This window comes from Planomonospora sp. ID67723, assembly GCF_015711605.1.
Lineage (GTDB): Bacteria > Actinomycetota > Actinomycetes > Streptosporangiales > Streptosporangiaceae > Planomonospora_A.
Genome location: NZ_JABTEZ010000006.1, coordinates 1 through 56452, shown reverse-complemented (window position 1 = coordinate 56452; position 56452 = coordinate 1). Strand labels below are relative to the sequence as shown.

Below are 56452 nucleotides of genomic sequence, written 5' to 3'. Positions count from 1 at the left end.
CCAGGTTCCGGCGGGGCCGGTGAAACGCTCCGGCGGACCGGCGGGCAGGCCGGAGAACCTGCCCCCGGAGTACGAGCCGGTGACGGTGTCCACCTGGGCCACGCCCCCCAGGGCCGACAGGCTCCGCGCGTAGGCGTCCAGCGAGGTCGGGGACGTTCCCACGGCGGCGCCGGCCGGGCCGGGCAGCATCACCATGGTCGCCGAGACGTTGCTGCGGACGTCGAAGTCCCTGCGCAGTTCCTCGCCGGCCCTCGCGGCGGGCGCCTGCGGCGGGAGCAGCCGGTCGTCGAAGACCCCGAAACGGGCGTCGAGGAAGGGCGAGGCCAGCGCGGCCAGCAGCAGGACGGTGGGAACGGCGACGGCCAGGGGACGGCGCATCACGGCCGTGGCGATGCGGAACCAGCCTCCCGGCCCCGCCGCGGGAGTCCGCCCGGCCCGCCACGGCCCCGGCACGGCCAGGCTGTCGACGCGGCCGCCGAGCACGGCGAGCACCGCCGGCAGCACCACCAGGCTCCCGGCCGCGGCCAGCAGGGTCACCGCGATGCCCGCGAAGGCGACCGAGCGGAACATCATGAACGGGAAGAGCAGCAGCGCCACCAGGGACAGCGCCACGGTGAACGCCGAGAACGCCACGGCCCTGCCGGTGGTGCGCATGGTGACCCGGACCGCATCCGCGACGTCGCGCCCGCAGGCCAGTTCCTCGCGGAACCGGGTGATGAGGAAGAGGCTGAAGTCCACCGCGAGGGCGAACCCGAGAGCGCTGGCGATGCTCATCGCGAAGACGGAGATCTCGGTCAGCTCGGTGAGCAGGCGCAGCACCGCCATGGTCCCGGCCACCGCGAACACGCCGACGAGGACCGGCAGAACGGCGGCGGTGAGGCTGCCGAAGACCAGCAGCAGGATCGTGAAGGTCAGGGGGACGGTGATGAGTTCCACCGTGCGGAGGTCCTGCTCGCTGCGGCGCTGCGTCTCGACCCTGACCTGGGCCTCCCCCGTGACGGAGACCGACAGCGGCCCGTGCGCCCCGGCCAGGCCGGGCGTCAGGCGGGCGGCCGTGGCGACCTGCCGCATGCCGTCGCCGCGCAGGCGGGCCAGGATGAGCGCGGCCCGTCCGTCCCGGCCGCGCAGGGCGGGTGAGCGGGTGTCCCAGTACGAGGTGACGTCGGCGACGCCGGGATCACGGGCGAGCCGGGTCGCGACGGCCGTGCCGGCCGCGGCGACCTGGGGTCGGTCCACCGGCTGCGCGCTCCTGACGATCAGGACGAGGTGAGGGTTTCCGGTTCCGAACCCTGTCTCCAGCAGTTCGTCCGCGCGTTCCGACTCCGCGCCGGAGGCCGTCGCGCCTCCGGACACCAGACGGTCGTGCACGTCGTGGCCGGCGAGTACGGCCAGCGCGATGCCGAGGACGGCGAGCCACAGGATCAGGCGCCGGCACCGGACGAGGAGACCCGAGACGTGCGCCGCCTCCCGCCCGGCCCGGACCGCGGGCGGCTCGATCGTGGTGTCCGGGTGGGTACGGGGCACCCCTCCTCCTTCACGATGGGACCGTCCGGCTCGGGCGGGCCGGACGGGAGGTTCCCGGCGGAGGCGGAGCGCGCTCCGGTCGCCACACTCCACCACTCGGCGCACCCGTTAATTACGGACAGTCACAATAGCGGTGGGTGCGGCGCTAGCGGGGGACGCGGGGGCCGCGCGCCGTCAGGGCAGGGTGCCGATCTCGGCGAGGAGGGCCTGCTTGGCGGCGGGGTCGAGATAGGAGGCGGTGACGGCGTTGCGGGCGAGGGCGGCCAGGGCTGCGCGGTCGAGGCCGAAGACGTCGGCGGCGACGCGGTACTCGTCGGTCAGGGTGGTGGCGAACATGGGCGGGTCGTCGCTGTTGACGGTGACGAACAGGCCCTCGTCGAGCAGGCGCGGGAGCGGGTGGTCCTTGATGTGGGCGACCTGGCCGGTGCGGACGTTGGAGGTGGGGCAGACGTCCAGGGGGATCTGCGCCTCGCGCAGGTGCGCGACGAGGCGGGGGTCGTCCAGGCAGGAGATGCCGTGGCCGATGCGCTCGGCGCCGAGGTGCTCGACGACCTCCCAGACGGTCTCGGGGCCGGTCATCTCCCCGGCGTGCGGGACGCTGTGCAGGCCGGCGGCGGTGGCGGCGCGGAAGGCGTCCCGGAAGGCGTCGCGGTGGCGTACGCGTTCCTGCTCGATCCCGGCCAGGCCGAAAGCTACCAGTGCCTGGGGAGGTTCCTGCAGGGCGTGGTCCAGGGTGATCCGGGCGGCCTCGGCGCCGTACTCGCCGGGGATGTCGAAGATGTAGCCGATCCGCACGCCGTGCTCGTCGAGGGAGCGCCGGGCGGCGAGGTCCAGTGCCTCGGTGACGGCTCTCATCGGCATGCCGACGACGTGATGGGCGTACGGCGTGACCGTCACCTCGGCGTAGCGCCCGTTCTGCCCGGCCAGGTCCCTGGCCAGGCCGACCACCAGGGTCGCCACGTCCTCCGGCTCGCGGACCAGGGCGTTGACCGCCTGGTAGACCCGGGCGAAGTCCTCGAAGTCACGGAAGACGTAGAAGGCCCGAAGCTCCTCCTCCGTGGTCGGCACGCGGCTGCCGGGGTGGCGGCGGGACAGCTCCAGCACGGTCGGCAGGGAGGCGGAGCCGACGAGGTGGACGTGCAGCTCGACCTTGGGAAGCGCGTCGATGAAGGCATGGGTCGTCATGTCGCGACCCTACGCACGGCACGCCGCGCCGGACCAGAGAGAAGGCACAAATCTCACATGAGAATGTAAGGATGATGAAGACGAGGGCGGCCGAGAGGGGAACACCGCGACGAGACCGCCGGAGTATGCGGGATTTGCGGCGGTATGTCCTCCCGCAGGCCAGGCCATCTGACGCATAGTGGGGTGAAGGGCAACTCGATCCCCCCTCCCGGAGGCCCCCGTGTTCGAGCGCTTCACCGACCGTGCCCGCCGCGTCGTGGTCCTCGCACAGGAGGAGGCGCGGCGGCTCAGCCACAACTACATCGGCACCGAGCACATCCTGCTCGGCCTGGTCGGGGAGGACGACGGTGTCGCCGCCCGCGCGCTGCGCTCCTTCGACATCAGCCTCGAACAGGTCCGCCAGGACGTCGAGGAGATCATCGGGCAGGGGTCGCGCGGACCGACCGGCCACATCCCGTTCACCCCGCGCGCCAAGAAGGTGCTGGAGCTGTCGCTGCGCGAGGCGCTCAACCTGCATCACAACTACATCGGGACCGAGCACATCCTGCTCGGCCTGATCCGCGAAGGGGAGGGCGTCGCAGCCCAGGTGCTCACCGGGCAGGGGGTGCGGCTGGAGGCCGTACGGGCGCAGGTGATCGAGCTGATCGGCCGGGGCACCCGCTGGGACCGGGCCGGAGGCGTCGAGGAGGCCCTCTTCGCCGGAGGGCCGTCGCTCAGCGGGAGGCTGGACCGGATCCAGGAGAGCCTGGACCGGATCGAGCGGCGGCTGGACGCCCTGGGGGCGCCGCCGGACTCCGGGGATCCGGGGAAGCCCGGGGAAGCCGGGGAACCCCCGGAGCGGGAAGGCCGAGCCGGAGGTGGATGATCCCCGATCCGGGAGCCCCTGAGCTCTCCCGGATCGGGGGGACCGCGTGACGGGTCAGCTCGGGGATGCCGCCGCCATCACACCTATCGCCAGCCTGGCCTCGACCACCCCGGGGTCGTCGGTGTGGCTCAGGGTCGCGCCGAGCGAGACCAGGAGCCGACGCATGCGCGCGTTGTCCGACAGCAGGCTCGCCTTCACCTCGGCGAAGCCCAGGTCACGGGCCTCGGCGAGGACCATCCTGGCCAGCGCCGTACCCAGCCCCTTGCCCTGCCAGCGGTCCTCCACCAGGAAGGCCATCTCGGCGATCCCGGGATCCGGGGTGAACATCAGGTTGGCCAGGGCGATGACCTGCCCGTCGTATCCGGCGACCAGGGAGTGGCCGCGGGTGCGGTCGCAGAGCCGGTCGAAGATGCGGGGCGGCAGCGTGGGCATCGAGGTGAAGTAGCGGAAGCGGCGGGTCTCCGGCGAGCAGCGGTCGTGCAGGTCGCGCACGGCCTCGCGGTAGAGCCGGGTGAGCGGCCTGATCTGCGTCTCGGTGCCGTCGGTCAGCTTGACGGCCCGCTCGGCGGTGCTCACCGGGTCGGCCGCGGGCTGCGCCAGCCGCACGAAGGAGGCGGCACGGGCGGCCTCGGTCAGGGTGAAGGGCAGTTCGGTACGGCGCAGCCTGATCGCCCGGCGCGGGGCGACCGGCACGGTCAGCAGGGTCGGGTCGGGCAGGTCGCTCATCTCGGAGCCGTAGACCCAGCGGGCGTCGTCGGCGCGCAGCAGCTCGGCCAGGAGCTCGGGCAGCCGCCAGGGCGCGGTGCGCAGCCGGGAGGCGAGCAGGAGCACCCGGGTGGGCTCGTCGGTCAGCTCGTGGGCGGTGGCGGCGACGACCTGGACCCGGCGCCCGCCCGCCGCCTCCAGGGCCTCGCGCACGACCTCCGGGGCCGCCGGGATCTCGGCGACGAACTCGTCCACCGTGCCGTCGGCGTCCGGGTGGACGCTCAGGCCGAGGATGTTGCCGCCCTTCTCCGCGAGTGCGGCGGCCAGGGACGCCAGCCGTCCCGGCCGCTCGTCCACCGTCGTGCGAATCCTCAGAAACCCCATCAGCACGCTCCCTCCGTCACGACGTAAGACTGACGCAGCCCTGTTACGGTGCCGCTACGTCAGAGTGAGGCCGCCGTTACGTCCGGGAAGATCGCGCATGACGCGGTTGTACAACGGTTTCCGTGGGAAGCTATGGCCAGATTGACGGATATAGCAGGATATCTGGCCATGAGCACGCGTGTCCCTCTGTCTGACGGCTTCGTTAATGGAGACGTCTCGTTCTGGTTCCGCTCCTCCGGTCTTCCCGTCCCGGGCGCCCCTCTCGACGGCGACCTCGCGGCCGACGTGGCGATCGTCGGCGCGGGCTACACCGGGCTGTGGACCGCGTACTACCTGAAGAAGGCCCGTCCGGCCCTGCGCGTCGTCGTGCTGGAGAAGGAGTTCGCCGGGTACGGCGCGTCGGGGCGCAACGGCGGCTGGCTGGTCGGCGAACTGGCCGGGACCCCCGAGCGCTACGCGAAGACCCACGGCGAGGAGGCGGCCAGGCGCTTCCAGCGGGTGATGTTCGGCTCGATCGACGAGGTCGTCTCCGTCGCCGGGGAGGAGGGGATCGACGCCGACGTCGTCAAGGGCGGCGTCACCACGGTCGCCACCAACGCCGCCCAGGACCGGCGGCTGCACGCGGTGCTGTCCCACGCCCGCCGCTGGGGGTGGAGCGAGGACGACCTGCGGCTGCTGGAGCCCGCCGAGCGGGAGGAGCGCCTGCGGGTCAGCGGCGCGGTGAATGCGATCTGGAGCCCGCACTGCGCCCGGATCCAGCCGGCCAAGCTCGTCCGGGGGCTGGCCGAGGCCGTGCGGAGGCTGGGCGTGGAGATCTACGAGCGGACCCCGGTCGTCGAGATCGCCCCGCGCACGGCGCGCACGCCGTACGGCACCGTCCGCGCCGAGCACGTCATCCGCGCCACCGAGGGCTTCACCGCCGAACTGCGGCAGTATCACCGGGCCTGGCTGCCGATGAACAGCTCGATGATCGTCACCGAACCGCTGGGCGGGCTCTGGGAGTCCATCGGCTGGGAGGGCCACGAGCTGCTCGGGGACATGGCCCACTACTACATGTACGCCCAGCGGACCGCCGACGGGCGCATCGCCTTCGGCGGGCGCGGCAAGCCCTACCTGTACGGCTCCCGGGTGGACGACCGGGGCCGCACGCACGAGTGGACGATCGAGGCGCTGTGGGAGCTGCTGACCGGGATGTTCCCGGCGGTACGGGAGTCCCGGGTCGCGCACGCGTGGTCCGGGGTGCTGGGCGTGCCCCGCGACTGGTGCTCGACCGTGCACCTGGACCGCGCCACCGGGATCGGCTGGGCGGGCGGCTACACCGGGCACGGGGTCACCACCGCCAACCTCGCCGGCCGTACACTGCGCGACCTGGTTCTGGGCGAGGAGACCGAGCTCACGCGGCTGCCCTGGGTGGGGCGGAAGGTGCGGAGCTGGGAGGTCGAGCCGCTGCGCTGGATCGGCGTGCACGCCATGTACGACCTGTACCGCCGCGCCGACGCCCGGGAGAGGGGCGGGCTCGGGCGCACCTCCGTGCTGGCCCGCGTGGCCGACTCCATCACCGGCCGCTGACCGGGCGGCCGAGGATGGAGGCCATGAGACGGAGACGGTGAGACGGAGACGGTGATCGCCGAACCGGCTCCCAGCCCCGCCCGGAGACCTGCCCATACGGATGAGAAGGAGAGACCGTGACCCACCTGCCCCACTCCCCCGCCCCGGCGGTGAGGGCATGACCGACCTGCTGTTCCGCGGCGGCCGGGCGTTCCTGCCCGGCGGCGCCTTCGCCGAGGCGGTGCTCGTCCGCGACGGCCGTATCGCCGCCGCGGGCCCCGAGCCCGACGTGGCGCGGCTGGCGGCCCCCGGCTGCGAGACCGTGGACCTGGGCGGCGGCCTGCTGATCCCGGGCGTCACCGACGCCCACATGCATCCGGTCCAGGCGGGTCTGGAGCGGGCCAAGTGCGACCTGTCCGAGGTCTACGGCCTGGACGCGTACATCGCGAAGGTTCACGACTACGCGGCCTCCCACACCGGCCACGAGTGGATCGACGGCGGCGGCTGGGACATGTCGGCCTTCCCCGGCGGCCTGCCGCACCGCTCGCAGCTCGACTTCCTCGACCGGCCGGTCTACCTGATCCAGCGTGACCACCACGCCGCCTGGGTGAACACCCGCGCGCTGGAGGTCGCCGGGATCACCCGGGACACCCCGGATCCGGCCGACGGCCGGATCGAGCGCGACGCCGACGGCACCCCGAGCGGCGTGCTGCACGAGGGCGCGATGGACCTGGTGGGCCTGCTCACCCCGCGCCCGACGGAGCGGGACCTGATGGACGCGCTGATGGACGCCCAGGCGCACCTGTTCTCGCTGGGCATCACCGGCTGGCAGGACGCCATCGTCGGCTCGTACGCGGGCTCGGACGACCAGTTGCCCACCTACGTCGCGGCGGCGGCCTCGGGGAAGCTGCGGGCCCGGGTCGTGGGCGCGCTCTGGTGGGACCGGGCTCGCGGCGCCGAGCAGATCGGCGAGCTGGTCGAGCGCCGCAAGTCCGCCGACGGGCTGGAGACGTTCCGGGCCACCTCGGTGAAGATCATGCAGGACGGCATCACCGAGAACTTCACCGCCGCGGTCATCGAGCCGTACTGCCGCTGCGGCGGTACGGGGCTGTCCTATGTGGACCCCGCGCTGCTGAGGGGGTACGTCGCCGAGCTGGACCGGCACGGCTTCCAGGTGCACTTCCACGCCATCGGCGAGCGGGCCGTCCGCGAGGCGCTCGACAGCATCGAGGGCACCGATCCGGCCACCCGCCATGAGCGCCGCCACCACATCGCGCACCTGCAGATCATCGAGCCGTCCGACGTGCCGCGCTTCGCCCGGCTCGGGGTGACCGCGAACCTGCAGCCGCTCTGGGCCACCCACCACGCCCAGATGGACGAGCTGACCATCCCGTTCCTCGGCGAGGAGCGCTCGGCGTGGCAGTATCCCTTCGCGGACCTGCTGCGGGCGGGCACCCGCTTCTGCGCGGGCAGCGACTGGCCGGTCTCGAACGCCGACCCGATCCAGGGCATGCACGTCGCGGTCAACCGGACCGAACCGGGAAGCTCGGTGCACGCGGACTACCCCACGGCCCAGACGCCGTTCCTGCCGGGGCAGCGCCTGGACCTGGCCACCGCGCTGACGGCGTACACGGCCGGATCGGCCTGGATCAACCACGACGACGACGCGGGGACCATCGCGACCGGCAACCGCGCCGACCTGGTCGTCCTCGACCGTGACCCGTTCACGGAGCCGCAGGCCGACATCTGGCGGGCGAAGGTGGCCATGACGTTCGTCGGCGGGGAGCAGGTCTACCAGGCGTGACCGCCCGCCCGGCGGACCGCTCCGCACCGGGCGCGGCGGCCCGCCGGGGGTGACGGTGCGCCGTCGCGCCCGGCGGGCCGTCCGGCGGATCAGCCGCGCCGGCCCCTGCGCCTCCTGAGGCTCATCCGCACGATCGCGCGGACGGTGAGCAGCAGCACGACGCCGACGATCTGGCCGCCCAGGACGATCCGGTTGACGTCGATCGCGGGCTGCCAGCGCACGTCGCCGTCCTTGATGACGAACACCCCGGCCGGGGTCGCGCTGAGGCCGTACCCGCCTCCGGAGCCCTCTCCCGGGCGGTCGCCGCCCTCCTGCTTCCCGCGCCCGCCGCCCCCGCCGGTGGCGACCTTGGCGACCGGGACGACCGTCACCCCCTCACGGGTGATCGGCTCGCCGAAGACGCGGCTGACCGTGGCGTTGTCCTTCGCCTGGTCAATCACTTCCATGATGTCCATCGCGACTCCCCTGGGCTCGTCTCCGGCACGGTGTTCCCATACCCGACCCGCTCCACGCTAGCCAATGGGATGCCCGCCGGACAGACGTCGCCCTGACGCGATCGTGACGCCCCGGGTCAGGCGTCCCCGACGCGGACGTCGAAGGCTGTGGCGTCCGGTTCCAGGAAGCGCAGGAGCGCCCGGCCTTCCTCCGCCAGCTCGGAGACCGCCTTCTCCGGCAGCGGTTCGAAGGCCGCCAGGTGCAGGACGGCGGTCCTGCGCTTGAGTTCGGCCTGCCAGGTGCCGCGAACCGAGCCGTCCCACAGGAACGTGGCGCGCACGCGCAGGTTCTTGGTGGTGACCCGCCCGCGGTGCTCCTCCGCCATCAGGCGCGTGCGGTCGGCGTGGGCGAGGACCAGGTTGTCGAAGTCGGGCAGGAAGCGCGCCGGGGCGGGCTCGTCCTCCTCCGGGCGCGGGGCGCCGGGCAGATCGAACAGCTCCCGGCCCTTCTCGTCGCGGAAGGCGGCCAGCCTCGGGCGCAGGCGGTCGAGTACGGCGCGCAGCCCCTTGATCCCCGACCAGGTCTGCGCGTCGGCGGCGGTGGCCGGGCCGTAGGCCGCCAGGTAACGCAGCACCAGTTCCTCCACCGGTTCCCCGGGCGCGACCGCGCGGGAGTCCTCCGCCAGCCAGCTCTCCGCCAGGGCGAAGTCCGCCTTCGGCGGGAAGGCCCACCGGTCCCCGGTGGGGACCATGACCAGCGGCAGCCGGGTCCGCACCGCGTAGCCCAGCGCGCGGTCGTTCGCCTCGGGGAACCGCTCCTGAAGCAGGGCACGCAGCGCGGTGAAGTCGCGGGGCCCCTCCGCCAGGATCTCCCGGGCGGCAGGGAGGAGCCTGTCCAGGTCCAGCCCGGCGGCCAGCTCGCCGCGCCCGCTCAGGGCCGCGGCGAGCACGGGGTCCAGCGCGGGGCGGAACCGGGCGTAGTCGGCCGCGCTCACCAGGTGCAGCGTGGCCCGCATCATCATCGCCCGGGCGACGGATCGCCCGTGCAGCGCCCGGTGCAGGTCCTCCCGGCGGAAGCCGTCGACCCGCGTCCACAGGCCGGTGAAGGGGTGCCTGGGCTCCTGCGCCTGCATGCCGCCGAGCCGCTCCACCGCCGTCACGACATCGGTCTTCTCCCTGGCGAGCAGCATCTGCCGGGCCAGCGTCGCGCGGTTGAGCCGCCGTACCGTCAGTGTCTCCATGCGCTCATCATCTCGGCCGTACCTGACAGATCGCGGCAGGTACGGCCCGGCGGCGCGGGAACCCGTGAGCCGCCGGCCCCGGGAGCCCGGCAGCAGCGCACACGGCCCCTGTGGAGCCGTCGTGGAGCCGTCGTGGAGCCGTCGTGGAGCCATTGTGGACCGGGCCCACAATGTGGTTTCCTGCTTCGCCGGGCCCGGGACGCACCTCCCTGTCCCTGAAAGACCTCCCGAAAGCGAGCTCTCCCATGGACGGACACCAGCGGCTCCCGTCGTACGGCTCCCGCGTCCGGGGCTGCCTGCTCGGCGGCGCCGTCGGCGACGCCCTCGGCAACCCCGTCGAGTTCATGTCCCTGGCCCAGATCCGCTCGGAGTTCGGGCCCGCCGGGCTCACCGACATGATCAAGACCGATGTCACCGACGACACCCAGATGACGCTGTTCACCGCCGAAGGGCTGATCCGCGCCCGCCTGCACGGAGGTGACGCCGTCACCTCCGTGCACCGGGCCTACCTGCGCTGGTTCGACACCCAGAACCGCCCGGTCCCGGCCCCCCAGGACGGCGGCTTCCGCACCGGCTGGCTGCGCACCCAGGAGTGGCTGTACGCCCGCCGCGCCCCCGGCAACGCCTGCCTGTCCGGCCTGCGCTCCCGCATCACCCCGCGCCCGCCCGGCTCCCCGCTCGGCCACGGGCCCATCAACCCCGACTCCAAAGGCTGCGGCACCGTCATGCGCTCGGCCCCCTTCGGCCTGCTGCGCGGCCCCCGGGCCACGGGTCCTCACCCTGCGGACGACCCGGTCACCCTGGCCATCGCCACCGCCCGCCTGACCCACGGCCACCCCACCGCCGCCATCGCCTCCGGCGCCCTGGCCCACCTCGTCGACCGGCTCGTCCAGGGCGACTCACTCGCCGAGGCCGCCGCGTCCACGGAGTCGATGCTGTCCGCCTTCGACGGCCAGGGCGCCGAGCACCGGGAGACCGGCGACGCCCTGCGCGCGGCCCGGCGCCTGGCCGGGGCGGGCGAGCCCACCGCGGAGAAGGTCGAGAGCCTCGGCGAGGGCTGGATCGCCGAGGAGGCCCTGGCCGTCGCGCTCTACTGCGCCCTGGCCGAACCCGATCCGCGCGCGGCGCTGCTGCTGGCGGTCAACCACTCCGGTGACGCCGACTCCACCGGCGCCATCTGCGGAAACATCATCGGCGCGGCGTACGGCGAGGCCGCCCTGCCCGCCGACTGGGCGCATGCGGTCGAGGGCCGCGAGACCATCCTCCAGCTCGCCGACGACCTCGCGGCGGTCTCCGGTCTCGCCGCCCGTCACCCCTCGGACTGATCCGGCGTACGCCGTACGTCCCGCCGAGGATTCCCGCGCCCCGAGAACGTCCCGGCCGTCCGCGCTCCCGTCAGCCGTACGCCTGCTGCAGGTCATGAAGCCCGAAGCCGCAGACGATCCCTTCCGTCGCGTGCTTGAAATGGTTTTCCGCCGGATGCGGCGCAAGCGGCCGCTCCCAGCCGTACCGGTGCTCGCGGGCGTCATCGTGGTGCGGCACTGCCTGCTCAAGCGGTCTCCGGTTGCCTGCGGCCACTGAGCGCGACCAGACCCCTTGGGCTCGTTCACCTCGAGCGCGGCTCGCGCAGCGAGGCGGCGATGGCGGATGCGGGTGGCCGCCGGAGCGACGAAGGCGGAGAGGCGCCGACGATCGGGGCAGCCGCCTCCGGGTCCACGCCTTCGGTGCACCGAAAACATTCAACCTTTTAGTTGTGGATTAGAGGCGCGAGCCTTATCCTCAACCATATGGTTGAGGATAAGGGGATGCTGGACGCCGTGTTCCACGCCCTGGCCCACGACGCGCGGCGCACCATGCTGCGCCGCCTCGCCGGGGGGGAGCTCTCGGTCGGCGAGCTGGCCGCGCCGCTGCACATGTCCCTGGCCGCGGCGTCCAAGCACGTGAGGGTCCTCGAACAGGCCGGGCTGGTGCAGCGCACCATCACCGGACGCCGGCACGTGTGCCGGCTGCGGCCCCGCCCGCTGTCCGACGCGGTGGCCTGGCTGCGCTTCTACGAGCAGTTCTGGGACGCCCGGCTCGACGTCCTGCAGCACGTCCTCGACTCGCCGCACCCATCCGTCAGTGAGGAGCCACCATGACGTCCGACCTCGCGGCCTTCCCCGCCGTACGGCGCGAGCGCGTCCTGTCCGCGCCCGTGCACGCGGTCTACCGGGCCTGGCTGGATCCCGCGACCCTGCAACGGTGGCTGGCGCCCGGGTCTCTGGAGTGCGTCCGCGCGCTGGTCGACGAGCGCGTGGGCGGCCGGTACCGCATCTGGCAGACCGACTCGGACCAGCCCGTCGGCGGCTTCGACGCGCAGTTGCTCGAACTCGTGCCGGACCGGCGCATCGTCTGGCGCTGGGGCTTCATCGGCCCCGACCGCGACGCCGGTCCGATGTTCGACTCGCTGCTCACCGTCACCCTCGACGAAGCCCCGCAGGGCGGGACCCGTCTGGTGCTCGTGCACGAACAGCTCGACGCGCTGGCCGCCGCGATGCCCCACGTCGCCGGACAGGTCGGCGCCGGCTGGGACAGTGTCCTCGACCGGCTCACGGAGACGATCTGACCATGACAGCCGACCTGCACCCCGCGACCGCCGCGCTCGCCGCCCTCATCGGGCAGGTCCGCGACGACCAGCTCACCGCGCCCACTCCCTGCGGCGGCATCACCGTCGGCGAGCTGCTCGACCATGTCGACAGCCTCTGCGTCGCGTTCACCGCGGCCGCCGCCAAGACGCCCCTTGCCGGCGGTGGCCGCGCCCCGGTACCCGACGCGTCCCGGCTGGGCGGGGACTGGCGCCGCCGCCTCCCGGCCCGGCTGGGCGATCTGGCCCGGGCGTGGCGGGAGGAGTCGGCATGGACCGGCACCACCGAGGCCGGCGGCAACCGGCTACCGGCCGCCGCAGCAGGGGCGGCCGCACTCGACGAGGTCATCGTGCACGGCTGGGACCTCGCCGTCGCGACCGGACGGACCTACCCCGGCGCCGATCCCGCGCTGACCGAGGCCATGACCGCCGCGTACCGATGGGTCGGCGCCATCGTCGCCCAGCACCCGGACGGCAGCCCCGGGCTGTTCGGACCGCCGGTGCCCGTACCCGACGACGCACCGCTGCTGGATCGGCTGCTCGGGCTGACCGGCCGCCGTCCCGGCTGGCGCCCCGGCGACGCCGGTCCCTGACGGGACGGCCTCCCCCGCGGCCGATCCCCGCCTGCGCGTGATCTCGGGCGACACACCGGCCCAGCATCCGCGCCCGTGGACGGATACCCGCTTAACCTGCATAAACAGGATTCCGCGAAGGTCTGTTCACGCACCACTCCGCTGGAGGTGACGGGCTGTCTGATCATAATCATGGAGGACGACGATGAAGCATGCGGTTGTCCGGCGGCTGGGCCGTTCGGTGCTGGTGGCGGTGCTGGCCGCAGGGATGCTCCTGGCCGCCGCGCCCGCGGCGGTCGCCGAGCCCGACGCGGCCACGAAGAGAAAGCTGGGTCCGTTCGGATATCGCGGCGTGAAGCTCGAAATGAGCGTCGAGGAAGCCCGGGCGACAGGAAAGATCGTGCGCAGGACCCACTCGCGCCCGTGCTCGGCGTGGGACTTCAGGACGCCTCCGCACCGCAGCGACGGGTCGGACCTGTTCATCTCCAGACGGTACGGCGTGGCCGCCATCTTCGCCCCCGAGGGCGTCAAGACCCGTCGGGGAATCGAGATCGGTTCCACCAGGCGGCAGCTGGAAAGGGCTTACCCCCGTCTGGAGCGGAACATGAGCGGCTACTTCACCGCCCCCGTCCCGAAGAATCCGAGGGCCTACTTCTACTTCTTCCTGTCAGGCGGGAGGGTCGCCGACATGGGTCTGATCCTCAACCACCAAGACTGCGCCAACTGAGGGCCGTCTCGGCGGAGAGACGCCGGACCGCTTCCCGGGCGGTCCGAGCAGCAGTGCTCGGGACCGGACGCGGCCGGGGCCGAGGGCGACGATCACCCCTCGGCCATGACCCTGGGCGGGCTGCCCACGAGCATCCGGTCCACGTCGAGGATGACCGGTGCGCCCGGTGGCTGCACGGACGGGACCGGCAGCCACCGCGGGACACCGTGGACTGGAAGGCCGTCCCCGACGGGGACTGGCACCCGGCCGCCGGGGACGCCTCCGAGCGGCTCCGCGCGCCCTGGCAGGACACCGTGGCCCGCTCCCTGGTGGCGGAGACGCCGGCCGACGGCGGCCCGGCGCGCCCGGCCCGGCGGCCGCGCACAGGGCCTGAGGTCAGCGCCGCCGTTTCCTGCCGTGACCGCCGGGGCGCCCCCGGGAACCGGGAGCCGCGCGCACCAGGCGGCGCGGGCGGCGGTGGACCCACATCGGCTCGGCCACCAGCAGGCGGAACTCCTCCAGCGCCGCCTCCGCCGGATGCCCCGACCGCAGAACCTCCTTGGCCACCTCCGGCGCCTTCCTGCCGGCCATGGCATCGAGCTCCTTACGCACCTCCTCGGGCCGGCCGAGCTCCAGGAGGGTCAGCAGCCCCTCCGCGAGCACGAGCGTCTGCTCACGGTCGGTGAGATCGTCCACCTCGAGGACGCCCGTACGGAGGAGAGCCTGGATCGCGGTCGGTCCCAGCACGGGGTCGTGACGCAACCGCTCAAGGATCGCGTGCCCGTCGTCGAGACAGTCGACCAGGACGTCCAGCATGGCTGCGGCACGGGTGCGGAACGGGCATTCCCGTACGGCCCGCAGCAGCGGCTCGACGTCTTCGCCGTGCGCGGCCAGCCACCTGTCGACCTCCGCCCTGGCCGTCTCCGGCGGGTAGTGGTCGGCGACCGTGCCGAGCAGCTCGGCGGGGGCGGCTGCGACAAGCTCCCCGACCAGCGGAAGGTCCCGCCCCCAGGCGAGCATCCGTTCGCGCACGGCCCACGTGCCCAGCGGCGTCAGCCGCACCAGGGGCGGGGGCTCGGGAAGGCAGGCGAGGACCGCCTCGCGGATCTCCGGGGAGAGCGGGCCTTCCCGTTCGTACTCCTCGAGCGGATCGGCGCCGGACGCCTCCGCCGTGTCCGGGCTCAGCTCCACCACCCCCAGCCCGGCCAGCAGCGTGAACGCCCGCTCCAGGTCCTGGTCGAACCGGATGCGCCAGAGGAACTCCTGCTGCGGGCCGTCCGCGCCGGGGTAGCGTCGGAGGCGCCCCTTCCAGGCGCACCACGCCGTCTCCTGGATCAGGGTCATCGGCACGGGGCGCGGCCAGCCGTAGGCCAGGTCCAGCGCGTAGGAAACGATCTCCCCGGGCCAGATGGCGAGCAGCGAGGGCCCGGCCCCTTCTCCGGGGGGCACGCAGATGGCGCCTCCCAGCTCGAAGAACGCCTCGAAGGCCCGCCACCACAGCGCCCGCGGATCGCTGAGCAGAGGCGCGGACCGGGCGACCCTGCGCAGCCGTCCCCGGCTCACCCGGACCAGAGCCGTCTTCTTCGCCCATTTCAGCAGCAGATCGGTCTCGGCGTGCGCCCCGGCCCCGGACCCGCCGATTCCGAGCAGTTCCTCCAGCAGGAAGGCGTCCTGCGGCTGCAGTTTCCCGCCGGTGAGCGGGCGGCCGTCGGCGCCCGCCCATCCGGTGATGGACACCAGGTCGCGGACCACCATGCTGCTCGCGGCCGCCTCGTCGATCTCGCTGTCGGACGCCAGGCTCACCGGAGGCCGGACGGCCGTCCGCTTCTGGCCGGGCCCCGGCTCGAGCGTCTGCCACCTCACCAGGTAGCCGAGCACCCTCTCGTCGTATCGCACCCGTCCCGCTTCGACATCGCGCTGGAACTCGGCGAAGGCCCTGTCGTCGGCGGGGTCGACACCGTGCTCCCTCGCCGTCATCGCCCAGAACTTCACGAGCCCCCACCGATAGGGATTGACCACCGCCTCGGGGTACTCGCGTGCCGTCTCGGTGACGGCCCTGCCCAGCTCGGCCAGCGTGGCGCCGCGCGGATCGAGGAGCCCGGAGCTGGCGAGGTAGCACAGAAGCGTCCTCAGGCTCTCCGGAGCGGATCCCAGCTCACCGGGGTCGGCGGTCATCTGGCGGGGCATCCACCTCAGCAGCGTCTCGCGCACCTCCCGCGGCGTCCAGTAGCCGAGCCGCCCGTCCGCGCTGTGGTGCCGGGAGTCCAGCGCGACCGAGAGGGCCAGCTCGCCGGCCTCCATCCGGTGCCTTCCGGCCCAGGCCGTGCACCGGCGGATCAGCAGATCTTTGACCGCCTCGAACTCCTCGGCCTCTTCCGGGTCGAAATGCATCCGCACCGGCCGCGTCCCTTCTCTCACGCCACTACCTCGCGTGATCATTCCACAACGGAGTGTGCGGCATGGGGGTGTTGGGACAACCCTGCTCCCGGCCGCCTCCGGCGGGAGCCGCCGGCCCGCAGATCCGCCCGGAGCGCGAGTTCGAGCCCGCCACGGCGTGGTACGGCCGCCGCCCGGCGCGCCGGCTGCGGCACACAGCCTGCCCGCGTCAACGGTTCCGCCCTCGATATCCGGGCAGGAAGCGATGGATCGGACAATGTCGTCACATGCGGCATGACCTGTGACACGATGGACAAGGAGGCGTCCCATGGCGCTCATCGACCGTGAATGCGTCCGGAAGCTGCTGGAGTCACCGGACCCCGAGGCGACCCTGGTGTTCGTCCGGGGCGAGTGCGTGGTCCTGCCCGACGGGGAGATCGACGACGCCCACCGAGGGCTGGTCATCGCGAGCCGCAGGGAGCTGACCAGGCTGCTGCCCGGCGGTGACACGCTCACCGAGCAGCAGCTCGACACGCTGGCGGACCGGCTCGACAACGTCGTCCGGGACCTGGGCGCCTGACCGGAGCGCCGGCCCGCGCCGGACCGGGGCAACCGGCCGGCGCCGCCGGGCGACCGGGGCCCGGGTGGGCGGCGGGCGCGTGCTCCCGGACCGCGTGCCGGGCCTGCCCGGACCGGTCGCACAGGGCAGCCGGGTCAGTCGCGCGACACCATCCTGACGAACTCCTCGAAGGAGAACCGCCCGTCGCCGTCGGAGTCGGCGTCACGGCTCAGGGAGCCGATCGCCTCCGCCGGAAGGTCCGGGAAGTGCCGGACGAGCTCCGCCTCGGTGATGAAACCGTCGCCGTCGCCGTCGATGGCGGCGAACGTCTCCCGCAACTCGGTCAACCGCTCCGCTGACATGTGTTCCGCCTCTCGCAGTCCTGATCAGCAGACAAGGTATGAGATTTCCGTGCCGGTGAGAAATGCCGCCCATCGGCAATGATTGTGCAGTGCACAATGATATGCCGCGAACGTGGCGCCAGACGGTGAGGCCCCCTAGCTTGACCAGCGTGTTCGACATGCTCATCCTCGGCGGCCGCGTGGTCGACGGCACCGGCGCCGCGCCGTACCCCGCCGACGTCGGTGTCCGCGACGGCCGCATCGAGGCGGTCGGCGACCTCTCACCGGCGGACGTCCCCGGCGCGGCCCGGATCGACGCCACCGGCAGGCTGGTGGCCCCCGGCTTCATCGACACCCATGTGCACGGCGACGCCACCGTGCTGGACCCCGAGGTCCAGCACGCGGCGCTGCGGCAGGGCGTCACCACGTTCGTGCTCGGCCAGGACGGCCTGTCCTTCGCACCGTCCTCCCCGGAGACGCTGCGCTTCGTCACCCGCTACTTCGCCGCGATCAACGGCGCCCACCCGCTGCTGGACGGCGGGCCGGTGAGCGTGGCCGGGCTGCTGGACACCTACGACCGGACCACCGCGCTCAACACCGCCTACCTGGTCCCGCACGGCACGGTCCGGCACACCGCCGGCGCCGATCCCGGCGCGATGCTCCGCCTGGTGGAGCGGGGCCTGGAGGAGGGCGCGGCCGGGCTGTCCAGCGGCCTGGAGTACATCCCCGGCCGGTACGGCGACGCCGCCGAGCTCGCCGCGCTGTGCGCGCCCGTCGCCCGGGCCGGCCTGCCGTACGTGACCCACATGCGCGGCTACGAGGAGGCGGCGGCCGCCGGCATGGCCGAGGCCCGCACGATCGCCGAGCGCTCCGGGGCGGCGCTGCACGTCTCGCACTACCACGGCCCCGGCGCGCAGCTGGCCGGGATGGTCGACGACGCCCTCGCGGCCGGCCTGGACGTGACCTTCGACAGCTACCCCTATCTCAGCGGGTTCAGCATCCTGGCGATGGTCGCCCTCCCCCGTGACCTGGACGACCCGGACCTCGACCGCACCGTGGAGCGCCTGCGCGATACGGAGGTACGGCGCCGCCTGGCCCGCGAGACCGACCCCACGCTGTGGCACCGCGCTGTGCTGGCGCACGTCCCCTCCGCGGAGCTGGGCTGGGCCGAGGGCAGGAGCATCGCCGCGGCCGCGGCCGAGGCCGGCCGGGAGCCCGCCGCGTTCTGCGCGGACCTGCTGATCGCCACCGCGCTGGCCGCGAGCTGCGTGTTCGCCCAGCCGCCGGGCAACGACGACGCCTCCATGCGCCTGCTGCTGCGCCACCCGGCCCACCTGGGCGGGTCCGACGGCATCCACCTCGGCGGCCGCCCGCATCCCCGGGCCTTCGGCGCCTTCGCCCGCTTCCTCGGCCGGCATGTCCGCGAGCTGGGCGACTGGACGTGGCAGGAGGCGGTCGCGCACCTGTCCTCCGGTCCCGCCCGCCGGTTCCGCCTGCCGGACCGGGGGGAGATCCGCCCCGGCATGGTCGCGGATCTCGTGGTGATCGACCCGGAGAGGGTGGCCGATGCCGCCGACTACTCCCGGCCGCGCGTCCTCGCCGAGGGAATCGACGACGTGCTGGTCGGCGGTGTGCCGGTGCTGGCGGGCGGCGCCCTCACCGGTGCCCGCCCCGGCCGCCCGCTGAGGCCGCGATGAGCGCGCCTGCCCGTGATCCGGGCCGGACGGCGGGCGGGGAGCGCAACCAGTCGGCCTCGCTCCGCCGGGCGCTGGCCGTACTGGAGTACGTGCGCGACCACGCGGGCGCCGGGCAGGGCCTGTCGCTGTCGCGGCTGGCCGAGGCGCTCGGCCTGTCCAAGAGCACCGTGCTGCGGCTGACCGTCCCGCTGGTGGAGGCCAGGTTGCTGGAGCGCGACCGCAGAAGCGGCGCCTACCGCCTCGGCCACGGCACGCTCCGCCTCGGCCAGGCCTACCTGTCCACGCTCGACCTGCGCTCCGTGGCCGCCGAGGAGACGCGCGAGCTGATGCGGGAGGTCCGCGAGACCGTGCACCTGGTCGTCTACGAACCGCCGTACGTCGTCTACATCGACAAGGTCGAGGACGAGAGCAAGGTCCGCATGGCCTCGCGCGTCGGCAGCCGCGGGCGGCTCTACTGCACCGCCGTCGGCAAGGCGATCCTCGCCTGGCAGCCGGAGGCGGTCGTGGCGGAGACCGTGGCGGCGGGGATGCCCGCCCTCACCCGCCACACGATCACCGACCCGGTACGGCTCCGCACCGAGCTGGCCCGGATCCGGCAGCGCGGCTACGCCGTCGACGACCGGGAGAACGAGCCCGAGGTCCGCTGCGTCGCCGCGCCCATCTTCGGCCACGACGACTCCGTGTCCTCCGCCCTGTCCGTCTCCGGCCTGACCTCGCGGATCACCGCCGCCCGGGTGCGCGACCTGGGACCGCTGGTGGCGCGGGCCGCCCTTCGCATCTCGAGAAAGCTGGGATCCCACCGATGACCGATCTGGTGACGCTCGGCGAGACCATGGCCCTGTTCACCGCGCGCCGCGTCGGCCTGCTCCGGCACGCCCGCGAGTTCGACCTCGGCGTGGGCGGCGCGGAGTCGAACGTGGCGATAGGCGTCACCCGGCTGGGCCTGCGGGCGGCGTGGATCGGCCGGGTGGGGGCCGACGAGCTCGGCGAGCTGGTCCGCTCGACCCTGACCGGAGAGCACGTCGACACCTCCCGGACGGTCCTGGACCCGGACGCGCCCACCGGATTGATGATCAAGGGGAGGCGCACCGCGGACCTGGTGGACGTGGGCTACTACCGCTCGGCGAGCGCAGGCTCCCGGCTCCACCCGGACGATCTGGACCCGGAGCTGATCCGCTCGGCCCGCCTGCTGCACGTCACCGGGATCACCCCCGCGCTGTCGGCCTCGGCCCGGGAGGCGGTCCGCGCCGCGGTGACCGAGGCCCGCGCCGCCGGGGTGCCCGTCTCCATGGACGTCAACTACCGCCGGGCCCTGTGGCCGCCCGCCGAGGCGTCCGCCGTATTGTGCGAGATCGTCAAGACCGTCGACGTGCTGTTCGCCACCGAGGCCGAGGCGCGGCTGCTGGCCGACGGCGAGGGGCCCGCCGGGCTGGCCTCGGCCCTCACCGCCCTGGGTCCCCGCCATGTGCTGATCAAGCTCGGGGCGCGCGGGGCGGTGGAGCTCTCCGACGGCACGGTACGGCAGGCCGCGCCGTATCCGGTCACCGAGCTCGACCCGGTCGGCGCCGGTGACGCCTTCGCCGCCGGGTGGCTGGCCGACTGGCTGGAGGGGGCGGACCCCGAACGGCGGCTGGCCACCGCCTGCGCCGCCGGGGCGTTCGCGGTGACCGCGAACGGCGACTGGGAGAGCCTCCCCCGCCGCGCCGACCTGTCGCTCCTGACCCGGTCCGAAGCGGTGGACCGTTGACGCGCTCCCCCGGCTGAAGGTCCGGGCAGCGCCGACGGGCGCCGGGCGGCGTCCGGGCTGTACGGGTTGGTCCCGGACGGCACGACCCCGCCGATCCGGTCGGGTGCCGCGGTCGGAGCGCCTGCTCTCCGCGGAACGCGAGAGGCCCCCGTGGTGATGTCCACCACGGGGGCCTCTCGCAGGATCGTACGGCCGGGGCCGTACCGGCTAGTAGATCGGCCGGGAGGAGGAGCGCAGGCGCTCCAGTGCCTCGGCCAGGATCTGCGCGCCGTCCTTGTCGCTGCGACGCTCCTTCACGTAGGCGAGGTGCGTCTTGTAGGGCTCGTTGCGCGGAGGCGCGGGCGGGTTGGCCTCGTCCTGACCGGCCGGGAGACCGCAGCGCGGGCAGTCCCAGAACTCGGGGACGGCCGCGTCGCTGGCGAAGCTGGGGCGCGTCTCGTGCATGTTCGCGCACCAGAAGGGGACCCTTACACGGGGAGCCGCCTCGCCGCGCTCCGCCTCCCCCATCGGGCCGGCGCCGACACGGCTGCCACGGATCGCGTTGCCACTACCCACGGATGAACTCCTCGCTCGATGGCCCCACCGCCCGGGATGCGGGGGGGCTGTACCACTGTCACGCTTCCGGCAAGCCGAATCAGGGCTTCAGGAGCAGACCCAGCGCGATGATGCACACGAACCAGACCACCCCGGTGATGATGGTGAGCCGGTCAAGGTTGCGCTCCACCACCGACGAGCCTCCGAACGACGACGAGAAACCGCCGCCGAACAGATCCGACAGACCACCGCCCTTGCCCTTGTGGAGCAGGACGAGCAGGATCATCAGCATGCTCGACAGGATGAGGGCGATGGAGATTCCGATTGTCACCGTTGACCTGTTTCCTTATTGCGCGCGACCCGCGTCCGGGTGCGACCCCTTTGTATGACGCCCTGCGGCGTGACGATTCGAACTTGCTCTAAGAGGGTACGACCTGCTGTCAAGTCGTACCCTCCGAACGGCCCAGTCAGCCGGACATTTCACTGAACCGGCAGAGTTTGACGAACTCTCCCGGGTCGAGGCTCGCGCCGCCGACCAGGGCTCCGTCGACATCGGGCTGGGCCATGATGCCGGCGATGTTGTCGGACTTGACCGAGCCACCGTAGAGGATGCGGACGGCCGCGGCCACCTCGCCGTCGTACAGCTCGGCGAGCCGGGCGCGCAGCGCCCCGCAGACCTCCTGCGCGTCGGCCGGGGTGGCCACCTCCCCGGTGCCGATGGCCCAGACCGGCTCGTAGGCCAGGACGATCGAGGCGGCCTGCTCGGCCGGGACCTCGCGGAGCGCCCCGTCGAGCTGCGCGACGCTGTGCGCCACGTGGCCACCGGCCTGGCGGACCTCCAGGCCCTCTCCCACGCACAGGATCGGCGTGAGGGAGTGCCGGTAGGCGGCCCGTACCTTGGCGTTGACGAGCGCGTCGTCCTCGCGGTGGTACTGCCGCCGCTCGGAGTGGCCGATCGTGACGAAGGTGCAACCGAGCTTGGCGAGCATGGCACCGGAGATCTCCCCGGTGTAGGCCCCGCCGTCGAACGCCGACAGGTCCTGCGCGCCGTACACGATCCGCAGCTTGTCGCCGTCCACCAGCGTCTGCACGCTGCGCAGGTCGGTGTACGGCGGCAGCACGGCGACCTCGACCTTGTCGAAGTCCTTGTCGTTCAGCGCGAACGCCAGCTTCTGGACGGTGGCGATGGCCTCGAGGTGGTTGAGGTTCATCTTCCAGTTGCCGGCGATGAGGGGTCTGCGCTCCATCTGCTATGCCTCCAGGGCGGCGAGTCCGGGCAGGGTCTTGCCTTCCAGGTATTCGAGGCTGGCCCCGCCACCGGTGGAGATGTGCGAGAACCCGTCCTCGGGCAGGCCGAGCCGGCGCACGGCCGCGGCCGAGTCGCCACCGCCGACGACGGTGAACGCCTCCGAGGCGACCAACGCCTCGGCGACCGCGCGAGTTCCCTCGGAGAACGCCTCGAACTCGAAGACGCCCATCGGGCCGTTCCAGAACACCGTCCTGGCGTCGGCCAGCTTGGCCGCGAACAGCTCGCGGCTGCGCGGGCCGATGTCGAGCCCCTGCCGGTCGGCCGGGATCGCGGTGGCGTCGACCACCTCGTACTCGGCGTCCTCGGCGAACTCGTCGGCGGCCAGCACGTCGACCGGGAGGATGAGCTCCACGCCGCGCTCGGCCGCCTCGCTGAGGAAGCCGCGCACCTGGTCGAGCTGGTCCTCCTGCAGCAGCGACTTCCCGACCTCGAAGCCCTGCGCCTTGAGGAAGGTGTAGGCCATGCCGCCGCCGATGAGCAGCCGGTCGACCTTGGTGAGCAGGTTGGCGATGACGCCGAGCTTGTCGGAGACCTTCGCCCCGCCGAGCACCACGGCGTACGGCCGGGCCGGGTCCTCGGTCAGCCGCCTGAGCACCCCGACCTCGGTCGTGATCAGCCCGCCCGCCGCGTGCGGCAGGATCTCCGGCACGTCGTAGACGCTGGCGTGCCTGCGGTGCACCGCGCCGAAGCCGTCGCCGACGTAGAGCTCGGCGAGACCTGCCAGCCTCCCGGCGAACTCGGCCCGCTGGGTGTCGTCCTTGGCCGTCTCACCCGGCTCGAAGCGCAGGTTCTCCAGCAGGGCCACCTCGCCGTCGCCCAGACCGGCCACGATCGACTGGGCGGAGGAGCCCACCGTGTCGGAGGCGAAGGCGACCTCGACCTCCAGGAGCTCGCCCAGCCGCCTGGCCACGGGGGCCAGGGAGTATTTCGGGTCGGGCGAGCCCTTCGGGCGGCCGAGGTGGGCGCAGACGATCACCTTGGCGCCGCGCCCGGCCAGGTCCCTGATGGTCGGGAGCGAGGCGCGGATGCGGCCGTCGTCGGTGATGACGTCCCCCTCCAGGGGGACGTTGAGGTCGGCGCGCACGAGCACGCGCCGGCCCTTCACGTCGAGCTGGGACAGGTCCTTCATCAGAGGTCGGCGCCCACGAGCTCGATGAGGTCGCCGAGGCGGTTGGAGTAGCCCCACTCGTTGTCGTACCAGCCGACGACCTTGACCTGGTTGCCGGTCACCTTGGTGAGGCCGGCGTCGAAGATGCAGGAGGCCGGGTCGGTGACGATGTCGGAGGAGACGATCGGGTCCTCGGTGTAGGTGAGGAAGCCCTTGAGCGCGCCCTCGGCGGCGGCCTTGAGCGCGGCGTTGACCTCCTCGACGGTGGTGTCGCGGCCGACCTCGACGGTCAGGTCGGTGGCCGAGCCGGTGGGGATCGGCACGCGCAGCGCGTAGCCGTCGAGCTTGCCCTTGAGCTCGGGCAGGACCAGGCCGATGGCCTTGGCGGCGCCGGTGGAGGTCGGCACGATGTTCAGCGCGGCGGCGCGGGCGCGGCGCAGGTCCTTGTGCGGCGCGTCCTGCAGGTTCTGGTCCTGCGTGTAGGCGTGGATGGTGGTCATCAGACCCTTCTTGATCTCGAAGGTGTCGTGGAGGACCTTGGCCATCGGCGCCAGGCAGTTGGTGGTGCAGGACGCGTTGGAGATGACGGTGTGGTTGGCCGGGTCGTACTTGTCATGGTTGACGCCCATGACGATGGTGACGTCCTCGTTCTTGGCCGGGGCCGAGATGATGACCTTCTTGGCGCCGTTCTCGGCGTGCACCCGGGCCTTCTCGGCGTCGGTGAAGAAGCCGGTGGACTCCACGACCACGTCCACGCCCAGGTCTCCCCAGGGCAGCTTGGCGGGGTCGCGCTCGGCGAAGGCCTTGATCGCCTTGCCGCCCACGATGATCTCGTCGGCGGTGCTCTTCACCTCGTACGGCAGGCGGCCGAGGATGCTGTCGTACTTGAGCAGGTGGGCGAGCGTGGCGTTGTCGGTCAGGTCGTTGACCGCAACGATCTCGATGTCCTTGCCACTGGCAGCGACCGCGCGCCAGAAGTTGCGGCCGATGCGGCCGAATCCGTTGACGCCTACGCGGATGCTCACGGTGCCGGTCTCCTCGTACGTCGGTGCGCCGGGCCGGTTGGACCGGCGACATTGGCGGGCTGGTACCTCACCGCGAACCCTATCGGACCTGGATTGGTTTAGACCATTGGTGGTCCCCTGTTCGCTGACCCCTGCATGTTCTGCAAATAACCCGCTTTTGTCGGACTTTTCAAGTAAAGTCCCCCACTCGTCGCAGTAAGCACCTTCACCTCATCAGGAAGCGCAATGACACCCACCACCCCCAGCCTCGCAGCGGTCTGGTGCCCGGCATCGTCGTCGGGCTCCTCGCCGCGGTCCTGGGCGCCGCCGCCTACGGGGCGTTCATCTTCGTCACCGAGATCGAGCTCGGCCTCGCCGCCATCGGCGTCGGCGTTCTCGTCGGCCTGGCCATGATGGCCGTCAAGCCCTCCAGCCCGGTGCTGCCCGCCTTGGCCGCGCTCTTCTCCCTCGCGGGCGCCGCCCTGGGCACCTTCATCGGCGCCGTCGGCCTGCTGGTGAAGTTCAACGGCGGCGCGCCGGCCTACGGCGACGCCGTGAGAGTGGTGGCGGAGGTCTTCCCCGATGCCGTCACGGAGGATCCCAAGACCCTGCTCTTCTGGGTGATCGCCGGCGCCGCGGGCTTCAGCTTCGTGAACAAGCGGGTCAAGGCCGCCCGCGAGGCCCTCGCCGCCCCGTCCTACCCGCAGCAGGACGAGGCGCCGGTGGAGAACTTCAAGCCGCGCAACCCGGCGTAGCAGGCGCAGGCCGTACGGCGCCGCGCGGACGGCCGGGGAGCCTCAGGAGGTGAGCATGTCCACCGTGAGATTCGCCTCGGTGTTGGGGATGCCGATGTCCTGGGCGCGCTTGTCGGCCATGGCGAGCAGGCGGCGGATGCGCCCGGCGATGGCGTCCTTGGTCAGCGGCGGATCGGCGAGCTGGCCGAGCTCCTCCAGAGAAGCCTGCTTGTGCTCCACCCGGAGCCGCCCGGCGATCACCAGGTGCTCCGGGGCCTCCTCCCCGAGGATCTCCAGAGCGCGCTGGACCCGGGCGCCGGCGGCGACCGCGGCGCGGGCCGAGCGGCGCAGGTTGGCGTCGTCGAAGTTGGCCAGGCGGTTGGCGGTCGCGCGCACCTCGCGGCGCATGCGGCGCTCCTCCCAGGCCAGCACGCTGTCGTGGGCGCCCAGGCGGGTCAGGAGCGCGCTGATCGCGTCGCCGTCGCGGACCACGACCCGGTCGATGCCGCGCACCTCGCGGGCCTTGGCGTGGATCTTCAGCCGCCGCGCGGAGCCGACCAGCGCGAGCGCCGCCTCGGGCCCCGGGCAGGTGATCTCCAGCGACATCGAGCGGCCGGGCTCGGTGAGGGAGCCGTGCGCCAGGAAGGCTCCCCGCCAGGCGGCCTCGGCGTCGCAGGTCGCCCCGGCGACGACCTGGCGCGGCAGGCCGCGGACCGGCCGCCCGTGATTGTCGATCAGCCCGGTCTGCCGGGCCAGGGCCTCCCCGTCGCGGTAGACCCGCACGACGTAGCGGGAGCCCTTGCGCAGCCCCGCGGGAGCCAGCACGAGCACCTCGGCCTTGTGCCCGAACACCTCTCCGATGTCCTTGATGAGCCGCCGTGCCGTGACGTTGGTGTCCAGCTCCGCCTCGATCACGATCCGCCCGCCCACCAGGTGCAGTCCGCTCGCGAACCGGAGCAGCGTCGACACCTCGGCCTTGCGGCAGCAAGGCTTGAGGACCGGCAGCCTGCTCAGCTCGTCCTTCACTACACCTGTCATCGCCATGCGCGTTCGTCCTCCCCCATGTGAACCCCGTGCGGCCCGGGATAGACCAGGCTCACAGAAGTTTCTCGCACTCCGGGGCCGCTCCGGCCAGGATCATCGCTTCTCATGGAAAATCTCGTCCAGGACGGAGGCAAGACGCCGTGCATCGTGCCGCGGCGAGCCGTCCGGGGCCGCGACGTCGGCCAGCACGAGCCGTCCGCCCAGCCCGGCGGCGGCCTTCTCCAGCTCCCCGGGATCGTCGACCACGCCGGTGTCGGCCAGCACCACGTCGATCTCCAGGGCGGGCGCATGCCGGTGCAGCACCTCCAGATGCTGCTGGGGGGAGAAGTCGTCGGTCTCCCCCGGCTGGGGTGCCAGGTTCAGCGTGACGAGGTGCCGGGCGCGGGTGGCGTGCAGGGCCTCGGCCAGCCGGGGCACCTTCAGATGCGGCAGGACGCTGGTGAACCACGATCCGGGGCCGAAGACCACCCAGTCGGCGTCCAGCACCGCCTGGACCGCCTCGGGGCAGGCCGGAGGGTTGTCGGGGACGAGCGAGATGGCCTGGACCCGGCCGGGGGTGAGGGCGCAGGCCACCTGGCCGTGCACGGTGCTCAGCTCGCCGTCCAGCTCCACCTCGGCGGCGATGTCGAGCGGGACGGAGGACATCGGCAGCACCCTGCCGTGCGCGCCGAGCAGCCGTCCCAGCCAGTCGAGCCCGGCGACCGTGTCGCCGAGCTTCTCCCACAGCGCCACGATCAGCAGGTTGCCGACCGCGTGGCCGTGCAGTTCGCCCTCGCTGCGGAAGCGGTGCTGGACGACCTCGCTCCAGGTCCGGCCCCACTCGTCGTCGCCGCAGAGCGCGGCCAGGGCCATCCGCAGGTCACCCGGAGGCACCACGCCGAGCTCCCGGCGGAGCCGTCCGCTGGAGCCCCCGTCGTCGGCCACGGTGACCACCGCGGTCAGCTCGGAGGTGACCCTGCGCAGCGCCGACAGCGAGGCGTAGAGCCCGTGCCCCCCGCCCAGCGCGACGACCCGTGGGCCCTCCCCCGTGCCGGAGCCTCCGCCGGGGCCGCCGCCGGACTCTCCCGCGGGTACGGCGCCGCCCCGCGGCCCGACGCCCGCGCGCGTTCCCGCCCTCTCCGGCCCGCTCACTCCCGGCCCACATCCCGGTGGCTGACCTGCACGTCCATGCCGCCCCGGTCGCGCAGCCGGCCGGCGATCTGCTCGGCCATGGCCACGCTGCGGTGTTTGCCTCCGGTGCAGCCGACGGCGAGCGTGGCGTAACTCTTGCCCTCGCGGGTGTATCCGGCGGCGATGATGCTCACCACCTCCTCGTAGGCGTCGAGGAGCTCCTTGGCGCCCGCCTGGTTGAGGACGTACTCCCGCACGGGGGTGTCCAGGCCGTTCATCGGGCGCAGCTCCGGAACCCAGTGGGGGTTGGGCAGGAAGCGGCAGTCGACGACCAGGTCGGCGTCCACGGGCAGGCCGTACTTGAACCCGAAGGAGACCACGTTGACCCGCAGGCCCGGCCGGTCCTCGCCGCCGAAGAACGCGACGATCTTGCCGCGGAGCTCGTGGACGTTGAGGTTGGAGGTGTCGATGACCAGGTCGGCGTTGGCCCGGACGTCGCGCAGGATGCCGCGCTCGCGGGCGATCCCGTCGACCAGCCGGCCGTCTCCCTGGAGCGGGTGGGGGCGGCGGACGTTCTCGAACCTGCGGACCAGCTCCTCGTCGCTGGCCTCCAGGAACACCACCCGTACGGCGATGCCGCGCCCGTCCAGCTCTCCGATCGCGGCGTTGAGGTCGGTGGTGAAGGCCAGGCTGCGCACGTCGACCACCGCGGCCACCTTGTCGGCGGCCAGCTTGACCCGGCCCGCCTCCTCCGCCATGGCGAACAGCAGCCCGGGCGGCAGGTTGTCGATGACGAACCAGCCCAGGTCCTCCAGGGCCTTGGCCGCCGTGCTCCGCCCCGCCCCGGACATGCCGGTGACGATGACGAACGCGGGCTCTCTCTCACTCACGCTGGGTTCTCCCCCTTCAGGGCCGACACGATCGTCTCGGCCGTGGCGGGGCCGATTCCGGGAACCTGGCAGATCTCGGCGGCGGTCGCCTCGCGCAGCCGTTTCACCGATCCGAAATGCTTGATCAGGGCCTGCCTCCGGGCCGGGCCGAGCCCGGGAACGTCGTCCAGGGCGCTCTCCCGCACGCTCTTGGAGCGCTTGGAACGATGGTAGGCGATGGCGAAGCGGTGCGCTTCGTCACGCACTCGCTGCAGAAGGTAAAGGGCCTCGCTGGAGCGGGGGAGGATGACCGGCAGATCCTCCCCCGGCAGCCACACCTCCTCCAGCCGCTTGGCCAGGCCGCAGACCGCGACGTCGTCGACGCCGAGCTCGTCCAGCGCCCGCCGGGCGGCGGCCGCCTGGGCCGGGCCGCCGTCCACGACGACCAGGTGCGGCGGATAGGCGAACTTCCTCGGCCGGCCCGTCTCCGGGTCGACGGCCGACCCCGCCGCGGGCCCGGCGCCGTCCTCCGCGCCGGGCCCGGTGTCGAGCTCCGGGCCCGTCTCCGAGCCGGTCTCCGGGCCGGGTCCCGCCACGGGCTCGGTACCCGGCTCGACGTCCAGCTCGCCGGTGGCCGAGCGCTCCTCCAGGTAGCGTTTGAACCTGCGCGAGATCACCTCGTGGATGGAGGCGACGTCGCCCTCGGCCGATCGGACCGAGAACCTGCGGTATTCGCTCTTGCGGGCCAGGCCGTCCTCGAACACCACCATCGAGGCCACCACGTTGGTGCCCTGCAGGTGGGAGACGTCGTAGCACTCGATGCGCAGCGGAGCCTGGTCCAGGTCGAGCGCCTCGGCGATCTCCTGCAGCGCCCTGCTCCGCGTGGTCAGATCGCTGGACCGCTTGATCTTGTGCTGGGTCAGCGACTCCTTGGCGTTGCGCTCGACGGTCTCCATCAGCGACCGTTTGTCGCCCCGCTGCGGCACGCGGATCTCCACCCGGGCCCCGCGGCGTTCGCCGAGGAGCGCGGCGACGGCGTCCGCGTCGGGCGGGAGCACCGGCACCAGCACCTCCCTGGGCAGCGTCTCGGAGGTGGCCTCGCCGTACATCTGCAGCAGGAAGTGCTCGACCAGCGCGGCCGGCCCGGCCTCCTCGACCTTGTCGACCACCCAGCCCTGCTGGCCCCGGATCCGCCCGCCGCGCACGTAGAACACCTGGACGGCCGCCTCCAGGACGTCTTCGGCCAGGGCGATCACGTCGCAGTCGGTGCTGTCGCCCAGCACCACCGCCTGCTTCTCCAGCGCCCGCCGCAGCGCCTCGACGTCGTCGCGGAGCCTGGCCGCCCGTTCGTACTCCTGCTCGGCGGCGGCCTGGCGCATCTCCCCCTCCAGCCGCTTGATGAACCGGCCGGTGTTGCCCGCCATGAAGTCGCAGAAGTCCTCGGCGAGCGCGCGGTGCTCGGCCTCGGTGACCCGGGAGACGCACGGCGCCGAGCACTTGTCGATGTAGCCCAGCAGACAGGGCCGCCCGATCTGCGCGGCCCGCCGGAACACCCCCGACGAGCAGCTCCTGATCGGGAACACCCGCAGCAGCAGGTCGACGGTCTCCCTGATCGCCCAGGCGTGGGAGTAGGGGCCGAAGTAACGGGTGCCCTTGCGCTTGGCGCCACGCAGCACCTGGACCCGGGGGAACTCCTCGCCCATCGTGACCGCGAGGTAGGGGTAGGACTTGTCGTCGCGGTATTTGACGTTGAAGCGCGGGTCGTACTCCTTGATCCAGGAGTATTCGAGCTGGAGCGCCTCGACCTCGGTGCCGACGACCGTCCAGTCGACGCCGGCGGCGGTCGTGAGCATGGTCTGGGTGCGCGGGTGCAGACCCGCGAAGTCGGCGAAGTAGGAGTTGAGCCGCTGCCGCAGGCTCTTGGCCTTGCCGACGTATATGACCCGGCCCTCGGGATCCCTGAACCGGTAGACGCCGGGGGACTCGGGGATCGACCCCGGACTCGGCCGGAAACTCACCGGACCGCCTGCAGATCTTGCCACGCAATCAAGCCTATCGGCCCGCACCGACAGGGATCCCTGTCTCCGGATCCCCGTCCCCGCGGACCGCGCCGTCCGCCGTACCGCCGGGCCCCTCGTCCCGGGCGGTACGGCGCACGGCCGCTCAGGCCAGGGTGATCGACTCGCCGTCGACCTTGATGGCCTTCTCCGGAAGGGGCTTGTTGGCCGGGCCGTCGGCCACGGAGCCGTCGGCGATGTTGAACTTGCTGCCGTGGCAGGGGCAGTTGATGGTGCCGCCCTCGACGTCGGCGACGTCGCACCCCTGGTGAGTGCAGACGGAGCTGAAGCACTTGAACTCCCCGGCCTTCGGCTGGGTCACCACGACCTTCTCGGCCTTGAAGACCTTGCCGCCGCCCTCGGGGATGTCCCCCGTCTTGGCCAGCGCCTCGGCCGCGGCGCCGCCGTCACCGGAGCCCGACCCCGAACCGGAGTCCGAGCCGGTCGTCGGCGCGGACGAGGCCGCGGGCTCGCTCGCCTCGTCCGCCGTCGGCTGGCCGTAGCCCGAGCACGCGGTCAGCACGGCCGTGAGCCCCACGCCCCCGGCTCCCAGCATCACCGCGCGACGAGTCGTCGTATCTGCCATGGTCACCCTCCCAGGTCCCTTTCCTGTCGGTACGGCTCGCGTCCCGATGACGGTTCAGCATGCCGCACCCGACGTCAGGAGACTGTGAAGATTTACGCCTTCGGCGCATCCGCCTCCCGGCGTCCCGGACCGGAGCCCGATCAGGCCGGACCGGGACGGGCTCGGGCCGGGTCCTCAGACCATGACGATGCCGCCGCCCTCCACCTTCAGCGCGAACTCGACCAGCGGGGCCTGCGCCGGGCCCTTGAGGCACTTGCCGGAGACGGCGTCGAACTCGCTGCCGTGGCAGGGGCAGCGCATGACGCCCTCGCTGGGGCTGCTGACCGCGCAGCCCTTGTGCGGGCAACTGGCGTTGAACGCCTTGAACACCCCGGCACTCGGCTGGGTGATCACGATCTTCCACTCGTGGATCACCTTGCCGCCGCCCACCGGGATGTCGGCGGTCTGCGCCACGACCTTGCCCTTGACCGCCGGCGGCGGCCCGGCCGGGGCGCGTTCCCCGGTGCCGCAGCCGGTCAGCGCCGCACCGCACGCCACGACCCCCATGGCCCCGACTGTGCCGATCACATGCCTGCGCGTGGGCATGGCAGAACCATCACTGCTGCTCATTGCGGCCCTTCTCGCAACGTCCCCCGTGAAAACCGGGCTCAGGTCAAGGGTATTGACGTGGGGCCCAGGTCCCGAACCCGGGCTCGGGGGCGTCCGGTGGCACGTGGGCCACGCGGCCCGCCCCCGCCGGCCCGTCCCGCGGGCCCTTCCCGCCCCGGATGCGGCGGAGCGGGACGCGGCCCGGCGCTAGCTGCCGAGGATCTTGCGCAGGAAGCGGCCGGTGTGGCTGGCCTCGACCAGCGCGACCTCCTCGGGCGTGCCGGTGGCGAGCACGGTGCCGCCCTTGGAACCGCCCTCGGGACCCATGTCGATGATCCAGTCGGCGGTCTTGATGACGTCGAGGTTGTGCTCGATCACGATGACCGTGTTCCCGCCGTCGACGAGCTTGCCGAGCACGCCCAGCAACCGCCGGATGTCCTCGAAGTGCAGGCCGGTGGTCGGCTCGTCCAGCACGTAGATCGTCCGGCCGGTGGAGCGGCGCTGCAGCTCCGAGGCGAGCTTGACGCGCTGGGCCTCGCCGCCGGACAGGGTGGTGGCGGGCTGGCCGAGCCGGACGTAGCCCAGGCCGACGTCGTTGAGCGTCTTGAGGTAGCGCTTGATCGCCGGGATGGCGTCGAAGAACTCGAGCGCCTCCTCGATCGGCATGTCGAGCACCTCGGAGATCGTCTTGCCCTTGTAGTGGACCTCCAGGGTCTCCCGGTTGTAGCGCGCGCCGTGGCAGACCTCGCACGGCACGTACACGTCGGGCAGGAAGTTCATCTCGATCTTGATGGTGCCGTCGCCCGAGCAGGCCTCGCACCGCCCGCCCTTGACGTTGAAGCTGAAACGGCCCTTGGCGTAGCCGCGGACCTTGGCCTCGGTGGTCTGGGCGAACAGGTCGCGCACCTTGTCGAAGACGCCAGTGTAGGTCGCCGGGTTCGATCGGGGGGTGCGGCCGATCGGCGACTGGTCCACGTGCACGACCTTGTCGACCAGGTCCATGCCGTTGACCCGCGAGTGCCGGCCGGGGACCGTGCGGGCGCCGTTCAGCTCCTTGGCCAGGGCGTTGTAGAGAATGTCGTTGACCAGCGTGGACTTGCCGGACCCGGAGACGCCGGTAACCGCGGTGAACACCCCGAGCGGGAACTCCACGTCCACGCCTTTGAGGTTGTGCTCGCGCGCGCCCTTCACGGTGATCTGCCGCTTGCGGTCGCGGCGGCGGCGCTCGGCCGGGATCGCGATGGCCTTGCGCCCGGACAGGTAGGCGCCGGTGATCGACTCCTCGCACGCCAGCAGCTCGGGAACCGTGCCGGAGACGACGACCTGGCCGCCGTGCTCGCCCGCGCCGGGACCGATGTCCACCACCCAGTCGGCGGCGGCGATGGTGTCCTCGTCGTGCTCGACCACGATGAGGGTGTTGCCCATGTCGCGCAGCCGGATCAGGGTCTCCAGCAACCGCTGGTTGTCACGCTGGTGCAGGCCGATGGAGGGCTCGTCCAGCACGTAGAGCACGCCGACCAGGCCCGAGCCGATCTGGGTGGCCAGCCGGATGCGCTGGGCCTCGCCGCCGGCGAGCGTGCCCGCCGCGCGGTCCATGGTCAGGTAGTCGAGGCCGACGTCGAGCAGGAAGCCCATCCGGGCGTTGATCTCCTTGACCACCCGCTCGGCGATCTGCATGTCGCGCTCGGAGAGCTGCAGCTCGGCCAGGAACCTCGCGCAGTCGCCGATCGACATCGCCGAGACGTCGGCGATGGAGCGCCCGTCCACCGTGACGGCCAGCGAGACCGGCTTGAGCCTCGCCCCCTTGCAGGCCGGGCACGGGATCTCCCGCATGTAGCCTTCGTACTTCTCCCGCATGCCGTCGCTCTCGGACTCGGCATGGCGGCGCTGCACCCAGGGGATGACGCCCTCGAAGGTGGTGTAGTAGGAGCGCTCGCGGCCGTAGCGGTTGCTGTAGCGGACGTGCACCTGCTCGTCGTGGCCGTGCAGCAGCGCCTTCTGCGCCTTCTTCGGCAACCGCTCCCACGGGGTGTCGAGGTTGAAGCCGATCGCCTTGCCGAGGGCCTCGACGAGGCGCTCGAAGTAGTCGCTGGTGTGGCCGCCCGCCCACGGGCTGAGCGCGCCGTCCCCGAGGGTCGCCTCCGGGTCGGGCACGACCAGCTCCGGGTCGACCTCCATCCGCACGCCCAGACCCGTGCACTCCGGGCAGGCGCCGAACGGCGAGTTGAAGGAGAACGAGCGGGGCTCCAGCTCCTCGAACGACAGGTCGTCGTAGGGGCAGTAGAGGTGCTCGGAGTAGAAGCGCTCGCGGTTCGGGTCGTCCTCGGGGAGATCGACGAACTCCAGCGTGATCGTGCCGCCCGACAGCTGCAGGGCGGTCTCCACCGAGCCGGTGAGGCGGCTGCGTGCGCTCTCCTTGACGGCGAGCCGGTCGACGATGACCTCGATGTCGTGCTTCTCGTACTTCTTCAGCTTCGGCGGCTCGTCCAGCCGGATCACCGTGCCGTCGACCCTGGCGCGGGCGTATCCCTTCGCCTGCAGTTGCCCGAACAGCTCGGTGTATTCACCCTTGCGGCCGCGGATCACCGGGGCGAGCACCTGGAAGCGGGTGCCCTCCTCGAGCTCCATCACCCGGTCCACGATCTGCTCGGGACTCTGCCGGGCGATCGCGCGGCCGCACTGCGGGCAGTGCGGCTTGCCGATGCGCGCCCACAGCAGGCGCAGGTAGTCGTATACCTCGGTGATCGTGCCGACGGTCGACCGAGGGTTGCGGCTGGTCGACTTCTGGTCGATCGACACCGCGGGCGACAGTCCCTCGATGAAGTCCACGTCGGGCTTGTCCATCTGGCCGAGGAACTGCCTGGCGTACGCCGAGAGGGACTCGACGTAACGCCGCTGGCCCTCGGCGAAGATGGTGTCGAAGGCCAGGCTGGACTTGCCGGACCCGGACAGGCCGGTGAAGACGATCAGCGAGTCTCGCGGCAGCTCCAGCGAGACGTCCTTGAGATTGTGTTCGCGTGCGCCACGCACGATGAGGCGGTCAGCCACAGTAGTCCCGACGTCGATGTAGAAGGTTGAGAAGCGGTCGCGGGAAGAGTAGCGACGGGGTCCGACAATTTCGCGGAGTGTCGTCCGGGGGGCAACGGCTTCCCCGTTTTCCGGGGACAGGGTTTCCCGCCCTTTCCAGGGTACGGCCTCCCCCGTGTCCGGCGGGTCCCTTCTCACCCAAGAGCGGGCGAACCCCTCATTCATCCGTCACGTGAACTTCCGTACTCCTTCCGCGCCCGCTCGCCCTCGTCCGAACTTCCCCCGCCCCGCCCTGGTACGGCCTGCGCCACGGTGGTGAAGTGGGGGAATGGATGTCCTAGACGCGTTCCAGTCCGAACTCGCCGCCTCGACCGGCCGCCTTCTCACCACCGTGGCCGGCCTGTCCGACGCCGACCTGGCGGCGCCCTCCCGGCTCCCCGGCTGGACCCGGGGCCACCTGATCACGCACGTCGCCCGCAACGCCGACAGCCTCGTCAACCTCGCGAACTGGGCCAGGACGGGCATCGAGACTCCGCAGTATCCCAGTGTGGAGCGCCGCAACGCCGACATCGAGGCGGGAGCCCCGAGGCCCGTCAAGGAGCAGCTCGCCGACCTGGAGGAGAGCTCGGCGAGGCTCGCCGCCGCCTTCCGCGCCATGCCCGCCGAGGCGTGGTCGGCGATGGTCGGCGGGATGCAGCCGCCCCTGCACCCCGCCTGGTACCTGCTGGTCCGGAGGCTGCGCGAGACCGAGTTCCACCATGTGGACCTCGGCGCGGGCTACGGGTGCTCCGACTGGTCGGAGGCGTTCGTCCGGCGGGAGCTGCACGACGCGCTGGTCTCGTGGTCCCGGGAGCTCAGCACGGTCAGCGAGATCGTGGTGGAGGAGGTCAAGGACGGCGACAAGCACCGCCAGGTCTGGCGGGACCTGGGCTCGGGGCCGGTGGTCCAGGGCGACGCCCGGACGCTGCTGGGCTGGGTGACCGGGCGCTCGGCGGGGGCGGGGCTTAGGGTGATGCAGGAGGGGGCAACGGGTAACCAGCCCGCCGCCGGGCCGCTGCCCGCGCCGCCGCCGTGGTCGGCTCTGCCCAGCGCTCCCGGCCTTCCCTCGACACCGCCTGAGGAGTACCCATGACGTATACCGGTGACGTGCAGGTGGGCGGTCCCGCCGACGTGCGCGAGCTGCCCGCCGTGACGATCTCGAAGCTGGCCGTCGGGCCGTTCGACAACAACGCCTACCTCATCCGGTGCAACGACACCGGCGACGGCCTGCTGATCGACGCGGCCGCCGAGCCCGAACGGCTGCTGGAGTTCGTCGGCGACATGCCGATCGGCAGGATCGTCACGACCCACGGCCACGGCGACCACTGGCAGGCGCTGGAGGAGGTGGCCCGGGAGACCGGCGCCCTGGTGATCGCCCACCCGCTGGACGCCCCGGCGCTGCCGGTCCCGGTGGACCTGACGGTCGAGCACGGGGACCGGGTCACCGTCGGCGTGGTCAGCATGGACGTCATCCACCTGCGCGGGCACACGCCGGGCTCCATCGCCCTGCACTACAACGGCCACCTGTTCACCGGTGACTCGCTCTTCCCCGGCGGGGTCGGCAACACCGAAAAGGACCCCGAGCGCTTCGCCCAGCTCTTCGCGGACGTCTCCGAGCGGATCTTCGACCGGTTCCCCGACGAGACCTGGGTCTATCCCGGCCACGGCAAGGACACCACGCTGGGCGCCGAGCGACCGTCCCTGCCTGCCTGGCGCGAGCGGGGCTGGTAGGCGCTCCGGCGGGCCGCGGAGAACGCGGCCCGCCGGAGGGCGTCAGCCGATGCGCTCGGCTTCCTTGCGCTCTTTGCGCTTCTCCCGCCTGAACATCACGATGCGCAGCGGGATGGCGGCCACGATCGCCACCTGCATCGCGGCCCCGATCTTGATCAGGTTGTCGCCCCCGGCCAGGCCCGCGGCCCAGATGGTCAGGCAGGCGACATTGATCATCATCCAGGCGAGCACGGCGGCGGCCAGATTCCCCTTGGGCTTGGGATACTCGATCCGGCTCACCATGAGATAGGCGACGCCGAAGATGGGCAGCACGGTCCAGATCGACGGCGGGAACAGCAGCACGATCGCGACCACGGTCATGGCGCCCATCGGGATGGGCAGGCCCATGAAGTCACCGCTCTTGGTCTTCACACAGGCGAAACGGGCCAGCCGGATGACCCCCGCCAGCAGCACCGAGGCCGCGGCGACCATCACCAGCACGAACGGCACCTTCGGGTTGAACCCCGCCCAGATGACCACCATGAACGCGGGCGCGAAGCCGAAGCTGATCACGTCCGCGAGGTTGTCGAGCTCGGCGCCCATCGCCGAGGCGCGGAACTTGCGTGCCACCAGACCGTCGAACAGGTCGCAGGTGGCGCCGAGCAGCAGCAGCACCACCGCGGTGCCGAAGAACCGGGGATCGGCCGAGAACTTGACACCCGACTGAAGCGAGGTGATGGCCGACCAGGCGAGCACGCAGACGGCCAGGAAGCCGCAGAGCGCGTTGCCCAGCGAGAGGGAGTCGGCGGCCGAGAGCCGGAACGCCTTGCCGACGGGCCCTCGCGGCTCGTCGTCCGCCTCGTCCATCGACCAGCTCGCGTCAGCCGTGGTCAAGGCCGGTCACCCCCGCGACGGTCTTCTGCCCCACGGACACCGCCGGAGCGATGCCCTCGGGGAGATAGACGTCCACTCGCGAGCCGAACCGGATCAGCCCGATGCGCTCGGCCCTGGCCACCTTCGCGCCCGCCGTCAGGTAGGGCACGATGCGGCGCGCGACCGCGCCCGCGATCTGGACCAGCTCGATGTCGCCGAGCGCGGTGTCCAGGTGCCACACGACCCGCTCGTTCTGGTCGCTGTCCTTGTTGAAGGCGGGCACGAACCCTCCGGGCACGTGCTCCACGGAGGTGACCGTGCCGGCCAGCGGCGCGCGGTTGACGTGCACGTTGAGCGGGCTCATGAAGATGGCCACCCGGGTGCGGCCGTCCGGCCACGGGTCGATGCTCTGCACCACGCCGTCGGCGGGTGAGAGGATCCGCGCGCTGCCGGGCGTGCGCTCGGGGTCGCGGAAGAACCAGAGCATGGCTCCGGTGAGTGCGGTCAGCGGGGCCGCCGCCAGCGTCCAGCGCTTGTCGCGCCGACTGAGCAGCGAGGTCGTAGCGGCCGCCGCCACCGTCGGGAGCAACCACGGAGAGACGCCGCGCGCCAGCCGGACGCGGCCGGGCTGATGGCTTGCTGAATCGTGGGACACAGGGAACCTTTTGTGATGTCTTGCGGCTATAGACCGGTATGTCTACCCGCCCTGGGGGAGGATGCTACCGATCTCTCAGCCCTTTTACGGCGCAACGAGACAAGCAAAGCGCCTCCCCCGCCAATCCGCTAGCCCTGCTTGGTCTCCGCGGAGGTGGTGATTTCGTTGCCTTTACGAGTGTCACGCCGGGACTTGAGAAGGCTCGCCACAGTGGTGATCACCATGGTGACGCCGATGACCGACAGCGACACCGAGATCGGCACCTCCGGTGCCCACGAGACGCCGCTGGAGTGCAGTGCCTCAAGAATCAGCTTAACCCCGATGAAGCCGAGAATGAACGCCAGGCCGTAGCCGAGGTAGACCAGGCGCTGCAGCAGGCCGCCCAGCAGGAAGTAGAGCTGGCGCAGACCCATCAGGGCGAACGCGTTGGCCGTGAAGACGATGAACGCGTCTTCGGTGAGACCGAAGATCGCCGGAATCGAGTCGAGCGCGAACAGCAGGTCGGTGGTGCCGATGGCGATCATGACGATCAGCATCGGGGTGACGAGGCGCTTGCCGTCGATCTTGACGGTGACCTTGGAGCCCACGTAGTCGTCGGTGTGCGGCAGCGCCCGGCGGGCCCAGCGCAGGACCGGGTTGTCGGGGACGTCCTCTTCCTGGCCGTGCTGGCGGACCAGCCCCACGGCGGTGTAGATCAGGAAGAGCCCGAAGATGTAGAACATCCAGCTGAAGTTCGCCAGGGCCGCGGCTCCGATGGCGATGAAGATGCCGCGCATGACCAGGGCCATCAGGATGCCGACCAGCAGGACCTTGTGCTGGTACATCCTGGGCACCGCGAAGCGGGTCATGATGATGTAGAAGACGAAGAGATTGTCGACGCTCAGGCTGTATTCGGTGATGTAGCCGGCGAAGAACTCTCCTGCCGAGGTCGGTCCCGCGGTGGCCCAGAGGACGACGCCGAAGATGACGGCGAGTGTGACGTAGAAGCCGACCCAGAAGCCGGCCTGCCTCATGGAGAACTCCCGGGGCTCACCCCGGTCGACGATCCACAGGTCGAAAGCGAGAACCACGAGCAGGCCGACGATCACGGCGGCCCATGCCCAGGCAGGTATGGTCATGGTGTTATCAACCCTCCGGCGCGCATGACTGATTGCCGGAGGTCTCTCCCGCCCAGCGAAGATCGACGAAGATCACACGCGGACCGACAGCCCCGGGGGCCTCGTGGATCGAGGCGGCACCGTGATGACGAGACTGTCACGAAGGGATACTCCCCCCCTAACCAAGCCAGTATAGGGATCAGGCTCGGCGGCACCTAATCAAACCCGCGAAGGCGGCCGGTTGTTCCCGCCGTCACCGCTTTCTCACCCGGTCTCTCGTCCCGGCCTCTCACCCCGGGGTCTCTCACCTCGGTCTCTCGTCCGGCCTGTCGTCCCGGCCCGTCACGCCCGCTCATCCCAGCCCGCCGTAGACGGCCAGCACGGCCTCCAGCGCCTCCTGCTCACCGGGCAGCTCCCCGCCTCGCCGTGCGGCCTCCCGCGCGAGCTCCCGGGCGAACCCGTCGTCGGCGAGCACCTTCCCGACCGCCTCGCCCATGGCCGCGGCGTCGCCGTACGGCACCAGCACCCCGCCCCCGCCCACCATCGGCGGGATGCCGCCGACGGCGGTGGCGATCACCGGCGTCCCCGCGCGCAGCGCCTCCTGCACGCTCAGCGGTTGCCCCTCCCACCGGCTCGGCACCACCAGCGCCCGCGCCACGGCGAGCAGGTCCGCGACGTCATCGCGGTTTCCCAGCAACCGCATCGGCAGGCCCTCCGCGTCGATCCTGCGCTGGAGCTCCCCCCGCAGCGGCCCCTCCCCCGCGACCAGGAACAGCGCCCCGGCCGCCGGGCCCGAACCGGAGGCGAGAGCGGCGGCCACGTCGAGGAGGGTCTCCAGGCCCTTCTGCTGGGCGAGGCGGGCCAGCGTCAGCAGGATCGGGCGGTCCCCGGCGCCGAGCTCCGCCCGCAGCCCGGCCTGCTCCCGGCCCGACGGAGCCTGTTCGGGGGCCGGGACGACCGCGGCCTCGACACGCCGTGCACCCAGGGCGGTCATCCGGTCCCCCAGATCGGGGGAGACCACCAGGATCCGGTCGGCGAGGCGCGCCACGATCCGCTCCAGGACTCCGTAGACCGCGCCGACGGCCCCGCCCGCCGTGGCGGCGTTGTGCAGCGTCACCACCAGCCCGGTCCCGGTCCCCACCAGGGCCAGGGCCGCCAGTGCCCCGGCCCTCAGCCCGTGCGCGTGCACGGCGTCCGCCCCGCGCAACCCGCGCAACGCGCGCACCGCCCGCAGGTCGGCGCCGGGGCGGGGCCGGTCGGCGATGGGGACCGACACGAACCGGGCACCGAGCCCGCCGAACCCGAAGGACTCCCCGGTGCTCGGCGGACCGGCCACCACCACCCGGTGCCCCCGCTCCACCAGCCCGCCGGCCAGCATCGCCACGTGCCGCCCGACCCCGCCCGCGCTGGTCCCCAGCACGAGTGCCACCCGCGTTCCCGGCTCAGCCATCGCCGATCCCTTCCCTGTCCGTGATCCCGTTCCCGCCGCCCGGCGCCTTCCCCCCGTCCCCGGCGCCCGGCGCCTCCCCGGCCTCCGGGAGTCCCGTCCCCGGCTCGGGCGCTTTCCCGGCGCCCGCGGCCCTCCTGCCGTCCTCCGAGGTTCCGCTCGCGCCGTCCGCGGCTCCGTCTCCCGGAGTCCCGTCGTCCCCTCCGGTCCCGCTCCGACCTCTCCGGCGGAAGGGAATCCGCTCCAGCAGCGCTCGGGCGTCCGGCCGATCGACCATCGCGGCCACCGCGGCGAACGCCACCGCAGCCACCACCGCGGCACCCGCCCCGACCGGCACGCACATCCACTTCGACACGTCGCCGAACGCCGTCGAGACGGCCAGCCCGGCCCCGTACGCGGCGGTCCCGCCGGTCACGGCGGCCAGCAGTGCCCGCCAGGTCCCGGCGAGTGCGCCCTTCCCTCTGGCCCGAAGCACCGCCAGCACCAGCAGCGTCCCGCCCGCGGTCATCCCGATCGTGCTGCCCAGCGCCAGCCGTCCCACCACCTCGCCCTGGCCGTCGGCCGTGTGGGCGAGCACGATCTGCGCCACCAGGGCCGTCCCCCACCCGGCCACCGAGGCCAGGGCCGCCGAACGGCCCCGGCCGCAGGCGTACAGCACCCGGGCCAGCTGCAGCAGCAGCGCGTATCCGAGCAGCCCCGGGGCGAACAGTGCGACGCCCTCGGCCATCTCCTCCGGGATACCGCCCGGAGTTCCCTCCAGGAAGACGCGGGACAGCGGCACGGCCACCGCCGCCATGGCCCCGGCGGCCAGCCCCATCGCCAGCAGGACCGTCCGCGCGGTCGAGGCCGCCAGAGTGTCGAAGCCCTCCCGGTCCCCGGTGGCCGCGCGGGTGGACAGCGTGGGGAAGGAACTGGTCGCGACCGGCACCGCGAGCACCGCGAAGGGCAGCTGATACAGCGCCCAGGCGTAGGTGTAGAAGCCGATCCTTCCCTCTCCGCCCAGGTCGTTGGTGAGCACCACCACCACGGTCAGGGTGACCTGCTGGGCGACCAGGACGGCCAGGCCGGCCGTCGCCAGCCGCCGGGCCTGCGCCGCCACGCCCGGCGGGAAGGAGAGCGACGGCCGCAACCGCAGCTTGAGCCGGGCCACCGGGACGATCACGGTGACGACCATGGCCGCGGCGGCGATCGTCGCCCCGAGGGACAGGGTCAGCTCCCCGGCCATGGTCAGCTCGCCCAGGAGCTCGGCGGCGTCACCGTTGACCGACGAGAAGACCAGGTGCGAGGCGACGATCAGCAGGCTGGAGACCAGCGGGGCCAGGGCGGGCCCCATGAACCGCCGGTGCGCCTGGAGCAGGCCGTACAGGACCACGGCCAGCCCGAAAAAGATCATCCGGGGGGCGAACACGACCAGCATATCCGCTCCCGCCGCCACCACCTGGGAGACGTCGCACGGATGGGCCCCCCCGCCGCTCCCGACGTCTCCGGCGAGCAGCGAGACGACCGGACCGGCGAACGCCGCGATCAGCGCGGTCAGCGGCACCAGCGCGAGCAGCGTCCAGGTGAGCAGCGCCGAGGTGATCCGCCCGACTTCGGCCCTGGCCCGCGGGTCGTCTGCGGACCGGGAGGCCGCCGAGGCCAGCACCGGGACCACCGTCCCGGCCAGCGCGCCGCCCGCGACCAGCTCGAAGACGATGTTGGGCACGTAGTTGGCGGTGTTGTAGGCGGTGCTCAGGCAGGCGTTGCCGACGGTCTGGGACTGGACGTAGTACCTGCCGAAGCCGACGAGGCGGGCCGCGACGGTCACGATCCCGATGAGGAGCGCCGCTCCCGCGACCCCCTGACCGATCTTTCTGATCATCAGTGGGCGGGTGCCTGCTCCACGGGGCGGCGGCCGAGCATGTCGATCCGGTTGAGCACCCGGTTGCCCGCGATGACCCGGGTGAAGCTGATCTTCTCGGAGGCGGCGGTCAGCGCGACCACGGTGCCGAGCACCGCCAGCCGGCCGGGGCGGCCGAGGGTGACCGCGGCGGCCAGGCCGAGCAGCGCGCCCAGCGCGTTGGCCCCGGCGTCGCCCAGCATCGCCCGCTCGCCCAGGTCCTCGGGCAGGAGCGCCGCGGCGGCGCCGAGCGGCAGCGCGGCCATCACCGCAGAGACGGGGGCGTCGCGCAGCAGCGAGGCGGCCAGCAGCGGCGCGCCGGCGAGCAGGCCGACCTTGATGGCGCGGCCGGGACGCAGGTCGAACAGATTGGCCAGGTTGGCGCTCCCGGCGATCAGTGCGCCGTTGACCGCGGTGTCGACCGGCCCGCGGGAGGTCAGGGCGGCGGCGGCCAGACCGGTGGCGCCGATGCCGAGGATCTTCACCGCGCCGCTGGTGACCTCGCCCTTGGCCAGGGCGCCCAGGTGGCCCTTGAATCCCTTGGAGGAGGTCACGCCGTACAGGTCGTCGTAGACGCCGAGAGCTCCGCTGCCCGTCACGGCCAGCAGCACGGCCGCGCGCGTTCCGGCGGGCAGGCCGGGGGCCGCCGCGGCCGCCGCACCGGCTCCCGCGACGAAGGCCGGTCCCTCGAGCAAGGTGATCGGCTCGCCCCGGTGGTTGGTCCTGCTCCACGTCTCCAGATCGCCGACCGGCGGCCTGCGTGTGAAGGCCGCGTAGGCCGCGCGGGCGGCCACCGCGCCGAGCAGGGCACCGGCAAGGGCGCCGGCGAGAGCGCGACGAGCCATCGGGATCATCCTCCGGGAGTGGCCGTGGGCGGGGACGGGGAGGCCGTCGGCACCGGAACGCTGGGCTCGAAGGCCGAGGCGCCGGGGCCGGTGCCGTACTGGCCGGTGATCCCGGACAGCTGCTCCCGCAGAGCGTAGACCACCACGAGCCGGCCCGCGGGCGTATCGAGGGTGTCCACGCTGGAGACCTTCTCCTCGGCGACGCTCTCACGCAGCGCGGCGACGACGCCGCCGACCGCGGCCGCGCTCTGCGAACCGACCAGCACCCCGCCGCGGGAACCCTCGTCCAGGCCGAGGGCCATCGAGACGATCGCCCCCGCCTGGGTCGCGGCGCTCTCCCCGGTGTACGGCTCCGCGGGGGCGACCAGCACCGCCAGGCCGGCCCTGGCGAGCTGCCCCGGCTCGCCGCCCTGGCCGTTCGGCTCGGCGGCGACGGTGAGCAGTTCGGCGCGCTGGAAGGCGTCGATGACCCCGGCGGCGGCCGCGTTCTCCTTGGCCGCCTGGTCGGGCAGGACGGTCACGAGCGCACCGGCGAGCACCGCGGCGGCCTTGTCGTAGGGGGTGTCCTCGGCGGGGAAGACCATGTCGACGGGTTTGATCCCGGTGGCCAGCCTGTCGACGAAGACGGACTGGGCGGGGTCGACGTACTTGTCGGTGAGGGTGACCTGGCCGGTCACGGTCGCCCCGGACTGCTCGATCGACTGCCGCACGGCCTCGGTCGTGGCCGCCGCGGCGCCGGGAGCCTCCACGATCACGACGCTCTCCCCGGCCAGGACGCCCCGGGCCAGCTCGGCGGCGTGCGCGGTGACGAAGGCGTCGTTGCCCGCGTCGCGCTTGCGCAGGGTGTCCAGCTCCGCGCGGAGCTCGCTGTTGCCCTTCTGAAGAGTGTCGGCGACGGCCTCGGTCGCCTGGAGGGCGGGCTCCTCGAGCAAGGTCGTGCCCAGCACGATGCCGACCGAGAGCGCGAGGAAGATCGCGACGATGGAGACGAGGTGATAGCGGAAATCGATCACGAGAAGAGTCCGACCAACCAGAAGATGAAGGCGTTCCAGGCGTCGTCCAGCCAGATCCTGCCCACCGGGGTGGAGAAGACCGCGACCCCCATGGTGATCAGCGTGACGGCCGCGAGCAGGAGCAGGGACGGGGTGGAGATCCGGCTCCGGTAGAGCCGGCTGACGCCCTTGGCGTCGATGAGCTTGCTGCCCACCCGAAGCCGGGTGAGGAGGGTGCTGGCCATGCCCGAGCGCCCCTTGTCGAGGAACTCCTCCAGGGTCCAGTGCGTGCCGACGGCGACGAGCAGCTCGGCACCCTTGTCGTCGGCGAGCAGCATCGCGATGTCCTCGCTGGTGCCGATCGCGGGGAAGACCACCGCGTTGAGCCCGAGCTGCTCCACCCGCTCCAGGCCCGGCGCGCGGCCGTCCCGGTAGGCGTGCACGACCAGCTCGGCGCCGCAGGTCAGGGCCTTGGTGGAGACGGAGTCGAAGTCGCCGACGATCACGTCGGGCAGGTAACCGGCCTCCAGCAGCGCGTCGGCGCCGCCGTCCACCCCGATCATGATCGGGCGGCACTCCCGGATGTAGGGGCGCAGGACGGCGATGTCCTCCTTGTAGTGGTAGCCGCGCACCACGATGAGGACGTGCCTGCCCTCCATCGGAGTGCGGATGTCGGGGACGCCGACCCCGTCGATGAGCAGGTCGCTCTCGCGCCGGACGTATTCCATCGTGTTGACGGCGAACGCCTCGATCTGCACGGTCAGCCCGGCCCGTGCCTCGCTCATCGCGGCCTCGACGGACTCGGCCGTCTGCACGTCGCCCTTGCCGATCATCTCCTCGTCGAGGTAGATGACGCCCTCGTGCAGGCGGACCACGTCGCCGTCCCTGATCCGCTCGAACAGCTCGGAGGTCGCGTTGTCGACGAACGGCACCCCGGCCTCGACGACGATCTGCGGGCCCATGTTGGGGTAGCGCCCGCTGATGCCCGCGGCGACGTTGACCACGCCCGCGGCGCCGCACGCGACAAGCGCCTCCGCGCTCACCCGGTCGACGTCGACGTGATCGATGATCGCGATCTCTCCGGGCTTGAGGCGTTTGGTCAGCCTCTTGGTCCGCCGGTCGATCCTCGCCACTGCCGTCACCCCGGGAAGGTCGCTGACCTTCCTGCGGCGGAGGTAACCCGTGAGCCGGCGTTGCAGCTCTTCAGTCGGCACCTTCATCGTGACCATCCTGCCAGAGGGAACGAGCAGGTGAGCCATGTACCCGGCCGGGTGTCAACCTTGTCACAGTAGATCGTCACGTGTCCGTCTTCCCAGGACGCGTGGTCGGGCGCCTCACGCCCTGGCGGCGGCGGCCGCCGCGAGGAGCTCCTCGGCGTGCGCCCTGCCGAGCTCGGAGTCCTCCAGACCGGCCAGCATCCGGGAGAGCTCACGGATGCGGCCGTCCTTGTCGAGGGCCGTCACACCACTGCGCACCACGCTGCCGTCGCTGTCCTTCTCCACGACCAGGTGCTGGTCGGCGAAGGCGGCCACCTGCGGCAGGTGAGTGACGACAATCACCTGCGCGGTGCGGGCGAGGAGGGCCAGCCGCCGCCCGATCTCGACCGCCGCCTTGCCGCCGACTCCCGCGTCGACCTCGTCGAACACGAACGTCGGCACCGGGTCGGCACCCGCGAACACCACCTCGATGGCGAGCATGACGCGGCTCAGCTCACCACCGGAGGCCCCCTTGTTCAGCGGCAGCGGCGGCGAGGCGGGGTGCGGGGACATCTTCAGCTCGACCTCGTCCACGCCGTGCGGGCCGAAGTCGGCGGCCCGGGTGATCTCGACCGTGACGCGGGCGTGCGGCATGGCCAGCGCGGTGAGCTCCTCGGTGACGGCCCGGCCGAACCGCTCGGCGGCGGCCGTGCGGACCCGGGTGAGCTCGGCGGCCAGTTCGGTGAGGCGGCCGGTGAGCTCCTCGTGCTCGCGGGCGAGGTCGGCGATCCGGTCGTCGTCGCCCTCCAGCTCGGTCAGACGCAGCGCGGCCTGCTCGGCCCAGCCGAGCACCGCCCCGGTGTCCTCGCCGTACTTGCGGATGAGGTGGGTGAGCACGGCACGCCGCTCCTGGACGACCGCCAGCCGCGCCGGATCGGCCTCGACGGACTCGGCATAGGCGGCCAGCTCGGTCGCGACGTCGGAGATGAGATAGCCGGCCTCGGCGAGCCGGTCGGCGATCCCGGCCAGCGCCGGGTCGACGTCGCGGACCGCGTCGACGGCGGCGCGGGCCTGCCCGACCAGCGAGACGGCGTCCTGGACGCCCTGCTCTCCGGAGATCGGGTCGCCGAGCAGCGCCGTGTGGGCGCTCTCGGCGGCGGTCCTGAGCGCGTCGGCGTGGGAGAGCCGGTCCTCCTCCTCTCGGAGCGAGACGTCCTCTCCCGGCTTGGGGTCGGCCTTCTCCACCTCGTCGAGCCCGAACCTGAGCAGGTCGGCCTCCTGGGCGCGTTCCCTGGCCCTGGCGGTGAGCTCGGCCAGGAGGTCGGCGACCTGCTTGTGGCGCTTGTAGGCCTGGTCGTAGGCGCGCAGCGGCTTGACCAGGTCGTCACCGGCGTAGCGGTCCAGGGCGGCGCGCTGGCGGCCCGGCTGGAGCAGCCGTTGCTGGTCCATCTGGCCGTGCACGGCAACCAGGTCGTCGGCCAGGTAGGTGAGCGTGCCCACCGGGACGCTCCGCCCGCCCAGCCAGGCCCGGCTGCGGCCCTCGGCGGAGACGGTGCGCGAGATGATCAGCTCGCCGTCGTCGACCTGCCCGCCGACGTCCTCGACCTGCTGGGCCACCCGGCCCCGCGGGTCGATCACGAGGGTGCCCTCGACGGTGGCCCGTTCGGAGCCCGGGCGAACCCGGGCGGGGTCGGCGCGGCCGCCGAACAGCAGCCCCAGGCCGGTCACCACCATGGTCTTGCCCGCCCCGGTCTCGCCCGTGACCACGGTGAACCCCGGTGATAGCACCAGAACGGCCTCGTCGATCACGCCGAGTCCCTGGATTCGGACCTCCTCGACCCTGGGTCGCACTGGTCCCTCCTGTCACGTCGAATTCACCAGTTGCCTTCGGTGCGGCAGCCCCGGCCCTCCGGGGGTTCCTACCGAACATCAGTGCGGTGCGGGCACGATCCTACGCGCTCGCGACCGGCGCCGCCCGGACACACGGCGACCGCTCGCGAGCATGCGGCCCCGCCGTGTCACCACCGGGCGGGGCCCGGACGGGTCGGCGGTGGACCCGCGGCAGGTCCGGCGTGGGTCACGGGCGTACGCGGCCCCGCCAGCCCTGGACGGGGAGGTCGAACTTGGCCACCAGGCGGTCGGTGAAGGGCGCCCCGGTGTCCTCGACCCCGTGCAGGCGGGCGAGCCGTACGGGCACCTCGCCCCGGCGGACCTCCACCCTCGCCCCGGCGGGCAGGTCGAACCGGCGGCGGCCGTCGCACCACAGCACCGCGCCCGCCGTCTGGGGCTGGACCTCCAGCGCGAGGGCGGAGCGGGGCGAGACCACCAGCGGCCGGGCGAACAGCGCGTGGGCGCTGATCGGGACCAGCAGAAGCGCCTCCACCTCGGGCCAGACCACGGGCCCGCCCGCGGAGAACGCGTAGGCGGTGGAGCCGGTCGGCGTGGCGCAGATGACCCCGTCGCAACCCCAGCGCGACAGCGGCCGCCCGTCGATCTCGGCGACCACCTCGAGCATGCGCTCGCGCTTCTCCACGGTGGCCTCGTTGAGCGCCCAGGTGTCGGCCAGGAGCTGGCCGTTGAGGCGGGCGGTGACCTCGACGGTCATCCGCTCCTCCACGTCGTAGCGGCCCTGCACCACGCAGTCGACCGCGGCGGCCAGGTCCTCCACCTCGGCCTCGGCCAGGAACCCGACATGCCCGAGGTTGACGCCGAGCAGCGGCACCCCGGCCGGGCGGGCCAGCTCCGCGGCTCGCAGCAGGCTGCCGTCGCCGCCGAGCACGATCATCATCTCGGCGTCCTGGATCGCGGCCAGGCCCGCGGGCACCACATCGGCGCCCTCGCAGGCGACGGCCTCCGCCTCCGCGTTGAGCACACGGACGGTCAGACCGGCCTCCACCAGCCGGCTGATCACCATGCGAGCGCTGTCGACGGCCGCCTTGCGGCCGGTGTGGGCGGTGACCAGCATGGTGCGCTTTGCTGTCATTTCCTGCCCTTTCGGGGGGTTTCCACTATCGGGGGCCTTCCGCCACTGCGCGCTCGATCTCGGCGGGCACGTCCGCGACCGGCGGCGCACCCTCTCCCTTGCCCAGCCAGACGACGTACTCGACGTTGCCCGACGGGCCCGGCAGCGGGCTCGCGGTGACGCCCCGCACGGTCAGGCCGAGCGATTGCGCGGCCTCGGCCACATCCTGCACCGCCTGGGCGCGCAGCGCGGGGTCGCGGACGACCCCGCCCGCGCCGACCCGCTCCCTGCCGACCTCGAACTGGGGCTTGACCAGCATCGCGAAGTCGGCCTCCGGGGCCGCGCAGGCGGTCAGGGCGGGGAGCACGAGCCGCAGCGAGATGAACGACAGGTCGCCGACGATCAGCGTGGGAGCCTCGCCGACCACGTCGGGGGTCAGGTCCCTGACGTTGACCCGCTCCATGACCGTGACCCGCTCGTCGGTCCGCAACGACCAGGCGAGCTGACCGTACCCGACGTCGACGGCGAGCACGTGCGCCGCGCCGTTGCGCAGCAGCACGTCGGTGAAGCCTCCGGTCGAGGCCCCGGCGTCCAAGCAGCGCCGCCCCGCGACGGTCAGCCCTTTCGGGCCGAACGCCGCCAGTGCGCCGAGCAGCTTGTGCGCCCCGCGGGAGACGTAGTCGGGCCCCTCCGCCGCCTCGGCGACCACGATCGCCGAGGCGGTGTCCACCTGCGTGGCGGGCTTGGCGGCCGGCTGGCCGCCGATGGTGACCCGGCCCGCCTCGATGAGCTGGGCCGCGTGCTCGCGGGAACGGGCCAGCTTCCGGCGGACGAGCTCGCTGTCGAGGCGTGCCCTGCGGCTCACCGCGGCTGGTCCGGGGTGTCGTCCACCGAGGCGAGCACCTGCTCCAGCCCGGCGAACACCTCCTCGAACACGGCCACGTGCGCCGCTACGGGCAGGTCACCGAGCACGGTGAGGCCGCCCAGCGCGGCGTCCACCCGCTCGTCGCCGGTCTCCTGCGGCAGGTCCGTCATGTGCTCCCTCCGGAGGTGCTCCTGGTCGTTTCAGCCGTCTTCGCCGTCGTGGCGGCCTTTCGGGCACGCGGCGCGCGCGCCGTCCCGCCCGTGGATCCCCTGACCGTATCGGAACCTGCGGTCCCCGTCGCCCCGGCCGTCCCTTCGGCCCCCGCCGCGGGAGCCTCCCCGGTCTCCCGCGCCGCCGTCTTCCCCGTCCTCTTCCCGGCCGCCTTCTTCTCCTTGGCCGCCGAGGCGCTCTGCGCGGCCGTCTTCCTCGTCCGGGTCGCCGGCGCGGTCACCACGGCCTCCTTCTCCGCCGGAGCCGTCCTGGTCGTGGCACGGCTTCGCGTAGCGGCCGCCCTGCCCGCCGGCGCGCTGGCCGCGGCGGCCTTGGGCGGCCTCGACCGCGTCGCGGCGACCTTCACCGGTTCGGCGGATTTGGCCGCGGGTGCCCTGTCGTCCGTGGCGGCTTTGATCGCGGACGCCGTCTGCGCCGCGGTCGCCCCTCCCGCCGTGCCCTTGGTCGCCGTGCCCTTGGTCGCCGTGCCCCGGGACGTACCGCTCCCCGATCTGCTCCCGGATGCGGCGCCCTCGGACGCGGAGGGCCCGCCGACCGCGGCGAGCCTGGCCTCCAGGTCCGCGATCCGGGATCCGAGGCGGTCGAAATCCTCTCTGCGGACCAGGTCGAGCCTGCCGAGCAGGCCGTCCACCTCGGCTCTGACCAGCTCGTTGAGCTGGTCGCGGTTGGCCTTGCCCGTCGAGACGAGCTCCTTGGCCAGTTTGTCGACCTGGCCTGACATCTGGGACAAGCCCGTCTCCCCCGAGGCGAGCAGTTCGCGAACTATCGCGGTGGCCTTGCTCGTTGTCATCTCCGTGAGACCGGTAGCCCCCTGCACGTACCCCCGCAGTGCTTCGAACACCATGGCAGAAGCCTCCTCTTCCAGCACACCCCCGCGTGCTGGATCGCGCATTGTGTCTATGTGGAACGCTACCGTCCGTAGACGAGAGGGATTCGGGCCGGTCCGAAAAGAAAGGAGCGCCACTCGATGGCGACCGTCGACGAGTGCCGGGTGGCACTGCGGAAACTCGGTGAGCAGTTCGACGAGGTTGACCAGGAGAGCCGTGCGAAGCACGTGGTCGAGCGCACGATCAGTTGCCATATCAGTGACCTCGGGGTCACCTTCCACGGCCGCATCCACCATGGCGGCCTCGGCCCGTTCGAAGACCGTCCACCGGCCGATGGCGCGCCCGCCGAGGTGAAGCTGACCATCGGCAGCGACGACCTGGTCGCCCTGGTCAACGGAGAGCTCGACATGGGGCGTGCCGTGTTCGGCGGCCGGGTCAAGATCGACGCCAGCTTCGGGGACCTCCTCCGCCTGCGCAAGCTCCTGTGAGACCGCCGGTCTCCTACCGGGAGGGGCCGCCCTCCGGCACCGCCGTGCCGAGGAGGGACGGGCCGAGGGCGGCCTCCACGGCGTCCTCGGCGGCCGCGCCGCCGCCTACGGCCTCCCAGACGGCGGCGCAGGCCGCCCGCAGGCCGTCGACGGTCTTCCCCCGTCCGTCCAGGAGGAGGCCCTCACCGTCCGCCCAGCGGGCGGTCCATCCCTCGCAGTGCCACGTTCCCTCGCTTCGCTGCGGCTGCGGATACGGACGGTGCAGGGCGGACAGGTCCGCGGCGATGTAGGTCGGGCGGTGCCGGGGTCCGGCCGTCAGCAGGTCGAGCGGGCCCGCGACTCCGGTCAGCACCAGCAGGCTGTCCACTCCGGCGTTGGCCGCTCCTTCGATGTCGGTGTCGAGCCGGTCGCCGACGACCAGCGGCCGCTGAGCCGCCGTCCGCAGCATCGACTCGCGGTGCAGCGGCGGCTCCGGTTTGCCCGCGACGATCGGCTCCACCCCGGTGGCGGTGGCGATCACTCGGGTCATGGCGCCGTTTCCGGGAAGCTCGCCCCTGCCGGTCGGCATCGTCGCGTCCGCGTTCGCGGCGACGAACAGGGCGCCCCGCCGTACGGCCAGCGCGCCCTCGGCCAGCAGGCCGTAGGAGAGATCGGGGGCGATGCCCTGCACCACCGCGGCCGGCTCGTCGAGCGCGGTGGTGACCGGGCGCAGCCCGTGGGCGCGCAGCGCGCCGCGCAGGCCCATGCCTCCGACGACCAGGACCGCCGCACCCGGCCCGACCCGCTCGGCGACCAGCCGGGCGGCCGCCTGGGCGGAGGTGACCACGTCTTCCGGGTCCGCGGGGGCACCGAGCGCGCTCAGGTGCTGGGCGATGGCACCGGGGGTGCGGGAGGCGTTGTTGGTGACGTATGCGAGCCGTACGCCGCGGCTCCCGGCCAGCCGCAACGCCTCCGGTGCTCCCGGTACGGCGTCGCGGCCGAGGTAGACCACCCCGTCCAGGTCCAGCAGAAGGGTGTCGTAGGCGTCGATCAGCGTCTGTGAGTGCACCTGATCATTCCACCAGTCCGCGGGGGCACCCGCTCACTCTCCAGGTTCGTATGACGGCGTATCCGCTCACCCGATCAGTCCGTGCGCCGGATGTGCTCCTTCCAGCGGCCTTCCGGATCGTTCCTGCGGGCGTTCAGCGTGGCGCGGACGCTCTTCAGCGCCGAGACGTAGTGCCGCTGGTCGGGCCGCATCGCCACGGCGATGGCCAGCGGCTCCTGCGCGGCCTCCATGTCCCCGGTCCTCCACAGGGAGAGGCCCAGGCCGAAATAGGCGTAGTCCTCGGTCGGGTTGGTGTCGACGATCCAGCGGAAGCTGTCGGCGGCGTCGGCGTACTGATGGGAGTTGAACTGGGCGCGGGCGAGTGCCTCGCGGATGCTCCGCGACTCGGGCTCGGCGTCGGCGGCGCGTTCCAGCAACGCGGCGGCGGCTGCGGGACTCCCCTCCGACAGGAGTTTCATCCCCCGCTGAAACCAGTCGTAGACCTCTCCTGCCGGCGCACCCGACTCAGGACCGGGGGAATCAGACGGACCACCACGTCCTTGGACCATTGTGTGAGGCCTCCTTCATCGTCAGACGACCGACCTGACCGGTTCCCTAACGGACCAGGCACCGCGACGCCCACGGCGCGGCATCTGGACGTTTCGGGCCTTTATGGCAGCATGCCCCCTATGGCCAATCCTGAACTGTCGATACCCGACGGACTGGTGATACGTCCGTTCCGCGGTGTGCGGTTCGCAATCGCCGACCCAGCCGCGATGACCTCGCCCCCCTACGACCTCATCGGCGAGATCGGCATCCGGGACCTGCTCGCCGCCCATCCCAACAACGTGGTGCGGCTGATCCTTCCCGGCGCCGACCGCCACCGGTACTCCGAGGCCCGCCAGACCCTGCGCGCCTGGCTGTCCTCCGGCGTGCTGGTCACCGACGAGGTGCCCGGGATCTACGTCTACGAGCAGAGCGGCCCGGGAGTCCTGCAGCGCGGGCTCATCGGCGAAGTCGGCCTTGCCACCCCGGAACGCGGGACGATCCTCCCGCACGAGGACGTCATGCCCGGGCCGGTGGCCGACCGTCTGGCACTCATGCGCTCCACCGAGGCCAATCTGGAGCCCATCTTCCTGCTCTACGAGGGCGGCGACGGCACCGCCACCCGCCTCGTCGACGAGGTCGCCACCACCCGGACACCGCTGGTCGAGACCGTGACCGGCGACGGGCTCGGCCACCGGCTGTGGGCCGTCACCGATCCCGCCGAGATCGCCGCCGTCGCCGCCGACCTGCGCCCCCGCCAAGCCCTCATCGCCGACGGGCACCACCGCTACGCCACCTACCGCGCCCTCCAGGCCGAACACCACGCCGCCGAACCCCGGGACGCGGCCGACGGGCCCAGCCCTTGGGACTTCGGCCTGGCACTCCTGGTGGACTCCGGCTCCTACCCACCGGATCTGCAGGCCATCCACCGGGTCGTCCCGGGCCTGCCACTCGACGAGGCACTGGCCCGCGCCAAAGGGGCGTGGCAGGCACATGAGCACGCCGACCTGGCCGAAGGGCTCGCCGCCCTGCGGAAGAGCGCCGGGCCCGCCTTCCTGCTGGCCGCCGGAGGCCCCGCACACCTGCTCACCGATCCCGACCCGGACCAGGTCGGACACGCCATGCCCGCCGGCCGATCGGACCGGTGGCGGGCGCTGAGCACCTCCATCCTCGCGGAGTTCCTTCTGCCCAAGGTGTGGGGGATGCGCGACGACGAGCACTCGGTGCGCGTCGTGCACCACGACCCCGAGGCGGCCGTACGGCTCGCGCAGGACTGCGGCGGCACCGCCGTACTGATGAACCCGCTCGCCGTCGACGACGTGCTCGCGGTCGCGGCGCGGGGAGAGCGAGTGCCGCGCAAGTCCACCTCCTTCGGCCCCAAACCCCGCACCGGCCTGCTCATGCGGCTGCTCACGCCCTGACGGCCCCGTTGAGGGCCTGCTCGGGACAGCCGCTCCCGGCTCTCCGCACGACCGGATCGTCATCCGCGATCGGGACTCTTCCCCGAGTCGGGGCGCGCTCCGGCGCCTGGCCGGACGCTGGGAGGGACGCCGGAGTCTGCGCGGGCGCCGGGTTCGGCTCAGGACGGGGCGCGGGGACCCGCTCCGGAAGCAGAGGGGCACCGGCGTGCACCAGGGAGCGCAGCAGCCGGGGCGGTGGCGGAACGGGGGTGGAGTGCGGGCCGTCGGCGGGCGGCTCCCCGTCTCCGGCGGGAACCGCGGTGACCCGGTCGACGAGCCTCGCCGAGCAGATCTCGACCTCGTATCCGGACGCCTTGGACTTCTCCTTCCCCCACCATCTGCGGCGCAGGGAACCCGTCACCTCGACCATGTCGCCGGGGAGCCAGCCGGCCGCGGTCTCGACGACTCCGGGATCGAACGAGACACACGAGATGGTGTCCACCCGGGTACCGCGCCCGCGCGGCCGGCGCCGTACGATCAGCCGCCAGGCACCGAGCCTGGTGCCGCTCTCCAGTGTCCTGATCCGCACTGCCTCGGGCAGCCGGCCCGCCAGGACGACCTCGTTGCGATCCATCGAATCCTCCTTCGATCTCTGCCGATCGAGGACGACTCTTTACGATGTGGGCTGTGCCGGAATGGCCGGAACGCCGTTCTGGGGAAGCCGGTTCCAACTCTGAGGTGGCCTGTGGACAACATCACCGCCCTCGGCGGAGACGTCTATGAGATCGACACGCGAATGGCCGGTTTCTCCGGCATCACGGCCGGCTATCTGATCCTGGGAGACCGCCCCTGCCTGGTCGAGACGGGAACGTCCACCTCCGCACCGGTGGTCCGGGACGCCCTCACCTCGCTGGGAGTCGGCCCGGACGACCTCGCCACGGTCGTCGTCACCCACATCCACCTCGACCACGCCGGCGGGGTCGGGGACATCGCCGCGTTCTACCCGCAGGCGGAGATCGTCGTGCACGAGAAGGGCGCCCGCCATCTCGCGGACCCGTCACGGCTCATGGCCAGCGCCCGGATGGTCTGGGGTGACAAGCTGGACACCCTGTTCGGCGAACTGTCCCCCACGGAGGCCTCCCGCATCCGAGCGCTCGGCGACACCGGAGCCGTGGACCTCGGCAACGGGCGGACACTGAGCAGTCACTACTCCCCCGGCCACGCCAAGCACCATGTGGGGCTGATCGACTCGGCGACGGGTGACCTCTACGTCGGCGACGCCGCCGGCGTCTACCTCCCGCAGACGGGCGACCTGCGTCCCGCGACACCGCCGCCGGACTTCGACCTGCGCACCGCCCTGGACTCGATCGGGTTGTTCGAGGCGCTCGGCCCGCGACGTCTGCTGTTCAGCCACTACGGGCCGGTCACGGACGTGGAGGCGACCCTTGAGCGCTCGGCGGAGGAACTGCGGATCTGGGTCGACCTGACCCGGCAGGCCCGCTCGGAGGGCATGGACCTGGACCACGCGGTGGCCATGGTCAGGGAGCGCACGAGAGAACGCTATGCGGCGCTGAAGGCCGACGAGGCGACCGCCGAGCAGTTCGAACTGCTCAGCGGCGCCCCGTCGAACGTGGCCGGGATCCTGCACTGGCTGGACCGGGTCCAGCCCTGAGAGGCGCCCCGGCCCGGAACCGGATGCGGTACGGCGGCCTGCCGTACCGCATCCGGTTCCGGGCGTGGACCCGGCCTGGGCCGACGAGCGGTTCGCCCGCCCAGGGCGGGCTCTACTTCTCGCCGGTCTGGTCCTCGGCCTCGTCGTCGGCGTCATCGAGAATGTCGCCGAAGTCGGGCTCGATGAAGGCCGGGCCGACGCCGGTCTCGATCTTCTCCGCGGGCTTGTCGTCCGCGGCCCTCTCCTCGGCGGCGGGCGGCACTTCCTCCACCGTCTCGACGGCGGACTCGTCCTCGCCCTCCTCGAGGTCTTCCTCCAGGTCGCCCTCGAAGCCGTCTTCAGCGTCCTCGAGGTCTTCCTCCAGCTCACCCTCGAAGTCGTCCTCGACCGGACCGGTGAGCTCATCGGCCTCGTCGGCCGCCTCGTCTCCGTCCATCTCGTCGTCGAGGTCCTCTTCCAGGTCTTCGATGACTGCGCCGGTCAGCTCCGCGTAGCGCTCAGCCGCATCGGTCTCGCCGTCCTCGTCGAAGGCCATCGCCCGGCCGAACCAGTCGGTGGCCGCGCCCTCATGGCCCGCGTCGGCCAGCGCGTCGGCATAGGCGAAGGCCAGGCGGGCCGACCAGGGCTGCGGACGGCTGTCACGCAGTTCGGGGAGCCGCTGAAGCGTGACGACCGCGGCGTCCTTCTGGCCGAGGTCCCGGCGAGCGCCGGACTCCACGATGGCCAGCTCGATCTTGCCCATCCGGTCGAGACGCTCAGCCTCCTTGGAGCGGACCAGATCGAGGGCACGCTCCGGGCGTCCGAGCCCGCGCTCGCAGTCAGCCATGATCGGCAGATACGCGTCCGAGCCCGTCATCCGGCGAGCGGCGCGCAGGTCGCTGAGCGCCTCGGCGAAATGCCCGGCGTGGTAGGCGGCGATGCCGACGGCCTCCCGCACCACGCCGATCCTCGCAGCGAAGCGACGTGCGACCTTGGTGTGCTCGTATGCCTGCTCGGCGTTCTCCTCACCGAGGGCTCGCTCGGCAGCCACGAGGTGGCGGGAGATCAGATCGGCGAGGTCGAGAGGGAGGGAACGCAGTTCCTCGCGAACCTCCTTGTCGAGCTCCTCGGCGGTGATGTCCGGAGCGAGAGGAGGCAGCTCCTCACGCTCCCGGGCGGGAGCCGCCTCGTAGTTTCCGGCCTGCTGCTCCTCACGGCTGTAACGCGTGCGGGAACCGCCTTCACCGCGGTACCCGCCGGGACGGTCGTCACGGTTGAACGGACGACGCTCACCACCGGGACGGTCCTCACGAGCGCGGTATCCACCACCAGGACGGTCATCGCGTCCCTGGTACCCGCCACCAGGACGGTCATCGCGGTTGAACGGACGACGCTCACCACCGCCACGCGGCCCGTACTGACCACGCGCCTGGTCACGATC

At 72.3% G+C, this 56452-nt stretch carries 55 protein-coding genes and 1 pseudogene (1 of these 56 cut by a window edge); 19 read left to right on the top strand and 37 right to left on the bottom strand.

Annotated features, from left to right (window positions below):
- A protein-coding gene (locus tag HS041_RS34840; RefSeq protein ID WP_196445159.1) for an MMPL family transporter crosses the window boundary here: on the bottom strand, positions 1–1524 show its 5' portion. Its footprint begins 753 nt before the window's first position; only the first 1524 of its 2277 coding nucleotides appear in the window; its start codon is at positions 1522–1524; its stop codon lies beyond the left edge, outside the window.
- Between the two features lie 174 nt (positions 1525–1698).
- Positions 1699–2709: an adenosine deaminase gene (add, locus tag HS041_RS34835; protein ID WP_196445158.1), complete on the bottom strand. Its 1011-nt coding sequence runs from the start codon at positions 2707–2709 to the stop codon at positions 1699–1701.
- 220 nt (positions 2710–2929) lie between these two features.
- Here add and HS041_RS34830 point away from each other — a divergent pair.
- Positions 2930–3355 (top strand): annotated as a pseudogene (locus HS041_RS34830) (Clp protease N-terminal domain-containing protein); the annotation flags it as partial.
- A 273-nt stretch (positions 3356–3628) separates the two neighbouring features.
- Here HS041_RS34830 and HS041_RS34825 read toward each other — a convergent pair.
- Positions 3629–4663 carry a GNAT family N-acetyltransferase gene (locus HS041_RS34825; RefSeq protein ID WP_196445156.1) on the bottom strand — a complete coding sequence of 345 codons (1035 nt, stop codon included), beginning with the start codon at positions 4661–4663 and terminating at the stop codon, positions 3629–3631.
- Between the two features lie 168 nt (positions 4664–4831).
- Between HS041_RS34825 and HS041_RS34820 the strand changes: the two genes are divergently transcribed.
- Both HS041_RS34820 and HS041_RS34815 read left to right on the top strand, forming a co-directional pair.
- Positions 4832–6232: an NAD(P)/FAD-dependent oxidoreductase gene (locus HS041_RS34820; protein ID WP_196445155.1), complete on the top strand. Its 1401-nt coding sequence runs from the start codon at positions 4832–4834 to the stop codon at positions 6230–6232.
- A 157-nt stretch (positions 6233–6389) separates the two neighbouring features.
- On the top strand, positions 6390–8015 hold the full coding sequence (locus tag HS041_RS34815) for an amidohydrolase (protein ID WP_196445154.1): 1626 nt from the start codon (positions 6390–6392) through the stop codon (positions 8013–8015).
- A gap of 89 nt (positions 8016–8104) precedes the next feature.
- Here the strand turns inward: HS041_RS34815 and HS041_RS34810 are convergent, their stop codons facing one another.
- Positions 8105–8470: a spore germination protein GerW family protein gene (locus HS041_RS34810; protein WP_196445153.1), complete on the bottom strand. Its 366-nt coding sequence runs from the start codon at positions 8468–8470 to the stop codon at positions 8105–8107.
- Between the two features lie 116 nt (positions 8471–8586).
- A complete protein-coding gene (locus HS041_RS34805) occupies positions 8587–9690 on the bottom strand; it encodes a winged helix DNA-binding domain-containing protein (RefSeq protein ID WP_196445152.1) in 1104 nt (367 codons plus the stop codon).
- 245 nt (positions 9691–9935) lie between these two features.
- On the opposite strand from HS041_RS34805, the gene HS041_RS34800 reads away from it, so the two are divergent.
- The gene (locus tag HS041_RS34800) at positions 9936–11015 is read left to right on the top strand and encodes an ADP-ribosylglycohydrolase family protein (RefSeq protein ID WP_196445151.1); all 1080 of its coding nucleotides are present in this window, start codon (positions 9936–9938) and stop codon (positions 11013–11015) included.
- A gap of 70 nt (positions 11016–11085) precedes the next feature.
- On the opposite strand, the gene HS041_RS34795 is transcribed toward HS041_RS34800, so the two are convergent.
- Positions 11086–11268, bottom strand: a complete 183-nt coding sequence (locus HS041_RS34795) for a hypothetical protein (RefSeq protein WP_196445150.1) — start codon at positions 11266–11268, stop codon at positions 11086–11088.
- A 209-nt stretch (positions 11269–11477) separates the two neighbouring features.
- On the opposite strand from HS041_RS34795, the gene HS041_RS34790 reads away from it, so the two are divergent.
- From HS041_RS34790 to HS041_RS34775, 4 genes are all read left to right on the top strand, one after another.
- Positions 11478–11828, top strand: coding sequence for an ArsR/SmtB family transcription factor (locus HS041_RS34790; RefSeq protein ID WP_230880243.1), 351 nt, complete (start codon positions 11478–11480; stop codon positions 11826–11828).
- Complete coding sequence (locus tag HS041_RS34785) at positions 11825–12295, top strand: SRPBCC family protein (RefSeq protein WP_196445149.1); 471 nt, start codon at positions 11825–11827, stop codon at positions 12293–12295. Before HS041_RS34790 ends, HS041_RS34785 begins: the two co-directional genes overlap by 4 nt.
- Before the next feature lie 2 nt (positions 12296–12297).
- Positions 12298–12906 carry a TIGR03086 family metal-binding protein gene (locus HS041_RS34780; protein ID WP_196445148.1) on the top strand — a complete coding sequence of 203 codons (609 nt, stop codon included), beginning with the start codon at positions 12298–12300 and terminating at the stop codon, positions 12904–12906.
- Positions 12907–13090: 184 nt separating this feature from the next.
- Positions 13091–13612: a hypothetical protein gene (locus HS041_RS34775; protein ID WP_196445147.1), complete on the top strand. Its 522-nt coding sequence runs from the start codon at positions 13091–13093 to the stop codon at positions 13610–13612.
- Positions 13613–13987: 375 nt separating this feature from the next.
- Here the strand turns inward: HS041_RS34775 and HS041_RS34770 are convergent, their stop codons facing one another.
- Positions 13988–16009, bottom strand: a complete 2022-nt coding sequence (locus tag HS041_RS34770; RefSeq protein WP_307845599.1) for a hypothetical protein — start codon at positions 16007–16009, stop codon at positions 13988–13990.
- 286 nt (positions 16010–16295) lie between these two features.
- Here HS041_RS34770 and HS041_RS34765 point away from each other — a divergent pair, with 286 nt between their 5' ends.
- Positions 16296–16547, top strand: a complete 252-nt coding sequence (locus HS041_RS34765; RefSeq protein ID WP_196445145.1) for a hypothetical protein — start codon at positions 16296–16298, stop codon at positions 16545–16547.
- Positions 16548–16681: 134 nt separating this feature from the next.
- Here the strand turns inward: HS041_RS34765 and HS041_RS34760 are convergent, their stop codons facing one another.
- A complete protein-coding gene (locus HS041_RS34760; RefSeq protein WP_196445144.1) occupies positions 16682–16888 on the bottom strand; it encodes an EF-hand domain-containing protein in 207 nt (68 codons plus the stop codon).
- A gap of 158 nt (positions 16889–17046) precedes the next feature.
- Here HS041_RS34760 and HS041_RS34755 point away from each other — a divergent pair, with 158 nt between their 5' ends.
- The 3 genes from HS041_RS34755 to HS041_RS34745 are packed head-to-tail and all read left to right on the top strand — an operon-like array spanning position 17047 to position 20311.
- Positions 17047–18564, top strand: a complete 1518-nt coding sequence (locus HS041_RS34755; RefSeq protein WP_230880276.1) for an N-acyl-D-amino-acid deacylase family protein — start codon at positions 17047–17049, stop codon at positions 18562–18564.
- Complete coding sequence (locus HS041_RS34750) at positions 18561–19370, top strand: IclR family transcriptional regulator (RefSeq protein WP_196445143.1); 810 nt, start codon at positions 18561–18563, stop codon at positions 19368–19370. The genes HS041_RS34755 and HS041_RS34750 overlap by 4 nt, the downstream gene beginning before the upstream one ends.
- Complete coding sequence (locus HS041_RS34745) at positions 19367–20311, top strand: sugar kinase (RefSeq protein WP_196445142.1); 945 nt, start codon at positions 19367–19369, stop codon at positions 20309–20311. Before HS041_RS34750 ends, HS041_RS34745 begins: the two co-directional genes overlap by 4 nt.
- A gap of 207 nt (positions 20312–20518) precedes the next feature.
- On the opposite strand, the gene HS041_RS34740 is transcribed toward HS041_RS34745, so the two are convergent.
- The 5 genes from HS041_RS34740 to gap form a co-directional block, all read right to left on the bottom strand.
- Positions 20519–20866 (bottom strand): RNA polymerase-binding protein RbpA, encoded by a 348-nt coding sequence (locus HS041_RS34740; RefSeq protein WP_012892502.1) that lies wholly within the window; start codon positions 20864–20866, stop codon positions 20519–20521.
- A 79-nt stretch (positions 20867–20945) separates the two neighbouring features.
- Positions 20946–21176 (bottom strand): preprotein translocase subunit SecG, encoded by a 231-nt coding sequence (secG, locus tag HS041_RS34735; protein ID WP_068899030.1) that lies wholly within the window; start codon positions 21174–21176, stop codon positions 20946–20948.
- Between the two features lie 136 nt (positions 21177–21312).
- Positions 21313–22092 (bottom strand): triose-phosphate isomerase, encoded by a 780-nt coding sequence (gene tpiA / locus HS041_RS34730; RefSeq protein ID WP_196445141.1) that lies wholly within the window; start codon positions 22090–22092, stop codon positions 21313–21315.
- Positions 22093–22095: 3 nt separating this feature from the next.
- On the bottom strand, positions 22096–23283 hold the full coding sequence (locus HS041_RS34725; RefSeq protein ID WP_196445140.1) for a phosphoglycerate kinase: 1188 nt from the start codon (positions 23281–23283) through the stop codon (positions 22096–22098).
- Positions 23283–24287, bottom strand: coding sequence for a type I glyceraldehyde-3-phosphate dehydrogenase (gap, locus tag HS041_RS34720; protein ID WP_196445139.1), 1005 nt, complete (start codon positions 24285–24287; stop codon positions 23283–23285). Before gap ends, HS041_RS34725 begins: the two co-directional genes overlap by 1 nt.
- 260 nt (positions 24288–24547) lie before the next feature.
- On the opposite strand from gap, the gene HS041_RS34715 reads away from it, so the two are divergent.
- Positions 24548–25021: a hypothetical protein gene (locus HS041_RS34715; RefSeq protein ID WP_196445138.1), complete on the top strand. Its 474-nt coding sequence runs from the start codon at positions 24548–24550 to the stop codon at positions 25019–25021.
- 42 nt (positions 25022–25063) lie between these two features.
- On the opposite strand, the gene whiA is transcribed toward HS041_RS34715, so the two are convergent.
- The 7 genes from whiA to uvrA form a co-directional block, all read right to left on the bottom strand.
- On the bottom strand, positions 25064–26044 hold the full coding sequence (gene whiA, locus HS041_RS34710) for a DNA-binding protein WhiA (protein ID WP_196445137.1): 981 nt from the start codon (positions 26042–26044) through the stop codon (positions 25064–25066).
- Positions 26045–26137: 93 nt separating this feature from the next.
- On the bottom strand, positions 26138–27046 hold the full coding sequence (locus HS041_RS34705; RefSeq protein WP_196445464.1) for a gluconeogenesis factor YvcK family protein: 909 nt from the start codon (positions 27044–27046) through the stop codon (positions 26138–26140).
- Positions 27047–27171: 125 nt separating this feature from the next.
- Entirely contained in the window at positions 27172–28044 is an 873-nt protein-coding gene (gene rapZ / locus HS041_RS34700; protein WP_196445136.1) for an RNase adapter RapZ, read from the bottom strand.
- On the bottom strand, positions 28041–30041 hold the full coding sequence (gene uvrC, locus HS041_RS34695) for an excinuclease ABC subunit UvrC (protein WP_196445463.1): 2001 nt from the start codon (positions 30039–30041) through the stop codon (positions 28041–28043). Before uvrC ends, rapZ begins: the two co-directional genes overlap by 4 nt.
- A 145-nt stretch (positions 30042–30186) precedes the next feature.
- Positions 30187–30666 carry a Rieske (2Fe-2S) protein gene (locus tag HS041_RS34690; protein WP_196445135.1) on the bottom strand — a complete coding sequence of 160 codons (480 nt, stop codon included), beginning with the start codon at positions 30664–30666 and terminating at the stop codon, positions 30187–30189.
- A gap of 174 nt (positions 30667–30840) precedes the next feature.
- Entirely contained in the window at positions 30841–31251 is a 411-nt protein-coding gene (locus HS041_RS34685; protein ID WP_230880242.1) for a Rieske (2Fe-2S) protein, read from the bottom strand.
- A 210-nt stretch (positions 31252–31461) separates the two neighbouring features.
- Positions 31462–34302 (bottom strand): excinuclease ABC subunit UvrA, encoded by a 2841-nt coding sequence (gene uvrA, locus HS041_RS34680; protein ID WP_196445133.1) that lies wholly within the window; start codon positions 34300–34302, stop codon positions 31462–31464.
- A gap of 307 nt (positions 34303–34609) precedes the next feature.
- Here uvrA and HS041_RS34675 point away from each other — a divergent pair, with 307 nt between their 5' ends.
- Together HS041_RS34675 and HS041_RS34670 are read left to right on the top strand one after the other, a co-directional pair.
- Positions 34610–35413 (top strand): maleylpyruvate isomerase family mycothiol-dependent enzyme, encoded by an 804-nt coding sequence (locus tag HS041_RS34675; protein ID WP_196445132.1) that lies wholly within the window; start codon positions 34610–34612, stop codon positions 35411–35413.
- The gene (locus tag HS041_RS34670; protein ID WP_196445131.1) at positions 35410–36051 is read left to right on the top strand and encodes an MBL fold metallo-hydrolase; all 642 of its coding nucleotides are present in this window, start codon (positions 35410–35412) and stop codon (positions 36049–36051) included. Before HS041_RS34675 ends, HS041_RS34670 begins: the two co-directional genes overlap by 4 nt.
- A gap of 42 nt (positions 36052–36093) precedes the next feature.
- Here HS041_RS34670 and pssA read toward each other — a convergent pair whose 3' ends face one another.
- From pssA to HS041_RS34605, 13 genes are all read right to left on the bottom strand, one after another.
- Positions 36094–36924: a CDP-diacylglycerol--serine O-phosphatidyltransferase gene (pssA, locus tag HS041_RS34665; RefSeq protein WP_196445130.1), complete on the bottom strand. Its 831-nt coding sequence runs from the start codon at positions 36922–36924 to the stop codon at positions 36094–36096.
- Positions 36911–37558, bottom strand: coding sequence for a phosphatidylserine decarboxylase (locus HS041_RS34660; protein WP_196445129.1), 648 nt, complete (start codon positions 37556–37558; stop codon positions 36911–36913). The genes pssA and HS041_RS34660 overlap by 14 nt, the downstream gene beginning before the upstream one ends.
- 128 nt (positions 37559–37686) lie before the next feature.
- Complete coding sequence (locus tag HS041_RS34655; protein WP_196445128.1) at positions 37687–38676, bottom strand: TerC family protein; 990 nt, start codon at positions 38674–38676, stop codon at positions 37687–37689.
- A gap of 331 nt (positions 38677–39007) precedes the next feature.
- On the bottom strand, positions 39008–40105 hold the full coding sequence (locus HS041_RS34650; RefSeq protein ID WP_196445127.1) for a glycosyltransferase family 4 protein: 1098 nt from the start codon (positions 40103–40105) through the stop codon (positions 39008–39010).
- Complete coding sequence (gene murJ, locus HS041_RS34645; RefSeq protein ID WP_196445126.1) at positions 40098–41963, bottom strand: murein biosynthesis integral membrane protein MurJ; 1866 nt, start codon at positions 41961–41963, stop codon at positions 40098–40100. Before murJ ends, HS041_RS34650 begins: the two co-directional genes overlap by 8 nt.
- On the bottom strand, positions 41963–42826 hold the full coding sequence (locus HS041_RS34640; RefSeq protein ID WP_196445125.1) for a hypothetical protein: 864 nt from the start codon (positions 42824–42826) through the stop codon (positions 41963–41965). The genes murJ and HS041_RS34640 overlap by 1 nt, the downstream gene beginning before the upstream one ends.
- A 5-nt stretch (positions 42827–42831) precedes the next feature.
- Complete coding sequence (locus HS041_RS34635; RefSeq protein ID WP_196445124.1) at positions 42832–43839, bottom strand: copper transporter; 1008 nt, start codon at positions 43837–43839, stop codon at positions 42832–42834.
- Positions 43836–45038: a putative cytokinetic ring protein SteA gene (gene steA / locus HS041_RS34630; RefSeq protein WP_196445123.1), complete on the bottom strand. Its 1203-nt coding sequence runs from the start codon at positions 45036–45038 to the stop codon at positions 43836–43838. The genes HS041_RS34635 and steA overlap by 4 nt, the downstream gene beginning before the upstream one ends.
- 114 nt (positions 45039–45152) lie before the next feature.
- Positions 45153–46865 (bottom strand): DNA repair protein RecN, encoded by a 1713-nt coding sequence (gene recN, locus HS041_RS34625; protein WP_196445122.1) that lies wholly within the window; start codon positions 46863–46865, stop codon positions 45153–45155.
- A gap of 226 nt (positions 46866–47091) precedes the next feature.
- The gene (locus HS041_RS34620; RefSeq protein WP_196445121.1) at positions 47092–47997 is read right to left on the bottom strand and encodes an NAD kinase; all 906 of its coding nucleotides are present in this window, start codon (positions 47995–47997) and stop codon (positions 47092–47094) included.
- 25 nt (positions 47998–48022) lie between these two features.
- Positions 48023–48841, bottom strand: coding sequence for a TlyA family RNA methyltransferase (locus tag HS041_RS34615; RefSeq protein WP_196445120.1), 819 nt, complete (start codon positions 48839–48841; stop codon positions 48023–48025).
- Entirely contained in the window at positions 48838–49011 is a 174-nt protein-coding gene (locus tag HS041_RS34610; protein ID WP_196445119.1) for a hypothetical protein, read from the bottom strand. The genes HS041_RS34615 and HS041_RS34610 overlap by 4 nt, the downstream gene beginning before the upstream one ends.
- Positions 49008–49916, bottom strand: coding sequence for a phasin family protein (locus HS041_RS34605; protein WP_196445118.1), 909 nt, complete (start codon positions 49914–49916; stop codon positions 49008–49010). Before HS041_RS34605 ends, HS041_RS34610 begins: the two co-directional genes overlap by 4 nt.
- 123 nt (positions 49917–50039) lie before the next feature.
- Between HS041_RS34605 and HS041_RS34600 the strand changes: the two genes are divergently transcribed.
- Positions 50040–50387 carry an SCP2 sterol-binding domain-containing protein gene (locus HS041_RS34600; protein ID WP_196445117.1) on the top strand — a complete coding sequence of 116 codons (348 nt, stop codon included), beginning with the start codon at positions 50040–50042 and terminating at the stop codon, positions 50385–50387.
- A 13-nt stretch (positions 50388–50400) separates the two neighbouring features.
- Here the strand turns inward: HS041_RS34600 and HS041_RS34595 are convergent, their stop codons facing one another.
- On the bottom strand, positions 50401–51435 hold the full coding sequence (locus HS041_RS34595; protein WP_196445116.1) for an HAD-IIA family hydrolase: 1035 nt from the start codon (positions 51433–51435) through the stop codon (positions 50401–50403).
- A gap of 74 nt (positions 51436–51509) precedes the next feature.
- Positions 51510–51893: a tetratricopeptide repeat protein gene (locus HS041_RS34590; RefSeq protein ID WP_230880241.1), complete on the bottom strand. Its 384-nt coding sequence runs from the start codon at positions 51891–51893 to the stop codon at positions 51510–51512.
- 201 nt (positions 51894–52094) lie between these two features.
- On the opposite strand from HS041_RS34590, the gene HS041_RS34585 reads away from it, so the two are divergent.
- The gene (locus HS041_RS34585) at positions 52095–53381 is read left to right on the top strand and encodes a DUF1015 family protein (RefSeq protein WP_196445114.1); all 1287 of its coding nucleotides are present in this window, start codon (positions 52095–52097) and stop codon (positions 53379–53381) included.
- Here the strand turns inward: HS041_RS34585 and HS041_RS34580 are convergent.
- The gene (locus HS041_RS34580) at positions 53371–53994 is read right to left on the bottom strand and encodes a single-stranded DNA-binding protein (protein WP_196445113.1); all 624 of its coding nucleotides are present in this window, start codon (positions 53992–53994) and stop codon (positions 53371–53373) included. The genes HS041_RS34585 and HS041_RS34580 overlap by 11 nt on opposite strands.
- Positions 53995–54105: 111 nt before the next feature.
- Here HS041_RS34580 and HS041_RS34575 point away from each other — a divergent pair, with 111 nt between their 5' ends.
- Positions 54106–55032, top strand: a complete 927-nt coding sequence (locus HS041_RS34575; protein WP_196445112.1) for an MBL fold metallo-hydrolase — start codon at positions 54106–54108, stop codon at positions 55030–55032.
- A 112-nt stretch (positions 55033–55144) separates the two neighbouring features.
- On the opposite strand, the gene HS041_RS34570 is transcribed toward HS041_RS34575, so the two are convergent.
- On the bottom strand, positions 55145–56062 hold the full coding sequence (locus HS041_RS34570; protein ID WP_307845598.1) for a hypothetical protein: 918 nt from the start codon (positions 56060–56062) through the stop codon (positions 55145–55147).
- A 3-nt stretch (positions 56063–56065) separates the two neighbouring features.
- On the opposite strand from HS041_RS34570, the gene HS041_RS34565 reads away from it, so the two are divergent.
- Positions 56066–56452: hypothetical protein (locus HS041_RS34565; RefSeq protein WP_196445515.1), on the top strand; the 387-nt coding region annotated here is incomplete at its 3' end.

Coding starts and splice junctions, on each gene's coding strand:
- HS041_RS34590 (WP_230880241.1), bottom strand. CDS start 51,893: ATGAAACTCCTGTCGGAGGGGAGTCCCGCAGCCGCCGCCGCGTTGCTG.
- tpiA (WP_196445141.1), bottom strand. CDS start 22,092: ATGGAGCGCAGACCCCTCATCGCCGGCAACTGGAAGATGAACCTCAAC.
- HS041_RS34670 (WP_196445131.1), top strand. CDS start 35,410: ATGACGTATACCGGTGACGTGCAGGTGGGCGGTCCCGCCGACGTGCGC.
- HS041_RS34790 (WP_230880243.1), top strand. CDS start 11,478: ATGGTTGAGGATAAGGGGATGCTGGACGCCGTGTTCCACGCCCTGGCC.
- HS041_RS34780 (WP_196445148.1), top strand. CDS start 12,298: ATGACAGCCGACCTGCACCCCGCGACCGCCGCGCTCGCCGCCCTCATC.
- HS041_RS34750 (WP_196445143.1), top strand. CDS start 18,561: ATGAGCGCGCCTGCCCGTGATCCGGGCCGGACGGCGGGCGGGGAGCGC.
- HS041_RS34785 (WP_196445149.1), top strand. CDS start 11,825: ATGACGTCCGACCTCGCGGCCTTCCCCGCCGTACGGCGCGAGCGCGTC.
- HS041_RS34685 (WP_230880242.1), bottom strand. CDS start 31,251: ATGCCCACGCGCAGGCATGTGATCGGCACAGTCGGGGCCATGGGGGTC.
- HS041_RS34600 (WP_196445117.1), top strand. CDS start 50,040: ATGGCGACCGTCGACGAGTGCCGGGTGGCACTGCGGAAACTCGGTGAG.
- HS041_RS34805 (WP_196445152.1), bottom strand. CDS start 9,690: ATGGAGACACTGACGGTACGGCGGCTCAACCGCGCGACGCTGGCCCGG.
- HS041_RS34755 (WP_230880276.1), top strand. CDS start 17,047: ATGCTCATCCTCGGCGGCCGCGTGGTCGACGGCACCGGCGCCGCGCCG.
- HS041_RS34825 (WP_196445156.1), bottom strand. CDS start 4,663: ATGGGGTTTCTGAGGATTCGCACGACGGTGGACGAGCGGCCGGGACGG.
- HS041_RS34585 (WP_196445114.1), top strand. CDS start 52,095: ATGCCCCCTATGGCCAATCCTGAACTGTCGATACCCGACGGACTGGTG.
- HS041_RS34800 (WP_196445151.1), top strand. CDS start 9,936: ATGGACGGACACCAGCGGCTCCCGTCGTACGGCTCCCGCGTCCGGGGC.
- HS041_RS34815 (WP_196445154.1), top strand. CDS start 6,390: ATGACCGACCTGCTGTTCCGCGGCGGCCGGGCGTTCCTGCCCGGCGGC.
- HS041_RS34650 (WP_196445127.1), bottom strand. CDS start 40,105: ATGGCTGAGCCGGGAACGCGGGTGGCACTCGTGCTGGGGACCAGCGCG.
- HS041_RS34675 (WP_196445132.1), top strand. CDS start 34,610: ATGGATGTCCTAGACGCGTTCCAGTCCGAACTCGCCGCCTCGACCGGC.
- HS041_RS34765 (WP_196445145.1), top strand. CDS start 16,296: ATGGCGCTCATCGACCGTGAATGCGTCCGGAAGCTGCTGGAGTCACCG.
- HS041_RS34760 (WP_196445144.1), bottom strand. CDS start 16,888: ATGTCAGCGGAGCGGTTGACCGAGTTGCGGGAGACGTTCGCCGCCATC.
- murJ (WP_196445126.1), bottom strand. CDS start 41,963: ATGATCAGAAAGATCGGTCAGGGGGTCGCGGGAGCGGCGCTCCTCATC.
- HS041_RS34655 (WP_196445128.1), bottom strand. CDS start 38,676: ATGACCATACCTGCCTGGGCATGGGCCGCCGTGATCGTCGGCCTGCTC.
- HS041_RS34775 (WP_196445147.1), top strand. CDS start 13,091: ATGAAGCATGCGGTTGTCCGGCGGCTGGGCCGTTCGGTGCTGGTGGCG.
- HS041_RS34820 (WP_196445155.1), top strand. CDS start 4,832: ATGAGCACGCGTGTCCCTCTGTCTGACGGCTTCGTTAATGGAGACGTC.
- steA (WP_196445123.1), bottom strand. CDS start 45,038: ATGAAGGTGCCGACTGAAGAGCTGCAACGCCGGCTCACGGGTTACCTC.
- HS041_RS34640 (WP_196445125.1), bottom strand. CDS start 42,826: ATGGCTCGTCGCGCTCTCGCCGGCGCCCTTGCCGGTGCCCTGCTCGGC.
- HS041_RS34610 (WP_196445119.1), bottom strand. CDS start 49,011: ATGACGGACCTGCCGCAGGAGACCGGCGACGAGCGGGTGGACGCCGCG.
- HS041_RS34745 (WP_196445142.1), top strand. CDS start 19,367: ATGACCGATCTGGTGACGCTCGGCGAGACCATGGCCCTGTTCACCGCG.
- HS041_RS34690 (WP_196445135.1), bottom strand. CDS start 30,666: ATGGCAGATACGACGACTCGTCGCGCGGTGATGCTGGGAGCCGGGGGC.
- HS041_RS34725 (WP_196445140.1), bottom strand. CDS start 23,283: ATGAAGGACCTGTCCCAGCTCGACGTGAAGGGCCGGCGCGTGCTCGTG.
- HS041_RS34580 (WP_196445113.1), bottom strand. CDS start 53,994: ATGGATCGCAACGAGGTCGTCCTGGCGGGCCGGCTGCCCGAGGCAGTG.
- add (WP_196445158.1), bottom strand. CDS start 2,709: ATGACGACCCATGCCTTCATCGACGCGCTTCCCAAGGTCGAGCTGCAC.
- HS041_RS34605 (WP_196445118.1), bottom strand. CDS start 49,916: ATGGTGTTCGAAGCACTGCGGGGGTACGTGCAGGGGGCTACCGGTCTC.
- whiA (WP_196445137.1), bottom strand. CDS start 26,044: ATGGCGATGACAGGTGTAGTGAAGGACGAGCTGAGCAGGCTGCCGGTC.
- HS041_RS34620 (WP_196445121.1), bottom strand. CDS start 47,997: ATGACAGCAAAGCGCACCATGCTGGTCACCGCCCACACCGGCCGCAAG.
- HS041_RS34810 (WP_196445153.1), bottom strand. CDS start 8,470: ATGGACATCATGGAAGTGATTGACCAGGCGAAGGACAACGCCACGGTC.